This is a genomic window from Sphingomonas brevis (genome assembly GCF_023516505.1).
GTDB classification, from domain to species: domain Bacteria; phylum Pseudomonadota; class Alphaproteobacteria; order Sphingomonadales; family Sphingomonadaceae; genus Sphingomicrobium; species Sphingomicrobium breve.
Genome location: NZ_JAMGBB010000001.1, coordinates 1,004,589 through 1,058,165, shown reverse-complemented (window position 1 = coordinate 1,058,165; position 53,577 = coordinate 1,004,589). Strand labels below are relative to the sequence as shown.

The 53,577-nt window shown below is 61.2% G+C and carries 63 protein-coding genes, 1 tRNA gene and 1 pseudogene (2 of these 65 running past the window's edge); 24 read left to right on the top strand and 41 right to left on the bottom strand.

The genetic code is table 11. From position 1 onward, the window contains the following. From LZ518_RS05485 to LZ518_RS05470, 4 genes are all read right to left on the bottom strand, one after another. Window positions 1-188, bottom strand: partial view of a cold-shock protein gene (locus LZ518_RS05485; RefSeq protein ID WP_249915008.1) — the 5' portion only. It extends 22 nt beyond the left edge of the window; 188 of the gene's 210 nt are visible here — the first part of the coding sequence; the start codon lies at window positions 186-188; the stop codon falls past the left edge of the window. Window positions 189-584: 396 nt separating this feature from the next. Then, complete coding sequence (locus LZ518_RS05480; RefSeq protein WP_249915007.1) at window positions 585-782, bottom strand: hypothetical protein; 198 nt, start codon at window positions 780-782, stop codon at window positions 585-587. A 187-nt stretch (window positions 783-969) separates the two neighbouring features. Further along, window positions 970-1,965, bottom strand: coding sequence for a sensor histidine kinase (locus LZ518_RS05475; RefSeq protein WP_249915006.1), 996 nt, complete (start codon window positions 1,963-1,965; stop codon window positions 970-972). A gap of 25 nt (window positions 1,966-1,990) precedes the next feature. After that, a complete protein-coding gene (locus tag LZ518_RS05470) occupies window positions 1,991-2,344 on the bottom strand; it encodes a response regulator (protein ID WP_249915005.1) in 354 nt (117 codons plus the stop codon). Window positions 2,345-2,721: 377 nt separating this feature from the next. Between LZ518_RS05470 and LZ518_RS05465 the strand changes: the two genes are divergently transcribed. Further along, window positions 2,722-3,336, top strand: a complete 615-nt coding sequence (locus tag LZ518_RS05465) for a hypothetical protein (protein ID WP_249915004.1) — start codon at window positions 2,722-2,724, stop codon at window positions 3,334-3,336. 620 nt (window positions 3,337-3,956) lie between these two features. Here the strand turns inward: LZ518_RS05465 and LZ518_RS05460 are convergent. After that, a complete protein-coding gene (locus LZ518_RS05460; protein WP_249915003.1) occupies window positions 3,957-4,196 on the bottom strand; it encodes a DUF6894 family protein in 240 nt (79 codons plus the stop codon). A 915-nt stretch (window positions 4,197-5,111) separates the two neighbouring features. Between LZ518_RS05460 and LZ518_RS05455 the strand changes: the two genes are divergently transcribed. Continuing rightward, window positions 5,112-5,726 (top strand): lysozyme inhibitor LprI family protein, encoded by a 615-nt coding sequence (locus tag LZ518_RS05455; protein WP_249915002.1) that lies wholly within the window; start codon window positions 5,112-5,114, stop codon window positions 5,724-5,726. A gap of 46 nt (window positions 5,727-5,772) precedes the next feature. Here the strand turns inward: LZ518_RS05455 and LZ518_RS05450 are convergent, their stop codons facing one another. Continuing rightward, window positions 5,773-6,375, bottom strand: coding sequence for a hypothetical protein (locus tag LZ518_RS05450; RefSeq protein ID WP_249915001.1), 603 nt, complete (start codon window positions 6,373-6,375; stop codon window positions 5,773-5,775). Between the two features lies 1 nt (window position 6,376). Next, window positions 6,377-6,580, bottom strand: a complete 204-nt coding sequence (locus LZ518_RS05445; protein WP_249915000.1) for a hypothetical protein — start codon at window positions 6,578-6,580, stop codon at window positions 6,377-6,379. 248 nt (window positions 6,581-6,828) lie between these two features. Here LZ518_RS05445 and LZ518_RS05440 point away from each other — a divergent pair, with 248 nt between their 5' ends. Next, window positions 6,829-7,956: an IS1 family transposase gene (locus tag LZ518_RS05440; RefSeq protein ID WP_431358229.1), complete on the top strand. Its 1,128-nt coding sequence runs from the start codon at window positions 6,829-6,831 to the stop codon at window positions 7,954-7,956. An 87-nt stretch (window positions 7,957-8,043) separates the two neighbouring features. Here LZ518_RS05440 and LZ518_RS05435 read toward each other — a convergent pair whose 3' ends face one another. Continuing rightward, complete coding sequence (locus tag LZ518_RS05435) at window positions 8,044-8,481, bottom strand: hypothetical protein (protein WP_249914998.1); 438 nt, start codon at window positions 8,479-8,481, stop codon at window positions 8,044-8,046. 210 nt (window positions 8,482-8,691) lie between these two features. On the opposite strand from LZ518_RS05435, the gene LZ518_RS05430 reads away from it, so the two are divergent. Further along, complete coding sequence (locus tag LZ518_RS05430; RefSeq protein WP_249914997.1) at window positions 8,692-9,480, top strand: SapC family protein; 789 nt, start codon at window positions 8,692-8,694, stop codon at window positions 9,478-9,480. Window positions 9,481-9,698: 218 nt separating this feature from the next. Here the strand turns inward: LZ518_RS05430 and LZ518_RS05425 are convergent, their stop codons facing one another. After that, a complete protein-coding gene (locus LZ518_RS05425; protein ID WP_249914996.1) occupies window positions 9,699-10,535 on the bottom strand; it encodes an N-formylglutamate amidohydrolase in 837 nt (278 codons plus the stop codon). Window positions 10,536-10,638: 103 nt separating this feature from the next. Between LZ518_RS05425 and cpdR the strand changes: the two genes are divergently transcribed. The 3 genes from cpdR (at window position 10,639) to LZ518_RS05410 (ending at window position 12,674) form a co-directional block, all read left to right on the top strand. Continuing rightward, complete coding sequence (gene cpdR / locus LZ518_RS05420) at window positions 10,639-11,016, top strand: cell cycle two-component system response regulator CpdR (RefSeq protein WP_249914995.1); 378 nt, start codon at window positions 10,639-10,641, stop codon at window positions 11,014-11,016. A gap of 113 nt (window positions 11,017-11,129) precedes the next feature. Further along, window positions 11,130-11,204: transfer RNA gene (locus LZ518_RS05415), tRNA-Val, on the top strand. A gap of 183 nt (window positions 11,205-11,387) precedes the next feature. Beyond that, window positions 11,388-12,674, top strand: coding sequence for a ParB N-terminal domain-containing protein (locus LZ518_RS05410; RefSeq protein ID WP_249914994.1), 1,287 nt, complete (start codon window positions 11,388-11,390; stop codon window positions 12,672-12,674). 31 nt (window positions 12,675-12,705) lie between these two features. Here LZ518_RS05410 and LZ518_RS05405 read toward each other — a convergent pair whose 3' ends face one another. Both LZ518_RS05405 and LZ518_RS13595 read right to left on the bottom strand, forming a co-directional pair. Then, window positions 12,706-13,692 (bottom strand): tyrosine-type recombinase/integrase, encoded by a 987-nt coding sequence (locus LZ518_RS05405; protein WP_249914993.1) that lies wholly within the window; start codon window positions 13,690-13,692, stop codon window positions 12,706-12,708. Window positions 13,693-13,706: 14 nt separating this feature from the next. After that, window positions 13,707-13,898, bottom strand: a pseudogene (locus LZ518_RS13595) (excisionase family DNA-binding protein); the annotation flags it as partial. A 49-nt stretch (window positions 13,899-13,947) separates the two neighbouring features. Here LZ518_RS13595 and LZ518_RS05400 point away from each other — a divergent pair. The 6 genes from LZ518_RS05400 (at window position 13,948) to LZ518_RS05375 (ending at window position 16,385) form a co-directional block, all read left to right on the top strand. Beyond that, window positions 13,948-14,487: a helix-turn-helix domain-containing protein gene (locus tag LZ518_RS05400; protein ID WP_249914992.1), complete on the top strand. Its 540-nt coding sequence runs from the start codon at window positions 13,948-13,950 to the stop codon at window positions 14,485-14,487. A gap of 94 nt (window positions 14,488-14,581) precedes the next feature. Further along, entirely contained in the window at window positions 14,582-14,884 is a 303-nt protein-coding gene (locus LZ518_RS05395) for a hypothetical protein (RefSeq protein ID WP_249914991.1), read from the top strand. Further along, window positions 14,881-15,171 carry a hypothetical protein gene (locus LZ518_RS05390; RefSeq protein ID WP_249914990.1) on the top strand — a complete coding sequence of 97 codons (291 nt, stop codon included), beginning with the start codon at window positions 14,881-14,883 and terminating at the stop codon, window positions 15,169-15,171. The genes LZ518_RS05395 and LZ518_RS05390 overlap by 4 nt, the downstream gene beginning before the upstream one ends. 235 nt (window positions 15,172-15,406) lie before the next feature. Continuing rightward, the gene (locus LZ518_RS05385) at window positions 15,407-15,796 is read left to right on the top strand and encodes a helix-turn-helix domain-containing protein (RefSeq protein ID WP_249914989.1); all 390 of its coding nucleotides are present in this window, start codon (window positions 15,407-15,409) and stop codon (window positions 15,794-15,796) included. A 104-nt stretch (window positions 15,797-15,900) separates the two neighbouring features. Beyond that, the gene (locus LZ518_RS05380) at window positions 15,901-16,050 is read left to right on the top strand and encodes a hypothetical protein (RefSeq protein WP_249914988.1); all 150 of its coding nucleotides are present in this window, start codon (window positions 15,901-15,903) and stop codon (window positions 16,048-16,050) included. 20 nt (window positions 16,051-16,070) lie between these two features. Then, window positions 16,071-16,385, top strand: a complete 315-nt coding sequence (locus LZ518_RS05375; RefSeq protein WP_249914987.1) for a hypothetical protein — start codon at window positions 16,071-16,073, stop codon at window positions 16,383-16,385. 205 nt (window positions 16,386-16,590) lie between these two features. Here the strand turns inward: LZ518_RS05375 and LZ518_RS05370 are convergent, their stop codons facing one another. The 13 genes from LZ518_RS05370 to LZ518_RS05310 form a co-directional block, all read right to left on the bottom strand. Next, window positions 16,591-17,271, bottom strand: coding sequence for a hypothetical protein (locus tag LZ518_RS05370; protein ID WP_249914986.1), 681 nt, complete (start codon window positions 17,269-17,271; stop codon window positions 16,591-16,593). A gap of 322 nt (window positions 17,272-17,593) precedes the next feature. After that, entirely contained in the window at window positions 17,594-18,325 is a 732-nt protein-coding gene (locus LZ518_RS05365) for a PepSY domain-containing protein (protein ID WP_249914985.1), read from the bottom strand. Beyond that, the gene (locus LZ518_RS05360) at window positions 18,322-19,107 is read right to left on the bottom strand and encodes a PepSY domain-containing protein (RefSeq protein WP_249914984.1); all 786 of its coding nucleotides are present in this window, start codon (window positions 19,105-19,107) and stop codon (window positions 18,322-18,324) included. The genes LZ518_RS05365 and LZ518_RS05360 overlap by 4 nt, the downstream gene beginning before the upstream one ends. Window positions 19,108-19,155: 48 nt before the next feature. Continuing rightward, window positions 19,156-19,956, bottom strand: a complete 801-nt coding sequence (locus LZ518_RS05355; RefSeq protein WP_249914983.1) for a DUF305 domain-containing protein — start codon at window positions 19,954-19,956, stop codon at window positions 19,156-19,158. Between the two features lie 35 nt (window positions 19,957-19,991). Continuing rightward, window positions 19,992-20,450: a DUF305 domain-containing protein gene (locus tag LZ518_RS05350; protein ID WP_249914982.1), complete on the bottom strand. Its 459-nt coding sequence runs from the start codon at window positions 20,448-20,450 to the stop codon at window positions 19,992-19,994. 39 nt (window positions 20,451-20,489) lie between these two features. Next, window positions 20,490-21,146, bottom strand: coding sequence for a DUF2231 domain-containing protein (locus tag LZ518_RS05345; protein ID WP_249914981.1), 657 nt, complete (start codon window positions 21,144-21,146; stop codon window positions 20,490-20,492). Further along, a complete protein-coding gene (locus LZ518_RS05340; protein ID WP_249914980.1) occupies window positions 21,143-21,634 on the bottom strand; it encodes a YybH family protein in 492 nt (163 codons plus the stop codon). Before LZ518_RS05340 ends, LZ518_RS05345 begins: the two co-directional genes overlap by 4 nt. Before the next feature lie 13 nt (window positions 21,635-21,647). Continuing rightward, window positions 21,648-22,319, bottom strand: coding sequence for a copper resistance protein B (locus LZ518_RS05335; RefSeq protein WP_249914979.1), 672 nt, complete (start codon window positions 22,317-22,319; stop codon window positions 21,648-21,650). Between the two features lie 494 nt (window positions 22,320-22,813). Continuing rightward, complete coding sequence (locus LZ518_RS05330) at window positions 22,814-24,529, bottom strand: copper resistance system multicopper oxidase (protein ID WP_249914978.1); 1,716 nt, start codon at window positions 24,527-24,529, stop codon at window positions 22,814-22,816. A gap of 74 nt (window positions 24,530-24,603) precedes the next feature. Next, window positions 24,604-24,867: a hypothetical protein gene (locus LZ518_RS05325; protein WP_249914977.1), complete on the bottom strand. Its 264-nt coding sequence runs from the start codon at window positions 24,865-24,867 to the stop codon at window positions 24,604-24,606. A gap of 37 nt (window positions 24,868-24,904) precedes the next feature. Continuing rightward, window positions 24,905-25,240 carry a hypothetical protein gene (locus tag LZ518_RS05320; RefSeq protein ID WP_249914976.1) on the bottom strand — a complete coding sequence of 112 codons (336 nt, stop codon included), beginning with the start codon at window positions 25,238-25,240 and terminating at the stop codon, window positions 24,905-24,907. Window positions 25,241-25,284: 44 nt separating this feature from the next. Continuing rightward, entirely contained in the window at window positions 25,285-25,677 is a 393-nt protein-coding gene (gene cueR, locus LZ518_RS05315) for a Cu(I)-responsive transcriptional regulator (protein ID WP_249914975.1), read from the bottom strand. A 289-nt stretch (window positions 25,678-25,966) separates the two neighbouring features. Further along, a complete protein-coding gene (locus LZ518_RS05310) occupies window positions 25,967-28,345 on the bottom strand; it encodes a heavy metal translocating P-type ATPase (protein WP_431358211.1) in 2,379 nt (792 codons plus the stop codon). Window positions 28,346-28,444: 99 nt separating this feature from the next. Here LZ518_RS05310 and merC point away from each other — a divergent pair, with 99 nt between their 5' ends. The 5 genes from merC (at window position 28,445) to LZ518_RS05290 (ending at window position 32,311) form a co-directional block, all read left to right on the top strand. Continuing rightward, on the top strand, window positions 28,445-28,885 hold the full coding sequence (gene merC / locus LZ518_RS05305) for an organomercurial transporter MerC (RefSeq protein ID WP_431358210.1): 441 nt from the start codon (window positions 28,445-28,447) through the stop codon (window positions 28,883-28,885). Then, the gene (locus tag LZ518_RS13405; RefSeq protein WP_489146320.1) at window positions 28,807-29,103 is read left to right on the top strand and encodes a GDCCVxC domain-containing (seleno)protein; all 297 of its coding nucleotides are present in this window, start codon (window positions 28,807-28,809) and stop codon (window positions 29,101-29,103) included. Before merC ends, LZ518_RS13405 begins: the two co-directional genes overlap by 79 nt. 153 nt (window positions 29,104-29,256) lie before the next feature. Next, window positions 29,257-29,454, top strand: coding sequence for a hypothetical protein (locus tag LZ518_RS05300; RefSeq protein WP_249914972.1), 198 nt, complete (start codon window positions 29,257-29,259; stop codon window positions 29,452-29,454). Between the two features lie 303 nt (window positions 29,455-29,757). Then, window positions 29,758-31,206 (top strand): CYTH and CHAD domain-containing protein, encoded by a 1,449-nt coding sequence (locus LZ518_RS05295; protein ID WP_249914971.1) that lies wholly within the window; start codon window positions 29,758-29,760, stop codon window positions 31,204-31,206. Between the two features lie 97 nt (window positions 31,207-31,303). Beyond that, window positions 31,304-32,311 (top strand): YeiH family protein, encoded by a 1,008-nt coding sequence (locus LZ518_RS05290; RefSeq protein ID WP_249914970.1) that lies wholly within the window; start codon window positions 31,304-31,306, stop codon window positions 32,309-32,311. Here LZ518_RS05290 and LZ518_RS05285 read toward each other — a convergent pair whose 3' ends face one another. The 8 genes from LZ518_RS05285 to LZ518_RS05250 all read right to left on the bottom strand — a co-directional run bounded on the left by LZ518_RS05285 (window position 32,312) and on the right by LZ518_RS05250 (window position 40,186). After that, window positions 32,312-33,835 (bottom strand): TadA family conjugal transfer-associated ATPase, encoded by a 1,524-nt coding sequence (locus LZ518_RS05285; RefSeq protein ID WP_249914969.1) that lies wholly within the window; start codon window positions 33,833-33,835, stop codon window positions 32,312-32,314. It abuts the gene before it with no gap. Between the two features lie 82 nt (window positions 33,836-33,917). Further along, window positions 33,918-35,042: a glycosyltransferase family 2 protein gene (locus tag LZ518_RS05280; RefSeq protein WP_249914968.1), complete on the bottom strand. Its 1,125-nt coding sequence runs from the start codon at window positions 35,040-35,042 to the stop codon at window positions 33,918-33,920. A 74-nt stretch (window positions 35,043-35,116) separates the two neighbouring features. Then, window positions 35,117-35,377 carry an ATP synthase F1 subunit epsilon gene (locus tag LZ518_RS05275; protein WP_249914967.1) on the bottom strand — a complete coding sequence of 87 codons (261 nt, stop codon included), beginning with the start codon at window positions 35,375-35,377 and terminating at the stop codon, window positions 35,117-35,119. After that, window positions 35,378-35,563 (bottom strand): glutathione S-transferase, encoded by a 186-nt coding sequence (locus LZ518_RS05270; protein ID WP_249914966.1) that lies wholly within the window; start codon window positions 35,561-35,563, stop codon window positions 35,378-35,380. Window positions 35,564-35,568: 5 nt separating this feature from the next. After that, a complete protein-coding gene (gene atpD, locus LZ518_RS05265) occupies window positions 35,569-37,098 on the bottom strand; it encodes a F0F1 ATP synthase subunit beta (RefSeq protein WP_431358209.1) in 1,530 nt (509 codons plus the stop codon). A gap of 103 nt (window positions 37,099-37,201) precedes the next feature. Beyond that, window positions 37,202-38,080 carry a F0F1 ATP synthase subunit gamma gene (locus LZ518_RS05260; protein ID WP_249914964.1) on the bottom strand — a complete coding sequence of 293 codons (879 nt, stop codon included), beginning with the start codon at window positions 38,078-38,080 and terminating at the stop codon, window positions 37,202-37,204. A gap of 19 nt (window positions 38,081-38,099) precedes the next feature. Beyond that, window positions 38,100-39,629, bottom strand: coding sequence for a F0F1 ATP synthase subunit alpha (gene atpA / locus LZ518_RS05255; RefSeq protein ID WP_249914963.1), 1,530 nt, complete (start codon window positions 39,627-39,629; stop codon window positions 38,100-38,102). Window positions 39,630-39,631: 2 nt separating this feature from the next. Beyond that, window positions 39,632-40,186, bottom strand: coding sequence for a F0F1 ATP synthase subunit delta (locus LZ518_RS05250; RefSeq protein ID WP_249914962.1), 555 nt, complete (start codon window positions 40,184-40,186; stop codon window positions 39,632-39,634). A 160-nt stretch (window positions 40,187-40,346) separates the two neighbouring features. On the opposite strand from LZ518_RS05250, the gene LZ518_RS05245 reads away from it, so the two are divergent. Both LZ518_RS05245 and LZ518_RS05240 read left to right on the top strand, forming a co-directional pair. Continuing rightward, window positions 40,347-40,838, top strand: coding sequence for a DUF1203 domain-containing protein (locus LZ518_RS05245; RefSeq protein ID WP_348538668.1), 492 nt, complete (start codon window positions 40,347-40,349; stop codon window positions 40,836-40,838). Between the two features lie 68 nt (window positions 40,839-40,906). Beyond that, window positions 40,907-41,962, top strand: coding sequence for a bifunctional transcriptional activator/DNA repair enzyme AdaA (locus LZ518_RS05240; protein WP_249914961.1), 1,056 nt, complete (start codon window positions 40,907-40,909; stop codon window positions 41,960-41,962). Between the two features lie 45 nt (window positions 41,963-42,007). Here the strand turns inward: LZ518_RS05240 and LZ518_RS05235 are convergent, their stop codons facing one another. From LZ518_RS05235 to LZ518_RS05210, 6 genes are all read right to left on the bottom strand, one after another. Beyond that, window positions 42,008-43,567 (bottom strand): tetratricopeptide repeat protein, encoded by a 1,560-nt coding sequence (locus LZ518_RS05235; RefSeq protein ID WP_249914960.1) that lies wholly within the window; start codon window positions 43,565-43,567, stop codon window positions 42,008-42,010. A 106-nt stretch (window positions 43,568-43,673) separates the two neighbouring features. Then, on the bottom strand, window positions 43,674-45,842 hold the full coding sequence (locus tag LZ518_RS05230) for a primosomal protein N' (protein ID WP_249914959.1): 2,169 nt from the start codon (window positions 45,840-45,842) through the stop codon (window positions 43,674-43,676). Between the two features lie 6 nt (window positions 45,843-45,848). Next, on the bottom strand, window positions 45,849-46,631 hold the full coding sequence (gene purC, locus LZ518_RS05225; protein WP_249914958.1) for a phosphoribosylaminoimidazolesuccinocarboxamide synthase: 783 nt from the start codon (window positions 46,629-46,631) through the stop codon (window positions 45,849-45,851). An 81-nt stretch (window positions 46,632-46,712) separates the two neighbouring features. Beyond that, window positions 46,713-46,952, bottom strand: coding sequence for a hypothetical protein (locus LZ518_RS05220; RefSeq protein ID WP_249914957.1), 240 nt, complete (start codon window positions 46,950-46,952; stop codon window positions 46,713-46,715). Window positions 46,953-47,017: 65 nt separating this feature from the next. After that, the gene (locus tag LZ518_RS05215) at window positions 47,018-47,185 is read right to left on the bottom strand and encodes a hypothetical protein (protein WP_249914956.1); all 168 of its coding nucleotides are present in this window, start codon (window positions 47,183-47,185) and stop codon (window positions 47,018-47,020) included. A 1-nt stretch (window position 47,186) separates the two neighbouring features. Continuing rightward, window positions 47,187-47,363 (bottom strand): hypothetical protein, encoded by a 177-nt coding sequence (locus tag LZ518_RS05210; RefSeq protein ID WP_249914955.1) that lies wholly within the window; start codon window positions 47,361-47,363, stop codon window positions 47,187-47,189. 142 nt (window positions 47,364-47,505) lie between these two features. Here LZ518_RS05210 and LZ518_RS05205 point away from each other — a divergent pair, with 142 nt between their 5' ends. Further along, window positions 47,506-48,429: a LysR substrate-binding domain-containing protein gene (locus LZ518_RS05205; RefSeq protein WP_249914954.1), complete on the top strand. Its 924-nt coding sequence runs from the start codon at window positions 47,506-47,508 to the stop codon at window positions 48,427-48,429. 319 nt (window positions 48,430-48,748) lie between these two features. On the opposite strand, the gene LZ518_RS05200 is transcribed toward LZ518_RS05205, so the two are convergent. Beyond that, the gene (locus LZ518_RS05200; RefSeq protein WP_249914953.1) at window positions 48,749-49,018 is read right to left on the bottom strand and encodes a hypothetical protein; all 270 of its coding nucleotides are present in this window, start codon (window positions 49,016-49,018) and stop codon (window positions 48,749-48,751) included. A 22-nt stretch (window positions 49,019-49,040) separates the two neighbouring features. Then, the gene (locus LZ518_RS05195; protein ID WP_249914952.1) at window positions 49,041-49,205 is read right to left on the bottom strand and encodes a hypothetical protein; all 165 of its coding nucleotides are present in this window, start codon (window positions 49,203-49,205) and stop codon (window positions 49,041-49,043) included. Between the two features lie 100 nt (window positions 49,206-49,305). Between LZ518_RS05195 and LZ518_RS05190 the strand changes: the two genes are divergently transcribed. Next, window positions 49,306-49,656, top strand: coding sequence for a DUF3147 family protein (locus LZ518_RS05190; RefSeq protein ID WP_249914951.1), 351 nt, complete (start codon window positions 49,306-49,308; stop codon window positions 49,654-49,656). Window positions 49,657-49,837: 181 nt separating this feature from the next. On the opposite strand, the gene LZ518_RS05185 is transcribed toward LZ518_RS05190, so the two are convergent. Further along, on the bottom strand, window positions 49,838-50,452 hold the full coding sequence (locus LZ518_RS05185) for a DUF2059 domain-containing protein (protein ID WP_249914950.1): 615 nt from the start codon (window positions 50,450-50,452) through the stop codon (window positions 49,838-49,840). Window positions 50,453-50,631: 179 nt separating this feature from the next. Between LZ518_RS05185 and parC the strand changes: the two genes are divergently transcribed. Continuing rightward, window positions 50,632-52,884: a DNA topoisomerase IV subunit A gene (gene parC, locus LZ518_RS05180; protein ID WP_249914949.1), complete on the top strand. Its 2,253-nt coding sequence runs from the start codon at window positions 50,632-50,634 to the stop codon at window positions 52,882-52,884. Window positions 52,885-53,039: 155 nt separating this feature from the next. After that, window positions 53,040-53,577 carry the start of a putative bifunctional diguanylate cyclase/phosphodiesterase gene (locus LZ518_RS05175; RefSeq protein WP_249914948.1) on the top strand. Its footprint extends 1,235 nt past the window's final position, so the window shows 538 of its 1,773 coding nt (coding positions 1-538); its start codon is at window positions 53,040-53,042; its stop codon lies beyond the right edge, outside the window.

Here is a 53,577-nt window from a genome sequence, read left to right as displayed (position 1 = left end):
GCGCAGGGCTTGTTGTCCTTCGTGCCGACCTCATAGGACAGGCGCTGGCCTGTCTTGGGCGGGCTTGCCTTGATGTCCCACTTAAAGGCGCTTCTCTCGAACGGCAGATTGTCGCCGCCGACCTCCGGCTTGATCGAGCCACGGCCCTGATCGACGTCGAACGAATTGACGGTGCCAAAAGTTTTCATGATGTGTTCCTTCGTTTCCAGGCGTCACAATTGGCGCCTGTTGGCTAGGAGACGTTAAAGATAGGAAGAAGGCGTTTGGTGCTCGCCTAGAACCGTCTTGCGACTGGTAGCACCTCATTCAACGGTTCCAGGGATAAAGGGGTTGCGGCCGGGGCGCCAGCGCGGCCTCCACTCAACCCAGTTAGCACTCCGGCGGGGCCGTTTGTGCTCGGCGCGCTGCCCGTGATGAAAGAGCTATTCTGATTTCCAGCCATTCCGGAAATTGGGCGAATGTTCGCTGACCCATGGCGGACGCTCCCTCCTGTTCTCGGGCACGTCATCCATACTTGGGGTCGCTTCGGCGGCCCTTTTTACATTTCCGACGCGCCGTATCCGGTGGTGTTGGGCAATCCTCACTCAGGCGGGCTGAGCGTGTGCCATGCCTTCCCAACCAGGCCGTAAGGTTGGTTGAATATTGGCTACCTTCGCCAAGGCTTCATATTTCGCCGCCAATTCGAGATGGATGCCGGCGATGCTCCGGTCGTCACATTCGGCGGCACGGGCGCGCTCCTCGATTGCGCGAGCTCGATAGTAACCGGAATCCTCAGTAGACATTCTATGTCTCCCACAAAGCTAGCGGGAGCGCGGCTAGTCTCTCAGCCGGGCGGATGCTCGAAGTACGGCGTCGCCCGATACGCGGTGCATTACACCCAAACTGCCTTGAACTCTATGACTCATGTTGGGTCAGCGTACCGACCGCTATCCGCCCAAGGCGGACATTGGCCAGCCGAGGATTATTGCCTCAGCTTTGGCCGTGCCGAACTTCCACCAGCGTACCCGGTTTCGCGTCAAGCACGGTCACGCTCGCGTCGAGTTGCTTGGACAAGGCTTCGACGATCCCGGTGCCAAGGCCGGGCTTTCCGCGCTTCTTGCCGACCGGCATTCCCGTTCCATTATCCGCAACGGACAGAAGCCAGGCTCCCCCGTCTGAAGCAAATGACACGATGATCTTCCCGCTAGCGGTCCGATCCGGGAACGCATGCTTGATCGCGTTGATCACCAACTCCGTAACGATCAGGCCCATGCTAACCGACACGTCAGAGTTTGTGCTCGTATCGTCCACGACCGCCTCGAGCGTGAGCCGCTTTGGATCGTCAATCATGGACGCAGAAATGCTTCGGCACAGATCCGTGAAATAGGCCCGCAGTTCAACGGATTTCAGCTGGGTGACCGCCAACTGCTTTTGAAGCATCGCGATCGACATGACCCGGCTATGCGCATCCTGAAGATGCAGACGCGTCTCCTCTGATTGGACCCGTCGCGCGCTTTGCATCAATACGCTTGCAATGATCTGCAGGCTGTTGGCAACGCGGTGCTGAAGCTCCTGCAGCAGCACCTGCTTCTCGCGCACAAGGTCGTCCTTTTGCTTTTCAGCCAAACGCGCCGGCGTGACGTCCGTCGCGGCAAGCACGACGCGCACCTTGTCAGTGTCGAAATAGTCGAGTTTGTGAGCGCTCAATATAAGGCGGCAGGTCTCCTTGCCTTTGCGGACAAGGTCCATCTCATAGGCTTCAATCTCTGCTGCTCCCGCAATGGTCGCCAGGAGCAGGGAGTTGAGTTGCGGAACGTCCCATTCGCCCGCTCCGAGATCGGCCAGCTTGCGGTTGGCGATGGTCAGCGGATCGAGATTGAAGGCGTTGCAGAATGAGGTGCTTGCGCCGATGACGACGACATTGTCGTCCAGCAGGAGCAGGGGCGCCTTTGATGACGTGACGAGGGCCGTGGCGAGAGTGGTCACTGTCTCGTTTGGGAGCGGCATTGGCTCAACCATCTTCGTTGTCCATTGTCAGCATGATTGCTTCCTTAATGGGACCGGCGTCAAATGGCTTCTCCACCAGCGCATGCCCGGGCATTCTCAGCCTGACTTCCCCGGGACTTCCCGTGATGAACAGGACAGGTATCGGCCTTTCAGAACAAATCGACTGAACCGCTGTGATTCCGCAGCCCGGCCTTAGTTCGACATCGGCTGTGATCAGGTCGGGGCATTTGCGTGCGGCAGCCGCGACCGCCTCTTCCGCCGAAGCGGCAATATCGAACGACGTGAAACCGCAGTCGCGCAGCGCTTCCTCTATCGCCATGGCGATCAGCGATTCGTCTTCAATGATGAGTGCATGCATTGCGCGCTCCGTGAGCGGGGAGCGTGCCACGTCTCTCCAGCACCAAGGCCCAGCTGTGTGAGTGGTGATGCGTTACTAACGGATTGAACTATCATTCGTTGCGTCATCTCGATGAGCCCGGAGAGATCTTCGGCAATCTCCGGGATGATGCGGGGAAATCAGCAAGAATTTCTATGGCATGCCGAGAACAATTTTGACCGAATGCACGGCAGATTGGCCAAAATCAGCAAACAATTGGTCAATTCTTCTAAAAATGTTTAAATGGATTTGATGAACGGCGAGCTAGTTTTAAATTCACCGTCCATGCATCTAAACACGCCTAACTTCGTTCTATTGACAGAATAGACACGCTATTTTGCATGTTTAGGAGCTATATTATGACCAACCTATCAAGAGCCCTGATCGGCACCGCCGGTCTTGCAGCGGCCTTGACGATCGCTTCGCCCGTTTCGGCCCAGCAGCCCTACCCTTATGGCAACCCGAACACTGGCATCGTTGGCGCGATCATCAATTCGGTGACTGGCGGCGGTTACGGCCAGTATCCCCAGGGCGCTTACGGCTACGGCCAATATCCGCAAGGCAACTATGGCTATGGCCAGACCAGCCAGCGCGCCGCAGTCGGCATGTGCGCTGCCGCCGCCGAACAGCGCATCAGCGGCAATTACCGCGGCCAGCCGGGCTATGGCTATAACAATGGCTATGCGAACAACGGCTATCAGCAGGGCTATGCCAATGGCTATGTTGCCCAGGGCCATGTCCTCGGCATCACCAATGTCGAACGGCGCAATAACGGCAGCCTGAGAGTTTCGGGCGTTGCCAATTCGGGTCGCGCCTATGGCTACAACAACCAAGGCTATTACAATGGCTACAACGGCCAGAATGCCTACGCCAACCAGGCGGCCGACCTGCGCTTCACTTGCAAAGTCAGCACCCGCGGCCAGGTGACCGACGTTAACATCAACCGCAACCAGGTAGCGTATCGCGGCTACTAGTACCGATTGAGCGCGTATTGCGAGTAAGGAGGGTCGTGGTGAAAGCCGCGGCCCTTTCCTTTTGGCCAGGCCCGCCAGGTCCAGTCCGAAGGTGAATACCGGGCGTATGACGAACGGTAAGTGCAGTCTTGCGCGAGTTCCAGAGCTAGAGGCGCGAATGGCAGTTACGAGCCACGGAAGCGGCAATTGCCAATGACCGCTTTCGACCCAAGGCGGACATTAGCGAGCCGTAGATTGTTGCCTCAGCTTTGGCCGCGCCGAACTTCCACTCGCGTCCCCGGATCGCGGCCAGTGAAGGAGATGCGGCCAAATCGTTCCGGGAGCGTTTATGATTGGGAGGCCTGTATGCCAAGGAAACGGACATTGGAAACCGCTGAGCAGCGCGGTGAGAGATTGGAGAGGGAAGCGCTTCGCGTTCTCGATGACGCCCATCGCGCGGAAGATGCTGTTGATGCAATGGTGAGGCGGAGCATCAGGCGATACGGTCCGTAACCTTCTGAACTTGGAGCAAATGGCGACGCCATTGTCCGCTTTCCGCCCATAACGGCCCCTAACGACCCAAGCTGCCATTAGCGCATCTCTGCGTGTAGTCGTATCCGGGAGTAAACGTCACTGGGGCATCAGGAAGCAGAACGAAGTGCGGGCGCTTCCAATCCCGTCAAGGTGAGGGTGAAAAGTATCAGCCCCGCTTCGTTCATTACGATCATGCTAAACTCGGCATCATCCCAAAAACTCTCCGCTTCCTCGCATATGAGTTCGCCCGCATAACGAACGGCCAAGCACTTCGCGGCGGCGATGTTCGGAAGGTCCCTCTCCTGATCGTCCGGGTGGCCTTCGACGTGGAAGATGAAGCGCGCCATGTTGGGGCGGTTAACCGATACTTGGCATGGCTGTTCCCGGCAGTTTCAACAAGATTATTCCCCCATGGCCGCTTTCCACCCGTTGCGGACTTGCCAGCGCCGAACAAAGTAAAGGGACGCCTGGCCCCCGGACGGCGTCCCTTTGGAGGATTGCTGCCCTCTTGGCGACGCACTTAATCTAGATCAATAGATGTAGCGAGTCCTATTGCATTGCGGCGGTCCCAACTTGAGGCAGGCCAATACCGACGGGCGGGTCCGCGCGGCTCTGACCAGTATGTCCGCTTTCCACACATTCCGGCCATTAGCGCGGCGGATGGGGTTCCACCGACGAGAAGCCAATCCACTGGTTGTTCCGGCTCCGGTCCGGTGGGAACTTTGTTGCGTGCCGGAACGCTTACTTTAGCGAGGGGCAAGTCGGATGAACTTTGACCCATTTGGTTCCCATTGCATTGCTTTTGTCGATCTTGCCGGCATCCGCCTGGAGCCAAACCAACGTGGATGGCGCACCCGTAGTATCGCCTGAAAGCTGGCAAACTAAAATGACGGAAGAGCGTCCTCGGAACTTTTCTCTTCAGGGCGCGGGGTCGGTGGCCACCGCCCCTCGTGATACGAGCACCCGCATGTTCGCCAGCACGGAAGTTTCATCCTATGCCACGGTAGGCTTTGGCTTGTTCGGTCTGAAGCCCGAGCGATCTCTCCAGTCACATGTCACCGGATATGACGCCAGCAGGCCTCGTTCACGCCGGGTGGCGATGGGAGTTCGCCTGAAATTCTAGCGCGGCGGCGAGGCGGTTTCGAGGTGGTCAGCCGAGGACAACCGCCGACCGGCTAATGTCCGCTTTCCACCCATCCGGTCATTTGTGCCTTCCGGCCGGCGGCGCTGTTGCGAACTGTCAAGTTCGCTATACCGACCCAATGGAAGATCTTACTGCAAACCAAGTAGCGCTGATAAGTACAGCCGCCCTTCTCTTCGGCGGTTTCCTTGGTTGGCTGGGTCGCGGAGCGGGCTTCGTCCTCAAGCGCCTGTTGACAGGTTCACCCAAACAAGAGCGAGCTACCTATTTGAACACAGTGGCCGACTTGGGCGCCAAGCTCAGGGCGCATGGGATGACGATTCAGGAGGTGCGCAAGCTAGAGGACGCAGTCCAGAATCCTTCTCTAGAATCCAGCTCAACCGCCAATCAAGTAGTGGAACAGCTTTCCGCCGAGGCGGACGATTCTGAACCCGAAGCATTCCAATCCAATATGGCTATGAAGATGCGAACCAGCGCGGCTTATGAAGTAGCGGAAGCCAAGCTGAACCAAGCTCTCATGGATCTACGCTTGCTCGTTGGTGAGCATGAGTGGGAATGCGTCGAGGCAGCACAGGGACACTGGCAAGCATATCGCGGTGCTCTAGAGGATTGGGCGCTGCGGGAATGGGACGGCGGAACCGGTGCAACCTTGGCAATGCAGTTGGTCGGCATGGCCGAAACTGAGCGCCGCGCGGATGAGATTGCGGCACAGGTAAAAGAGAGGGCCAGCCGTTAGGGCGTTTCATGACGTACCTCGAGCGTACTCAATGTTGGGCATCGCCCTACTGGGCGTTGGTAAGCTTCCGAACCGTTCGCTCAGAAGCAAGAGTTGGCCCGTGTACGCTAAAGAGCGGCCGCGTGGCCCGGTTTGCAAGGGTCGTTCCCATTGCTCCTAAGTCCAACACCAGTATCGATGTATGGATTTCCTGGGCAAGAAGGGGACCCATGTCGGCCGCCATCCGGAAGTCATTCCGCTGGGGGCTCCAGATGAAGCGGCTGTTGTCTGTGCAGCCCGACATTTCCCGCGCTATTTCATCCCCACCTGCGAATTCAGCAATGAATTTCTCTGCTTGGCTGAGCGTGCCGGTGACCTGGCACGCTCCATCTCCATTGAGGAGAGCAAAATAAAGCACGTTCGGTGCTGCTTCAGAGCCGACTACGATCGAGTCTTTGGGTGAAATGCCCCAAAGTGACAGCTCATGGCGGACAAACAATTCTGCCACTTTGAGCACGTTAAACCGAGCGGTCTTTCCGCTGGAGCCAGCCAGCTGCCCTCTTTTGCGCCAAACACGCTGCAAATCCTGCGAGAAGCCCGTCATTTGTGACAACTCGCCGGGGGAAAACTCCGTGTAACTGACGGTCAAGCCGGGACCAATGCTTGTCATCTCAGTCCGCCTCGACGGCCATTTGTATCCGAGCAGTGGAAAAGAGTGCTCGCCGGATTACTCCGAAATCGTTTTCCTCCACGATCTCACCTTCCACGAAGCGGGAACTACCCAGCAATTCATATAATTCGCCGATGTCAGCCGCCTGCATTTCAATAGATCGGACCGGCATCCCGCCAATCATGAACAGGTTGAAACGAGCCATTTGAGAACTCCTCTTCGACTCTCTTTATAACGATTCGGCGTCACGGTCAATCGAGTCATTGACCCGGTTAGGTATTTGCGGTAAACGCCTTTGCAGGATGAAGCAACTAAAGGGAGGGGATTAGTGGGAGTTCTAAGGTGGCGTTCGAACCGTAAGGCGCTTGCCGCATGAATAGACTGAATCGCGAAACGCGCGTGCGAATACTCAATGCGTTGCTTGAGGGTAGCTCGCAGCGGTCGTGCGAGAGGATGTTTGGCGTGAGCAACAATACGGTTGCACGGCTCTTTCGCGACGCAGGTGATATGGCGATCGCCAAGGCGCAGGAGATTCGGGACCTCAATTGCGAGCGAATTCAGGCCGACGAACTCTACGCTTTCGTGGGCGCACGCCAACGAAACGTCCATCGAATGAAAAATCCCCGGCCGGGGACAGGAACCGTCTGGTGCTACCTTGCCCAAGATGCCGATACAAAACTCGTCATAGCGTACCGGCTGGGTGATCGACGGGTTTATGACGCGACTGAGTTTATGAGGTCAGTCGCATCGAAGCTTCGGCGAAATGATCATGGGTCGTTCGAGGTTCGGCCGACCATCATCACCGACGGACTCGGAGCCTATAAGGAAGCCTGTGCGATTGCATTTGGCACGGATGCTGACGTTGGGATGATGATCAAGAAGTACGAGAACCTCGGTGAGGACGGGGAGCCGCGACCGAGTAGCCGCTATATCGGATCGGATCGGGTGCCAATTATTGGGAGCCCCAGCAGGCGCGACATCAGCACGGCATATGTTGAGCGACTGAATCTCAACGTTCGCATGGACAATCGGCGGTATGGCCGCAGGACCAATGCGTTCTCAAAGACCCTTCTCAACCACGAACGGCACGTCGCCCTTTGGATGCTACACACCAACTATTGCCGTACTCCACGGCCCATGCGTCCTCGGACAAAAGATATCATCGGCGGCGACAACAGGTGGGTTAAGCGCGTGCCGCCTGCGATGGCTGCGGGGCTCAGCGATCGACCCTGGGAAATCGACGACTTGATCACGATGACGGACGAATTCCTCACGAACCGGACAGCACAGGCAATCGCGCAAGGTCATTTGCCCAATGAGCCCGAGGGCCTGCCCTCGCATTGGGTCTACTGGAGCCGTCTACATTACAATGCCAAGGTCCACGCCGCCTCTTGTTCAAGCTGTCGCAATGGCGATGGAAAGAATGGCGGAGGCGGCTCGGCCGGGAGTTGGTATCCGTTCCATTCCCTGGAATCAGCCCTTGAGGCGGCCAAGGGATTTGAGCCTGACCGGCACGGAGTTTGTAACCTCTGCCTAGGTTCGTATCGCACACAGGGCGGTTATCGCGGGCCTCGTCGTTGACGCCCGTCCAGCGGGGGATGTTAGCGAAACTCAACTTGATGTCAGTTTCCGTAACCCCTGATTCAAAATTGCGTCACCACCTGAGACTTAGCGGTTAGCTTGCTTATATTGCGGGACGAGCGTTTTGAACTTTTGGATGCGGCAACTGCCGCCGGAGCGGATGCGAATCGTTTCGCGCTTGGCACAGATCTGATCGTCATCTGGCTGCAGATAAAAGCTGCCGTAGAAATCGAGAGCGGGGCAGTCGCTGTCCATCACCGCCCGGATCCGTTGCCGGTTGCGCAGCACGAAATCGATCGAGGAAGGGCCCGACAGCATGGCTCCCACTAGCATGTTTGCCGGGACGCATTTCGGCCCCTTATGCTCGATCCATTCGATCGGCCGGGAGATTCGCGGCCGGATAGGGATGCGGAAGATCACCTCGTCCTGGACGATCACCCGGCGCACCACCTGGTCGTCGCCAGACGATTGCAGGACACTGCCCAGAAGGGCGGGCACCAGGCCGAAAATCAAGGTCAATATCATCGGGAAAGAACCATATCGGTCAGCGGTCTAGCGGCAAGCGTTGAATGACCGATGAACTTCGCCGCCCGGCCCGTCGCGCGCAAATTTGCCAACGCCGCAAACGGCTTGCGCTCAGTTGACCCTGCTACTAGAGGCGGGCGTTCAATTTTCGCAGGCTTGCCCCGGAACGATTCCGACGGCCCGCCCGCCCTATCATCGGAGTCGATACAAATGGCGAGCCAAGCGCCGAACAGTTTGCCGCTTCTCTATAACGATCTGCAGCCGCTCAACCGCAATGCCCATGGCAACTACAAGGTGCGCCGCATGTCGGGCCACCCGCAGATTGGCAAGACGCATGCCGTGCCGGTCACGGTCGATGAATTCGCCATTGCCCAGCGGCACTTCCCGATCGTCTTTTCGGCTGGCGATCAGCCGGTTCCGATCGCACTGATGGGCCTGCACGAAGACACCAACACGTTCTTCGACGAATCCGGACAGCTGACCGAGCCGAACGTCTACCTGCCGGCCTATCTGCGCCGCTACCCGTTCGTGCTGGCCCGCCTGCGGCCGGACAGCGACGAGCTGTCGCTGTGCTTCGATCCTTCGGCCGACGCTGTCGGCGAATTTGACGAGGGTGAGGCGCTGTTCGACGGCGACCAGCCGACCGAAGCAACCAACGCCATCCTCAAATTCTGCGAGCAGTTCGAGGAAGCCGGCCAGCGCACCCAGGCGTTCATGACCGAGCTCAAGGAATCGGGCCTGCTGATGGACGGCGAAGTCGCCATCCAGCCGGAGGGTGTCGAGCAGCCATTCATTTACCGTGGCTTCCAGATGGTCGACGAGGAGAAGTTCCGGAACTTGACCGGCGACAAGTTGCGCAAGCTCAACCAGAATGGAGCGCTGCCGCTGATCTTCTCCCATCTCTTCTCGCTATCGGTGATCCGCGAGGTATTCGGCCGGCAGGTAGCGCAGGGTACCGGTCCCAACCGGGTTCAGCAGCCGGCTACGGTCGAGGCGTGATGTCTTAGCGGCGGGCCGATCCGCCGCGCAGTTGAACGCGGTCGCAGGCAACCCACATAGGGGCTGCGCCCGCTTCGCTGTTTCCCCTTCAGTCGAGGCGAGCGTCACGCACCATCTGGTGCGTTCCTCCCTGACTTCCAGCCGCCCAGGGCTGACCTGGGCGGCTCTTTTTTTGAGCTCGGTGACTCGCCAGCCCCGCGGCATGGCTGAGTCCTCGCTTACTCCGCGGCCTCGCGCAGGTTGCGTTCTGCCAGTGCTTCGCCGAGCCCAATCGCCAGCCTCTCGATCAGTTGCGCGACGCGGTCGAACCCCGGTCCGGCGTGGCGGCCATCTCGATCAAGGTAGAGTGCGCGGTCAATTTCAAGCTGCAGGGCGTGGATTCCGGCCGCGGGCTGACCGTGGCGGAAAGTAATTGCGCCTCCCGCATATGGATCGTTGAGCGTTGCGCGGAAGCCTTCGGCCCGAACCAGCCGGATGGCCTCGGCGCTGAGCCAGCCCGCCGCACTGGTGCCATGGCGGTCGCCGATAACGACATCGGCCTGGGCATGGCGCCTCGTCGGCATCGAATGGCAATCGAGCAAAATCGCTTCGCCGTGGCCCGACTTCAGGGCCAGCAGCGCATCATCGAGTGCCTGGTGGTAGGGGCGATGCACCTGCTTCACCCTGCGTTCGAGCTCGGCGCGATCGATCGGGCGCCGCCAAAGCGCGCCCTGCCGAAGGGTCCGTGACGGCACCAGGCCAAGACCGTGGCGAGCTCTGGGCCCGATTGCGGGGCCGACGCCGGCGATCGCCGCCGGGTCAACCTCACCCTCGTCCCTGTTGCAGTCGATGACGGCGCGCGGAACCGGCTGGACCACCGCACCAATGCCGGCCGCGATCGTTCTCCAGGCCAAACGGTCGACCAACGGGTCTTCGAGCATTTCCAGCGCAGGCCGGCCACCAGATGAATTGGCGAGCACCGCGGCATCATAATCGCGTCCCGAATGGGGAATCGACAACAGGATGGGCAGGGAACCGCGCCGCGGATGGATGATTGGGGAGGGGTAGCGGCTCATATGCAACAATCGGCTGTCTAACCGTGCCAAATACGGACAGCAATCGGCTCAGCGTTGGCAGCGGCTGGAAAATCTTAAGCTAGGAGCGCATAGAAGGGGCGAAATGATCAGGATCCTCCTCGCTGAAGACGATACGTCGATGCGCGAATATCTGCAGCGCGCGCTGCAACGCGTCGGCTATGAAGTTGAGTCGGTCGGCTGCGGGACCGAGGCGATGCCGCTGCTCGAGGCCGGCAAATATGATCTGCTGCTGACCGATATCGTCATGCCGGAAATGGATGGGATCGAGCTGGCGCAGAAGGCGAGCGCGATCGATCCGTCGATCCGGGTGATGTTCATCACCGGCTTTGCCGCTGTTGCATTGCAGGGTGGGCGGACGGCGCCGGAGGCAAAGCTGCTGTCGAAGCCGTTCCATCTCAAGGACCTCGTCGCGGAGGTTGACCGGCTGTTCCAGTCCGAAGACCAGCACGGCCGTCTCTAAAAGCCGTGCTCGGGCGGCTCTAAGTCCGCCTAACCCCTCTTGCGGGATAAGGATTCGCCGCTTAAAGGCGCGCTTCCAGATGTCGCCCGGACAATGTTTCGGATGACCCAGGTGGGCGTGTAGCTCAGTGGTAGAGCACTGTGTTGACATCGCAGGGGTCGCAAGTTCAATCCTTGCCACGCCCACCATTTTTATCCCTGAAAAATCAAATATCTAACTGACGAGACTCAGCTGCACGCACAGGGTTCGGCCGGTTCAACTGCACCAGTGAGTGCTGGCCGAATGGCGAGCCGAAGTCGCAGATCGGTCGCTCGTTCTAGCCAAAAATAAGTCTGCCGCATAAGGTTGTGATGTGCCGGTAGGGGGTGAGCGTGGGTTACGAGAACCTGGAAGTTGCACGGCTGCGCGTCAATCGCGCTAATGATCGTCACGGCGAAGTAGAGAGTGAACCACTCGCTATCGCAGAGTTGTTCCGGCTGCATGGGCAACAAATGAAAAACCTTGCCGCTGACATTGCTTCGGCCGGCCAAGTCTATGATCCACCATTAGTGATGCCTGACGGTGAGATTTATGTCGTGTTTGACGGAAACCGCCGCGTAACCTGCCTCAAGCTCCTGCTGGAGCCTAATCGCGCACCGAGCAGGGATCTTCAACAGTATTTCCGAGAGTTGCGCCAAAACGCACAGGCTGCGCTGCCCACACAGCTTGTCTGTCAAGTCGAAGATGACAGGGTATTGATCGATAATATATTGTTCCGGCGTCATACTGGTTCCCAACGCGGAGTTGGCCAGCTCGATTGGAACGATCGTGCGAAACTGAACTTCGTCGAGCGCACAGGTCAGGGCGGAGGCATCAATGTAGCTGCCGAAGTTGAACGATTCCTGGCTGCGGATGAACGCCTTCCACAAGGCAATATTCCATGGTCGACCCTTACTAGGCTGCTTTCATCAGAAGAGTTCCGAAACCGTGCCGGTATCAGCACGGCCGGCCGGCGCTTTCGACTTACGCACGATCACGAAGCCGTTGCCGACGCTCTCCATCGGATCGCGAGTGATTTGGCCAATCAGGTCGTGACGCTTGGCGATTTGTGGAACAACGAAGGAAAGCGGGCCTATTTGAATCGGCTCGAAGGGGAAGGAGTTCTACCAACCGAAGCGGAGCGCCTTGAGGAGCCGGTCGCCGCAGGTGGTGCTCCCCGCCGGCCGCGCCGCAATCCTCCGCCGCCGCGACCACCCCAGACTACCTTCATTCCGCCGGATGCTCCCCACATACAATGGATAGCGGCTCAACAGCGGCCCAGGGCCATTTGGGAAGAACTTCAAGCGCTGACCCTTAGTGATCATCCCAATGCTGTTTCGGCGTTAATGCGTATTTTGCTTGAGCTTACCGTTGAGAGCTACATTGCAGAACACGCCCTGCGGACTCGGGATGACCTTTCGCGCAAAGTGGGCGCGGTGGCCGGCGATCTCCTCGCAAGAGGAATCATCGATCAGCAGTATCATGACGAGCTCGATAGGATGCGGCGCGACGATCAGTTGATCTCGGTCGCGAGCATGCAGCGCTACATCCACTCGCCGGACTTCGCTCCCATGGAAGGCGAGCTACGGGCCTATTGGGCCCGCCTCGGGCGATTCCTGGTTGCGGCGCTGAACAGGTAGCCTCGCCAGCGCATGGATCCGAGCGCTTGCGCTAGAACTCCAACGCCGCGGCGGCATCCTTCATGAATGACGGGCTGTAACGAGCGTAGGTGCGCTCTGTGACCTTCGTCGAGGTGTGCCCCAGGAACTGCGAGATCTTCTGCATCGGCACATCTGCCTGGGCCATCCAGACACCGGCCGTGTGACGGAAGACATGCGGCGAGCAGGGCACACCGGATCGTTGGGCGGCCATGCGGATCGCCTTCTTAATGCTCTTAACCGCCTGGCCATCCCATTCGATGACGAAGTCGGTGAGAGCGCCCCGAGCGGATTCTTCTAGAGCGGCGAGTGCGCGGCTGTTCAGGGGCACTTCCGGCCGACGCTTATTGGTTTGCTCTCGCCCGGCTTGGTTGAAGTTGATGGTGCGGTGCTTGAAGTCCACCTGGTTCCAGCGAAGCTCAAGGATCGCGTTCATGCGGGCGCCGGTGGTGATTGCCAGGATAATGAACAGCCTCACATGGGGGGTCGAGACACGCTCCAGGAGCCTATCGACTTCCTCGCGTGTCAAATAGCGGTCACGCGGAGCACCGGCCGGAGGCATCCAGACATGGTTGTTGCCGCGGCCATACCGCAGGTTCAGGCAGGCGCGCAGGAAGATGAGTTCGGTGCGAATAGTGCCGTCTGACGCACCCTGGCGGCGACGCATACGCGCATAGTCACGGCAGTCGTCCTTGGTGATGTCGTTGCCCAGCCGGTGGCCGAATGCAGGGCCGAGGTGCTTCCAAGCGTTTCCCTGCCTAGCCGTATCGCGTCCATCCTTGCGACGATCCGCCAGATAGAGCTTCCATAGGTCCTCGACACGCTCCGACGCGGGAGCGTGCTGCTTTTGCCAGATTTGCTCGGCGATGGCCTTTGCTAGGCCGGGATCATTCGTGCCAGTCGAGATTCGGCGGCGGCTTGCTCCGCGTCCAATCGCGATGGCGAGCTTCCCACGGTAGGGGACAAGTTCATATTGTTCACTGGACGCGGACCTAGACATTCAAACCTTTCTACTTCGATGGCGGGGATACGGATCAGCTTGCCCAGGCGGATTGCATTAAGCTCGCCGCGCCGGACCATCTGACGCACTTTCTCGGCGCTGCAACTCCAGCGCTCGGCCAGGCTTTCAGGCGTGAAGGGCTTGCAGAACGCTGTTTCAGCTGGTGGATCGTGCAGAGGACTGCTTTGTGGGGTTGCCGGTGTCATGAGTCGTGTGTATAAACACACAAACAAACATACGCAAGTGGGAAATAACATGCACGACGATATGTTGGGTGATTATCCCCTCAAAGACACTCGTGCGCAGGTGATGCTTGAGAACGCCATGAAGCTGGCTCAAGCGAAGGGACGATCTCAGAGGGATGTCGCAGCTAGTCTGGGATACAAGACATCTGTTGTGTTAAGTCACATGACGGTAGGGCGTGTTCCGATCCCGGTCGATCGAGCAGTGCATATCGCCAAGGAACTCGGCATGCCCGCCGACGCTTTCCTGCTCGCGGTCCTTGAGCAGCGGTTCCCCGACATCGACTTCAACAAGCTCTTTAATGTGACCTACTCGTCAGGTCGGACAGTCGCGCGCCTGGAAGCCGTCGCCGGCTGTTCACTCGAAGACCTTCCTCCCGAAACGCGCGCAATACTCGAAGAAGTCGTCGCTGCCAGGAATCCGCGTCGGCGATGGTTGGCGCCGGCAGAGCTGGCCACGATGGAGCTTATCCGCAGCCTTCGGCCGGACAGCTCGATGGATGGCCTTTCGGACGAGGATCGTCAGGCCATTGAGCAGGTTCTGCGTCGCTGATCGAACCCGTCGCATTACCCACGACGATGCCACCCGCGTCCACGGTGAGCGCTGACTAAGCATGAGGTTCAACCAGCTAGAAAGGTGAACCAACATGCATCTGTTTGAGATCAATCCCAGCGACTACCACCCCGTTCATGTGGTGGCCCGAACACCCCACGAAGCGGTCGATCTATTTGTAACCTGGAGCGCCGCGAATGGGCGAGTCCATGAGAGCTTTACCGTTGACCGCCTGTCGGTCGATAACCTCCAGCCCGAACAGCAGACGCAGGTTCGGAATGCCATCGCGGCTGGTCTGGTTGGCATCGCGCACTTCGACGAGGAGATTGGATGGACCTTCTCCCCGCCGATGTGGCAGCCCCTCGGCGCTGACGAGAGCGAAGGAGGTGCACGATGATGCGCATCTTCCAGTTTCGCGATCCGACGCCCATCGAGGCTCTGGTTCTTGCGTCGGATCAGGATGCCGCCACGGAGCTCTTCGAGGAATATGTCCTTGCCCACGGCGGAGACCCTGACACCCTGCTTTGGCGAGAGCTCGGCCTCGACCATCTGGAGGATGATGCTCTTGCCGGTGTTCGGGATGCCATGAAGCTGAACCGCGAGGGCCTCGTTGTCTTCGAGGGGGAGGGTCGGCTGGTGTTTGTCATTCCGGTTGGCAATGGCAGGCTAGCCGAAGAAGAATAGCCGTCATGGGTGCGACGGCGCGTGCCTGGTCGTCGCACCCATCACGGCGGGTCCATGTGGCTGTAAGCGAACTTTACTTCGCCGCCGAAGCTTTTGGCCATACACCGAGGTGGGTCATGCGACTGCCATTTTTGGCAGTGTTCTGCCATTTCTCCATAAAAGCATATTTCAGCATGTGGTTGTTTCTCAAGAAGCCTTTCATGGCAAATGTTCTCTGTCTGTGCTATACTAGCGCATGTCGCAAACGCATCGAAAATCGATCACCAAGGAGCAGTGGGACGAAGCCGCCGCGTCCTATGAACTCGGCTATCGCAACGGCGCTCAGATAGCGCGGGAGCTCGGAGTTTCACCCGCCACTGTGTCACGCGAGTTCAAGCGGCGCGGGTGCGTCAAGGCGAGCAGGATTGCTGAGTTCGTCGCTGACCTCGAAGCCAGGCTCGATGCCGAGGCGGAGCAGAAAGCGCAGGCGAAAGCAGCAGCTGACGCGGAAAGGGCGAAGGCACTCGATCATCTCGTCGGCGAGCTAATGGACGCTTTAATGGCAGCGGACCAGGCGGGTAACCTGTCGATGGCAAATCCCGAGATCGCTAGGATCGACAAGGCTCTCCAGCTGGCGATGCGATAAGGGCCGCCTACTTTCCCACTGGCGGTCGCCGCCGTTCTCACGCTACCAATCATGCGCTCGGTGTTGAGGCGTAGTGGGGGAGCGGGTTGCCAACTCTGGACTGGATGACGCGCAACGAGGATGTGCGTGCGGCCGAGCATGTTCCATATCGGCTACTGGAAGCGCGTGCCGAGCACGACGGCGGGGACGGGGATCCCGCCAATATGCTCATCCAGGGCGACAACCTCGACGCGCTCAAGGCGCTGCTGACCTGACCCATGGGGGAGAGGAGTGGATGTGCGCGGTCGTCATCGACGATCATCCGGCGATCAAACATTGGGTGCGAAATGTCGATCGCACACCGTGGTCATACTGGTTGCCGACCTCGACCGACCGCTTCTACCCCGACTTCATCGCCGAGCTGATCGACGGTCGCATCCTCGTGGTCGAATACAAGGGGCAGGACCGAACCGATAACACCGACAGCCGCGAGAAGCGCAACATCGGCGAGCGACTTGAAGAGGTGAGCGAAGGCAGGGTGCTCTTCTGGTGGGCCGAGGACGCACAGAGCGGGAACCTGTCGCGAGAGTTGACCGCGATCACCAGCTGATCGTGCGAGGCGGTCAAGAACCTTGCCTCGAACTGGGATACCGATTTGAGCTTGTCGCAAACGAGCATACCGAAAACACCTTGCCCTGATTTGGAATACCAAAACCATGCAAGGTTTTGCGAAGTCCTAACCGCCGAGCCGCCCATTGACCCTGATACCGCCAATCAGCCGGTCGGAAACGGCGGAGACCCATCCACCAAGCCTGTTACGCCGCCTCAGCCTCCAGCTGGCTCTCCGCGCTCCCGCCCAGGTCCCATGATGCAAGCGCGCTCTCGCCCTTCCTGATAAGCTCCCAAAGCCGTTCGGCCTCGGCGCGGAGACCGTTGACCATAACCAAGCGATTATCGCCGAGGGTCTGGCTTGCGCGCTTCGTATTCTTGAAGGCGTAGTCAACCCACTGAGTATTGAAGACCGTATGGTAGGGCTTCCTACGGAACCAGACATTACGCGATTGATCGATGCCGCTGCTTAGCGCGACCTTGGGACGACCACCGGCGATGCCTGCTGCCGCCTTCAATGCGGCCCGAACCACCCGCCGACCTTCCAGAAGTTCCGCCTGATCACGACCCATCCTGCTGACCGCATTCGTCCAACGCCGCGGCACCTTCACCCCATCCCTATCCAACGACACGCGGGGAATAAGGATGGAGCCATGGGCATGAGGGCGGGTAGGATCGCCGTAGACATCGCTGTCTTCCATCACGAAAAAGAACCAGGGCACCCAACCAAGCCGACGCTTGAGATGCCTGGCAACGCGGTCTCGGAGTTCATCCTGGAGATCCTTGCCCTCCCCAAGAAGCTCCCCACGAAGGTCATCGTGGATATGCAGTGTAAAGGGTGAGTAGGCTTGGTCCGACAATACCAAGGTAGCTACCTGAACCTTCATCCATGGAGTCAGGGTTTTCCATGGAGGTAATGCTCTTCCTTGATTCCTGACAGGAAACCCATGTCCCCTTAGTCTCCTATATAATGTAGGCTGGTTCTGCAGGACATGCGGAGGGCGCGGCCGGTGCATACCATGCCGCACAGAAGCCTTAATCTTTTCAAGCAGTTGGTGGTCTCGGTTGATCCGAGAATCATCGATGCGAAGCTCGATGATAGCGTCAACTTTTTGCCTCCGGCGAGCGCGCAATACGGGTGTGTTCACAGGGTCAACTTTTTGCTTTTTAGTGATGTAGGTGACGGCGAACACCGCACCAATGCCTCTGTCAGCTAGTCGGGACGATCGGCTTCCGCAAGCGTCGAAGCGCCGCAAAATCGTGCCGCCACATGGTGCGGAAGAGCAGCCAGAAGCCGGTGACGGCGAGCCAGGACATGGCAAAGCCAACCATGATAATCAGCGGGTGGTTGAAGCTGGTCCGCTTTGCATAGTCCATGTTGTGGAGCATCCAGAAGAAGTCCCACCAACGCCAGCTGTCATTGCGGCGTTCGAGGACTTGGCCGGTCTTGCCTGACACATAGTAGCTGCTGTTTGCCTGGTCACGGAAGTCGATCTGCCAGATGGGCAGTTCATGCTCGCGCACAGGCAAGGTCAGCTTCTTGAGTGGCACAACATTGGCCACCGCCGCACCGGAAGGATGTGCGGCACTTGCGATGGATTTGGCAGCCTCGCCATTGATCAATATGGGCTGGCCGTCATTAGCATCGAAAAGCCGAACACCCTGCGATGTAGTGACCTCGATCGCCTGACCATCCGGTAGGGCACGGAGGGATAGCTTGGACACTGGCTGGTTGCTGAGTGCCTTCTGAACATTTGGCCAGGCATTGCCGCTGATCGGAACTGCCGGGGCCGGCTGTTCGGCCATCTCGCCTCCAGCGACCTCGTCCATTGGCAGCAGCGCCATGGCCGTGCCGCTGATTGCCCAGATCACGAACTGGAGGCCGATAACGAGCCCGACCCATTTGTGGATTTTGCGGAGCCAGATCGACTTGATGGTCATGCCCGCACCGCCTTCTTCTTTTTCTTCTTGGGGAAGGCGTAGAGCAGCAGCCAGGCTCCCGACAGCGCCATCAACACCGCGCCCCAGGTGAAGACGCGCAGCAGCGGGTTGTTCACATTCTCGCGCTCGTCGAAGTCCATGATGTGGAACATCCAGACGAAGTCGAAGATGCGCCACAGCTCGTGCCGGCGGGAAACCAGCTCGCCGGTAGTCGGCGAGAAGTAGAGCGTCGGCTTGTTCCAGTGGTCGAACTCGACCCGCCACAGCGGGGGCTTGCGGCCGCGAATCTCGCTGGGGATGTCGGTGATCAACGAAGCCGAGACGATTGGCTCGTTACCGGTATAGGTCGCTTTCGCGATCGAGTTGATCTCGGCCTCAGTCGGCGGCGGCACCGGCTTGCCATTCCTGGCATCGACCACCGCTTCGCCGGCCTCGCCTTTGACGACATAGGCCGGCTGGTTGCGCACCCATGCCAGCCTCACGCTTTGGCCTTGATGGGCCGCAACGACCGTCAGCGGGTCCACGAGATCGGCCGCATTAACAGTCTTCTGCGGAAGCGAGCGGATCAGGTGATCGCCGTGGATCGTGTCGATGTGGACGACCGTCATGTAAAGGCCGCTCAACGACCAAATGACTACCTGGAGCCCAATGAACAGGCCCAGCCACTTGTGGGTCTTACGGGCAATCACATGGGTGCGCATCGGCTGGTGCAGGTTCCTATTCTTTTGGATGGAGATGGCCCCGGCGGCGTGCTCGCCGGGGCCGTCAACGGTCTTTGCCAATCGAAGCCGATGACCTTGCGTCCGTCAACTCCAAGTCATTCGTGCTGATCAGCAGTGTCCTGCTGCTCGATGCTCCGGCAGGCAGTTTGGATCAGGAGCCTTGGGCTCGGCGGCCTTGGGCTCCGCAGGCTTGGGCTTCGCTGGCGCAGGCTTCACGGCTGGTGCTTTCTCCTTGGCGGCAGGTGCAGGTGCCGCTGGTGCCGCTGGCGCGGCCGGCGCGCTAGTTGACTGCTGGCCGGAGAGCATACCCTCGATATGCTCAATCTCTTTTTGCTGCTCGGCCTTGGTCTTCTCGATCTGAGCGCGAACTGCGCCCGTCGCACCATTGGCCAAGGCAATGTCCGACATTGCCACAGCACCCTTGTGATGCTCCAGCATCTTACGGACCCAGGTATCGGATGTGTCGGAACCCGCCGCAGGCATCATGGCATTGTGCATTGCCGCTTGTGCCGGCTGGTAGAGGGCCGCGCTTGCTGGGTCAGGGTTCCCGGTCGCAACAAGCTTCTCCAGCGCCGCCACTTCGGCAGTTTGCTTGTCAATCACCTGCTGCGCCATGTCGGCCACATGGCCAGTGACATTTTGGGCAAGCAAGATGCGCGACATCTCGATGGCGCCCTTGTGATGTTCGATCATCTTGCGGACCCAGCTATCCGCGGCGTTGACGCCGACAGCTGCCGTCATCGCCTGGTCCATCTTCATTTCCGCATCCGCGAATGGGCCGCTATCCGCCATCATCGCGTTCATGTCGTTTTCGGCGGCAACATTGTTCGCGGCTTCCTCGCCACCGCCACAGGCGGATAGCGTCGAAACCAGCGCTAGGGCGCTCAAACTCAATACGACTTTCCTCATTGCTTACTCCTCTTGAGCCACCCCGCGAGTGGCATTCATTTGCGTTCCAAAATGGCTTTCATCTGATCGATCTCGCTTGTCTGCGAGCTAATGATTCCCTGACACAGCGATTGGATCTCGGGATCAGTGATCTTGGCTTTCTCGCACATCAGCACCGCACCGGAATGGTGCGGGATCATCGATCGCAGGAACTGCTGATCGCCGACTAGCGACTGCTCGCGAATGCCGATCATCGACAGGATGAAGACGGCGGCGAAACCCAGGTAAAGAAGGCCGTTCAGCTTCTTGTTCGGATACATGGCCCGCATGGTCAGCAGCATGACAGCGGCCATGGGCGCCCACATCACCAACGCCATGTAGAAGAAGTTGATGTTCTGAACGAACTCGCCAAAGCTCCAGATCATCGCGAACATCGCGACATACATGATGATCAAGCTGAGCAGAAGGTTGACGCCCAGCATCAGATAGTGATGCCGCACCATCTCCCGGCTCATTTCGCCATGCTCTCCATGTCGCCGTGCATGATCCTCTCCTCAGAACATTAGATGTTCCATTCCGTGGGTGATCGCAGCGCCCAGAAACCCTTGAGCCGCGATGGCAATGGTCATGACGGTCAACGCCAGGATCATCCCGGCACCGCGGTCCTCCCAGGGACGCTTCCAAGCCCAAACGCCTAGTCCGGCGCCAACGATCCCAATCGCGACGCCCAGCCAGCGGTGATAGGTCAGAACTTGATCTGGATCAGCACTCATTCCGGCGATCCATCCTGCCGCCGCAGCGATCGGGGCGAATATCCCGCCCGCGACAACCAGGAACTGGACGGGCGCAGCGAACGCCGGCCGCCTTCGGCCAACGATGGCTGTGAAAAGTGCCGCCGGGAAGAATGCAATCGGGAAGTGGACAATCGCGGGGTGGAGTCGTCCGAACCAGTCCAACAGCCGCACAAAGAAGGGCATTTCGGATCGGTCCATCTCCGTGTCCGGCATCATCCCTTCCATCTTGTCGTGGTCCATCGGCTGCGATGCTACCGGCGTCGCGGGCTGGGCGGCCGGTTGAACGACCTGGGTGGCGACAGGCTTCTTCTTCTTGTGTTCCTTGTGGGCGGTTGCCGGAGAAGACAGGCTAACGAGCAGCATCGCCATTCCCAGCAGGATAGCGATTGATCGGAGAATGCGTCGGACAGACATCATTTCGCTCCCGCTGCGGACGACCAATGGATATGAGCGATCTTCCAGACCCCTCCGACACGACGAAGCACCATCGTCTCGGTGGTCACCCGGTCGATCGCCTTGTCCTTGTAGGTTCCCGTCGTTCGGCCTTCGGTGGCGATCCAAGCGACAGCGCCAACTGCATCGCCGGCGCGCCTGGTCACGGTGCCAGGCACGGCCTGGGCAAAGGCGGCGTCCGCGCCGAGGTGATGGGAGGCATATTCCTGCCGGCCGCGCTCGACACCGCCAGCCTCATAGATCAGTGCGTTATCGGCGAGATAGGACAGTGCAGCTTTGGTATCGCCCCGGCGCAGTGCCGCGTGAAAGGCATCGACCACGGCGGCTGCCGGCCGTGCGGATGCGGAGACCGCACTAACTTTGGCGGCGCTCTCATTGTGGTTAGCCTCGGGATGGGCAACCGCAATGTCGGTCAACAGCAGGACTGCGGCTGCTGCAATGATGAGTTTCATTTTCTTTCTCCCCTCAGAACCAAAAGCGGACGCCGGCAAGCAGGTTGAAGCCACCGGCATCCTCGTCTTCCGCGTGTAGGAACCGGCGTGTGTCGCCGAAGGTGCGCTCATATTCGACGCCGATGTATGGAGCGACGAGCGGCGAGATCTGATAACGCAGCCTGACTCCTAGCGAGGCATTCGTGAGGCCAGAACCGATCGCCAACTCCGGCACATCCTGTAACGAGAGATCGACTTCGCCACGCGGTTGCAGGATCAGCTTCTGAGTGATGCGGAGATCGTATTCAGCCTCGGCACGCGCCGTGACATCGCCCTTGTTCGACAGGAAAACGGCTCCTTCGACCTCCCACCAATAGGGAGCTAGGCCCTGCACGCCGAGCACGAGGTGGGTGCGGTTTGGGCCTGGCTGCGGATCGTAACGGACGCCGGCTTGCAGATCGAACCAGGGGTTGATTGCATGGCTCCATAGTGCCTGCACTTCGGCGTGTTCGAGCTGCTTGCCCCAAGACCCTTCGACTTCGCTTTTCAACCAAAGCTTGTTGATGTCACCGCCATACCAAGCCTGGGCGTCGAACAGGTAGCCATCCTGACCCTCTCTAACACGGGCTTCGGCACGGTCGATAAAGACCTTTTGGGCAGGCATGCCACCGTGCTCTTCGCGCAGAATATTACGGCTGCGCTGCATGCCTTCCGCGCCCCAATAGGCGTCTGCGGCGTGCGCCGGCCCTGACAGCGCTTCTGGCGGGGTTGGACCAGGTTGCACCTGCGGCTCAGCAGTGGCTGGCAACTTGCAATGCCCCATGGCGGCATGTTCCGGCAAACAGGCAGGCTGCTGCTCCGAAGCTGGAGGTGTCGGTTGCGGGGCCGGGGTTGGCAGCTTGCAATGACCCATCGCCGCGTGCTCCGGCAGACAAGTCGCCTGCGGGGCAGTTTCGACTGGTTGCTCGGCCGGTTCAGGCAACTTGCAATGACCCATCGCGGCGTGCTCGGGCAAGCAGGTCGGCTGCTCCGAAGCTGGAGGTGTCGGTTGCGGGGCCGGGGTTGGCAGCTTGCAATGACCCATCGCCGCGTGCTCCGGCAGACAAGTCGGCTGGGTGGCAGCTGGTGCGTTGGCAGGCGCACTCTGTTGGGCCAGTGCTGGGCTGGCTGCGCCGGCCAGGAGCAAAGCTAGGAACGCCTTCATGCGTGCGCTCCTTCCAACGGCCGGATGCTGACCACGCGCATCATCCCGGCGTGCATGTGGTAGAGCAGGTGGCAATGGAACGCCCAGTCGCCAGGCGCGTCCGCCGTCAGGTCGAGATCGACATATCCCCCAGGCAGCACCCTAACCGTATGTTTCAGCGGCTGGTTTGGGCCATGGCCGTTGACGATCTCGAAGAAGTGGCCGTGCAAATGCATCGGGTGGGTCATCATCGTGTCGTTGATGAGCCTCAGCCGCACGCGCTCGTTGCGGGCGAAGCGATAAGGTTCGGGATTCTCGCTCAACTTCTCGCCATCCATCGACCACATGAATCGCTCCATGTTGCCGGTGAGGTGGATGTCTATGCGTCGGGTCGGGACGCGAGTGTCGCTGTTGGGCTTGAGCGAAACGAGGTCTTTGTAGGTCAGCACTTTGTGACCGACATTTTCGAGCCCGATACCCGGATCGCCGCTCCGATCCATCGCCATGGGCGAGATCATGTCTACGCCGGGTCCGACTGGAAAACTGACTTTCGACTTGTCCCGCATGCTGTGATCCATCGCCATGCTGGGCCCGCCACCATGGGCGGAATGATCCATCATACCCATGTCCATCATTGTCAGCGTTGGCCGCTCACGAAGTGGCGGCACCTCGGCGCGCATACCTTCGCGAGGTGCGAGCGTCGCGACGCCCATACCAGAGCGATCAATCCCCTCGGCAATGAAGGTGTAAGGGCGATCATCGGGCTGGACGATGAGGTCATAGGTCTCGGCATTTCCGATCTGCAGCTCGTCAACTTCGACGGGCCGGACATTGATGCCGTCAGTGGCAACCACGACTAGCTTGAGCCCAGGGATGCGGATGTTGAAGATGCTCTGCGACGCAGCATTGATGATGCGCAGCCGGACTCTCTCACCAGCACGGAATAGGCCGGTCCAGTTTTCTGCGGGACTGTGGCCGTTGATGAGGTAGGTGTAGGCCGCCGCCGTCACATCGGAAATATCGGTCGGGTCCATCCGCATTTTGCCAAACATCTTGGCATCGGCCGCTGAGAGCGGGTCACGCTTGCCGCTCATCTTGTCAGCCAGCGTTCGCTTGTTGCGGTTGAAGAAGCCGCCTTCCTGCTTGAGCCGCGTGAACAGTCCGTGCGGGTGCATGAAGGTCCAGTCCGACAGGACGATCACATGCTCGCGGTCATAGGCAACCGGGTCAGCACCAGCAGGGTCGATAATGATGGGTCCATAATGCCCCAGCTGTTCCTGCAGTCCGCTATGGCTGTGATACCAATAGGTTCCCGATTGCTTGATCGGGAACTCATAGGTGAAGCTCTGCCCGGGTCGGATGCCGGGAAAGCTGATGCCTGGAACGCCGTCCATCTGGAAAGGCACGATGAAGCCGTGCCAGTGGATTGAGGTGTCTTCATCCGTGAGACGGTTCTCGACGGTGAGCCGGACATTCTGGCCCTCCTTGAGGCGGATTAGTGGCGCCGGGATGGTGCCGTTGATCGCCACGGCGTGACCGGGTCGGCCATCGACGGAGAAGCGGGTCCGATCAACGACAAGGCGAATATCCTCGCCACTGAGCGTGCCTTCCGCCTTGGCAGCGACACCTTGGCTGACGCTGTGCGCCCAAGCCGGCCGAAGCCCCGCCGCAGCAGCCAGCGCGACGCCGCCACCGAGGAACGCCCTGCGGTTGAGGGAAATAAGTTGAGTCATGTGGTTCTCCGCGCCCTTAACGAGCGCCAGAAGCGGTCGTTGCGGGGCGCCGCAAGAAGCGGCGCCCCGACCGATTAATGGCTTGTGTGACCGCCGGACGCGGGGGCAGCCGGCTTGGCTTCGCCCTTCTTGTCCATGCACTCCATCTTGCCACCGGACTGCTTCATCTTGTCGCAGCAGTCCTTGCAGTCATGCTTGCCTTGCTGGTGCTGGCTATGATCCATGCCCTGCATCTGAGCTGACATCTGGTGACCCGCATGCGGATCGGCAGCGGGTGCGGTCTGAGCCGCAGCAGGAACGGCAAGAGCAAGCGCAAGCGCGCCAATAATCATCTTCATTTTAGTCTCCGTAAAATCGAGTTGAGTGAGGTCGATTCTACGAGAGGCGTGGAGGAGGTGTCGGCAGTTCAGCCAGGAAACTGTGATCGAACTGGACGAGCGAGGGCCGTTCGGCCGACGAAGCGAACACATGCGGCTCCAACATCGGGGTCGGGGCGACTGCAATCGCCGTGCACATAGCGGCACAACAGGACTTATCGACTGTCTTCCCGTCGTGACTCTTGGCCGGTTGCTCGCCGCAATGATCGGTTTTCGTCATTTGGGCGTGATGGTCAGCCGGAGCCATGGCCATGGCCGCGCCGGATTGCAGTGCGAGCGGCGCGAACAACATCGCGACGGCGATTAGGATCGCAAAGAGCGGTCGTAAGCTCACCGGCGCCCCGTAGGCCACTGATGCTTTCTCGGCAATGACTGACATCAATCCTTGCCTTCTAAATCAATGAGGATCGGACAATCCGGCCGGTTGTCACCATGACAGCGCTCCGCCAAATGTTCGAGCGATCGTCGCATGGCGTCGAGTTCGTTGGCTTTCTTCTTGAGTTCAGCGGCACGAGCAAGCGCGAGGGCTTTCACATCGGCGCTTGATCGCTCGCGGTCGTTCCATAGCGTCAGGAGCTGTCGGATCTCCTCGATGGGGAAGCCGGCATCGCGAGCGCGGCCGATGAATCGTAATGTGTGTAGGTCCCGCTCGTCATAGTCACGGTAGCCGGAATCGCGCCTGGCCGCTTTCGGCATGAGACCGATCTTTTCGTAGTGGCGGATCATCCTTTCGCTGATGCCGGATGCCGCCGAGGCAGCTCCAATCTTCATGTCGCCACCTCAAATAGTCCGTAGGTCACGACAATCCCGATGGCAGCCCAACACAACCAATAGGCAGCTTTTTGCCATGCAGGGGGCACATAGCCGCGAGCCGCCAAAAAGCGACGGATGCCTACCATCCCGACAAGATGAGCGAGGAGTCCGACCCCGAATATCCACCATGCGAGGGGTCTTAATCCCGCACCCAAGAGCGAACCTACACCGGCGCCAGCTACGGCGGCTCCGACCACTGACAGAGTCGTCAGCGCCGATCGTGTGCGCTCCTGACTTCGATCGAGGGTCATAGCACCTCCAGGCGGACCCGGTTCAATCGGAGAGAGTTGCCGATCACTGCGACCGAACTGAATGCCATCGCCGCACCAGCGATGATCGGTGACAACAGGATGCCAAGCGAAGGATAGAGCACCCCAGCCGCGATCGGCACACCAGCCGCGTTGAACACGAAGGAGAAGAAAAGGTTCTCGCGGATGTTGCGCATCGTTGCGCGACTGAGGTGCCTGGCGCGGACGATCCCAACGAGATCGCCCTTCACCAGTGTGACATGGGCGCTTTCCATCGCGACATCGGTGCCTGTGCCCATGGCAATGCCGACATCAGCCGCCGCAAGCGCCGGGGCGTCATTGATGCCGTCTCCGGCCATCGCAACACGCCGGTTCTGTTTGCGTAACTCCTCGACCTTCGCCTGCTTTTGGTTGGGAAGGACATCAGCAATGACTTCTTCGATGCCAACTCGGCGCGCTACTGCCTCGGCGGTGCGGCGATTGTCGCCGGTCATCATGACCACATGGACACCATTGCGTTGAAGCTCAGCTACGGCTCCCGGTGCGCTGTCCTTGATCGGATCGGCGACAACCAGCAGACCAGCCAGCTTGCCGTCGATCGCCACGAACATGACGCCCTGGCCTTCGGCGCGATGCTCATCTGCCTCGGCTTCCAGCGAAGCGGAGTCGATGCCGAGGTCTGCGAGCAGTGACTTGTTGCCCAAGCCAACCGCACGGTTTTCGACGGTGCCGGTGACGCCCTTGCCTGTATGCGATTTGAACTCACTGCTTGATGGCGGCGCGAGATTAAGCTCTTCGGCGCCCTCAACGATCGCAGCCGCAAGGGGGTGCTCGCTGCCGCGTTCAAGAGACGCCGCGAGCCGAAGCACATCCGCTTCCTGAAAACCGTTTGCTGGCCGGACTGAGATTAGTTTTGGCTTGCCCAGCGTCAGAGTGCCCGTCTTGTCCACAACCAGCGTATCGACCCGCTCCATCAGCTCCAGCGCCTCGGCATTCTTGACAAGGACGCCTACGCTTGCACCGCGGCCGGTCCCGACCATGATCGACATCGGTGTCGCCAAGCCAAGCGCACAGGGGCAGGCGATGATCAATACGGCAATCGCGTTGACCAGCGCATGGGCAAGGCGAGGTTCCGGTCCGATCAGGCTCCAGGCGACGAACGCGATGACTGCTACAAGCACGACGCCGGGGACGAACCACGCGGACACTTGGTCGGCCAGTTTTTGGATCGGCGCTCGCGACCGCTGGGCGTCGGCGACCATGCGAACGATCTGCGACAGCATCGTGTCGCGGCCGACGCGCTCAGCTCGCATCAGAAGGCTGCCCGTCCCATTGACCGTCGCGCCGGTCAACTTGCCTCCTGGCAACTTCTCCACCGGCACCGGCTCACCGCTGATCATTGATTCATCGACAGAGCTGTGACCCTCCACGACGATGCCATCGACTGGCACCTTTTCGCCCGGCCGGATGCGGAGCAGGTCCCCAACATGGACATGCTCCAAAGGAACATCCTCCTCAGTCCCGTCGTCCTTGACGCGGCGGGCCTCCTTTGGGGCGAGACTGAGCAGAGCGCGGATGGCCTTGCCAGTGGCCGAACGGGCGCGAAGCTCAAGCACCTGTCCAAGTAAGACCAGCGTGGTGATGACCGCCGCCGCCTCGAAATAGACCGGCACCAAGCCACCCATCGTTCGCAGCGAAGCGGGGAATATCTGTGGCGTCAGGGACGCAATGACACTGTATCCGTAGGCCACGCCGATGCCGAGGCCGATCAGAGTGAACATATTGAGGTGGCGGCTCTGCAGAGATGCCCAGAACCGCTCGAAGAACGGCCAGCCGCCCCAAAGCACGACCGGCGTCGCGAGTGCGAGTTGAACCCACATGGAGGTCCGCATGGGCAGCGGCTCCCAGCCGAAGAGCTCGGCGCCAAAAGTCAGGATGACCAAGGGCAGGGACAGGACCGCGCTAATCCAGAATCGCCGGCTCATATCGATGAGTTCGGGGTTCGGCCCTTCGTCAAGCGCCGGCTCAAGTGGCTCTAACGCCATCCCGCAGATGGGGCACTGTCCCGGTCCATCACGCCGTATCTCGGGGTGCATCGGGCAGGTCCAAATAGTGCCTGCCGCTACCTCAATCGGATCATTCTCGTCAGGATTTAGATACCGGCTTGGGTTCGCCTGGAACTTGTCGAGGCAACCGGCGCTGCAAAAGTAGTAGTCCGTCCCGCCGAGCTGACAACGGTGGGCTGCAGTCCGCTTATCGACTTTCATTCCGCAGACCGGGTCTGTCACGATCGTTCCGTGATCATGTCCGACTTTGGAATGGTGGTGGCAGTGCGCGTGCTCAGCCACAACTGTCTCCTCATGCGTGCGACTCGTCATGTGGAATCATCTGCACCTTGACACGATGTCAGGGTCAAGCAGCGATATTTTCCGCTTCACCAATGTCCGCTTTGGGTAGAAACCGGCCATTAGCCCTCTATGCTCCTGCAAATGAGCAACCCTTCGATTCCACACACTGTGCTTAGACAGAAGCCCACCCAAGGCACTCGCGTTGTAGGCAGCACCGGCACCATAGGCGCTATCATCGCAGCAATGAGCTGCACGGCGTGCTTCCCTGCCCTCGCCAGTCTCGCTTCGGCGTTCGGACTAGGCTTTCTCAGCCAGTTTGAGGGCGTTTCAATCCGTTACATACTGCCGCTATTCGCCCTCGTTGGCTTGGCCGCAAACATCATCAGCGGTCTTCGCCATCGAAACTGGGTGCGAATGAGTCTCGGCATCATCGGCCCCTTACTTGTTCTGGCCGCCGCACTGCTTATGGCGATCTACAGCATGCCGACGGAATGGCTGCTCTATCCGGGCTTACTTCTAATGATCATGGTCGCAATCTGGGACTTGATGTCCCCAGCGAACGCAAGATGACTGAGCTTCAATCTACCCTGACCTGTCCCCAGTGCGGCGGGAAGTCGCTTGAAACGATGCCAACCGACGCCTGTCAGTTCTTTTTTGACTGTCGGCACTGTGGAGCTGTTCTGCGGCCGCTCAAAGGCGACTGCTGCGTATTCTGCTCCTACGCCGATGTCCCCTGCCCACCCATCCAAGAGGCGCGGGCCACCGGCACATCGCCAAGTTGCTGCTAGACGGCCCAGAGCGGAGAAGGACGAATGAGGTCGTGGCAGAGCGCTCATGACGATGGCAGTTTCAATCTCACCGCTTTGAAAGCATTGGCATCACAGGCGATCGAAGCGTAATCTGCCCCGCAGAGGCACCGATAGGAAAAGGGGAGCCCAATCATGAGTCTCATCATCGCCTCGATTGCCTTGGCCGCTTCACAAACGCCCCCGGCTACACCAGCCGTCGCTCCGGCAGCTCCACCAGCTGCCGAAAAGAAGATGGCCTGCTGCGAAAAGATGGCCAAGGGCGAGGGCTGCTCCTGCTGCAAGGACATGGCCAAAAAGGATGAAGCGCCAAAGGCCGGCGGCTCTCAGTAGAACTAGCGGATCGACGCGCTTTTTGGTGATTTTGCAGACACAGTGTTCGACTGGTTCAAAGTGAACTGGCTCGAATGTGAAAACGCGCTTTGATTGGGCAAATCGCGTCGTTGGACGGCCCAAGAACCGCAGAAAACCGCAGATTTGCGTGGGCAGCTCGTGTTGACATCGCAGGGGTCGCAAGTTCAATCCTTGCCACGCCCACCATTTTCTCCCCTGGAAAAGTCGCTATCGGCAAGCCGACTGAGGGGCGGCCGCGGGGTCAACTTGCTGCATGTTGCGCCGACGCGTAAATCGGGTGCGATGGCCAAAGCCAAGGATCATCGGGAAACCGAGCTCAAGTTCGACCTGGATCGCCAGGCGGCGAGGAAGGTTCGACGTCATCCTCTGCTTGCGGATCGGGCCCCAACCACCCAGTCGCAGACGTCGGTCTATTTCGACACCGGCAAGCGCCGAATAGGCAAGGCCGGCTATTCGCTGCGGGTTCGCCAGTCTGGCGGCGGGCATGTTCAAACCGTCAAATCGACGGGTGGCGGGGCCGGGCTGTTCGATCGCGCCGAATGGGAAGTGCCGGTCGAAAGCCTTGAGGTCGATGCCAAAGCGCTCAAATCGACCCCGCTGCGTAAGCTCAAACGGCTCGACAGGAAGCTCGAACCCCAGGTTCGTTCGACGGTTGAGCGGGCGACCTGGTTGATCGATCGTGATGGCAGCCTGATCGAGGTGGTGCTCGACGAGGGAATGGTCGAAGCGGGCGACGAGACAGCGAAGTTTCAGGAGTTGGAGATGGAGCTCCGTCACGGGGCCCAAGCCGGACTGTTCGGCTTCGCCAAGCAGCTGGCCGAAGATATTCCGCTTGAAATCGGGGTGCTCAGCAAAGAAGAGCGCGGCTTGCTGCTCGCCGAGCGCGCGCTTGATCACGAACAAAAGGCGCGCGAGCCGGCCATCTGCGAAGAGATGAGCATTGGCCAGGCCTTTGTCGCGACCGTCCAGGAATGCGTCCGTCACTTCCGCTTGAACCAGGCGCTCATCATTGCCGAGCGGGATGCGGCGGCCCTGCACCAGGCGCGCGTGGCGATGCGGCGCCTCCGGACTGCCTTCACCTTGTTTGGCCCGGTAATCCGCGAGGGGTCGCTGGAGCCGCTCAAATGCGAGCTCAGGGCATTCATTGAGCCGTTCGGCGTCGCCCGCAACCTTGACGTCTATCTCGACAAGCATGGCGAGGAACTGGGTTGGCGGGATCAACGCGTCCTTCGTTCCGCACGCTCGGAGAGCTACGACCAGGTAGTCGAAGCACTAAATTCGCAGCAGAAGCGCGACATGCTGGTCGATCTGGTCGAGTGGACCGCATCGGCGGATTGGCAGCAAACCGGGGCGTCACGCCCTATTGCGAAGTTCGCCCGGCGTCGGCTCGACGACGCGTGGAATAAGGTAAAGCGCGGCGGCTCGCAGCCGGGCAAGCTGGATGAGCACCAACTTCACCGGCTGCGGATCAACATCAAGAAATTGCGCTATTCGGCGGAATTCCTGGCGCCTCTGTACCGCAAGAAGCAGGTTCGGGCGTTTGTCACGTCGCTGGAAAGGATGCAGGATTGCCTTGGCCTGATCCACGACGACATGATCAGCCGCGAGATCATCGCTACCTATGAGCTCGCCGAGAGTGGCCGAACCGATATTGCCGAACGTGCGCGCCAGCTGGCCAAATTGGGAGGCCGGTTCAAACGCCTTAAGCAAGCCGGCCGTTTCTGGCGATAAGCATCCGCTGCGCGCCAGCTCCTCGCCAGGTCTCGCCACGCCCTGACGCCTTGCCGCTCGCCAGCAGCCCGATTAGGGCCTTGGCGAGGGAGGTACGATGGCGTCGCTGAGCTCATATCGTCCGCAGATGCTCGCGGGTATCGGTCCGGGGCTGCTTGCCTCGCTGGTGATCGCGGTCGCGGCGACCTTCCTGGCCGACCATTATGGCGGACCGGTGATGCTGTTCGCATTGCTGCTCGGCATGGCGATGAACTTCCTGAGCGACGTCGATCGCTGCCGTCCCGGCATTCAGTTTGCGTCCAAGACGGTGCTGCGCCTCGGCGTTGCGATGCTCGGCTTTCGGATCACGCTTCAGCAAATCGTCACGCTTGGCTGGAAGCCGGTGGCGCTGGTCATCGGGCTGGTAACCCTGACGATCCTTGCGTCGATCTGGCTGGCGCGGCGAATGGGCTTCGAGGGCAAGTTCGGCCTGCTTACTGGCGGCGCAACGGCCATCTGCGGTGCGTCGGCGGCCGCCGCAATTTCGGCCGCCCTTCCGCCTGACCCGCAAAAGGAGCGCAATACGCTTTTCACGATCATCGGCGTCTCGACGCTGTCGACACTGGCGATGATCGTCTATCCGGTGCTGATCCAGCTACTGCGCCTCGATCACGTCCATTACGGCATGTTCATTGGCGCGACGGTCCACGACGTCGCTCAAGTGGTCGGCGCCGGCTATGCGATTTCCCCCGAGGCGGGCGATACGGCAACGGTGGTCAAGCTGATGCGCGTCGCAATGCTGCTGCCGGTGATCATCGCAACCACCATGATGATCCGCGCCAAGGGAGCGGGGCATGGCGAGCGTCCGCCGATCCTTCCATGGTTCCTTGCGGTATTCCTCGCTCTGGTGGCGGCCAACAGCCTTCTGCCGGTTCCCGTTGCCGTTCAGGAGGCGGGCGGGACGGCGTCGCGCTGGTGCCTCGTTGCCGCAATCGCGGCGCTGGGCGTCAGGACGCAGTTCAAGGAAATGCTCGGCATCGGCTGGAAGCCGGTTGCCCTGATGGTCATCGAAACACTGATTATCGCGGGGCTTGCGCTGGCTGCAATCGGCCTCGGCTGGGTCTAGTTACAGGCAGGCTTCAAGGTACGGTTGGTCGAAGCCGTACTGCTTGGCCTTTTCCAGCGTGTAGGGGCGAAGGCCCATCGAGCGATACTCGCCGACGATTTTCCCGTCCGGCGTCTCGTCGAGATATTCGAACTTGAACAGCTCCTGGGTGACGATGACTTCGCCCTCCATGCCGATCACCTCGGTAATGTTGGTGGTGCGGCGCGAGCCGTCGCGGAGACGCTTCACCTGCACGATGAGGTCCACGGAATCGGCGATCTGGCGGCTGATCGCCTCCTTCGGGATCTTGATGTCCGACATCATCACCATGTTTTCCATACGAGCCAGGCATTCGCGCGGGCTGTTGGAGTGGAGCGTAGCCATCGAGCCGTCGTGACCGGTGTTCATTGCAGCGAGCAAATCGAAGCACTCCGACCCACGAATTTCGCCCAGGATGATGCGATCGGGACGCATACGCAGGGCGTTGATGACGAGGTCGCGAATGGTGATCGCGCCCTGACCTTCCAGATTCGGCGGACGGGTTTCGAGCGGCAGCCAGTGCGGCTGCTGCAGACGAAGCTCGGCCGCGTCTTCGATGGTGATCACGCGCTCGCCCGGGTCGATCATCTTCGACAAGGCGTTGAGCATTGTCGTCTTACCCGAACCGGTACCGCCGGAGATGACGACATTCATGCGGCTGGCGCCGGCGATCTTCAGCACCGTCGCCATTTTCTCCGACATCGATCCGAAGCCGCGCATCATGTCGAGCGTGATCGGCTTTTCGGAAAACTTACGAATCGAGATGGCGGTGCCGCGAAGCGACAGCGGCGGGATGATGACGTTGACGCGGCTGCCGTCCTGCAAGCGGGCGTCGGCCAGGGGGGTGGTCTGGTCGACGCGGCGGCCGACCTTGTTGACGATGCGTTGCGCGATCTGGAACAGATGCTCCTCGTCGCGGAACTGGATTTTGGCCAGCTCGAGCCTGCCTTTGCGCTCGATGAAGGTTTGGTCGGGGCCGTTGACCATGATGTCGCTGATCGCCGGGTCGGACAGCAGCTCTTCGAGCGGCCCGAGGCCGAGCAGCTCATCAACCAGCACCTTTTCGAGCGCGAATTGCTCGCGGCGGTTAAGCGTGATCTTCAGCTCGGCTAGCACTTCGCCGATGATCGGGCGGAATTCCTCGGCGAGCTCGTCCTTTCCGAGGGTCGCGGCGGCCTCCGGATCGACGCGTTCGAGCAGGCGCGGGAGGACCTGTTCCTTGATTCGGTGGACCGAGGCCTCAAACCCTTCGGATTTGCTGTTGGCTCGATCGCCGCTGGCATTCTGGCGGTCGTTAAGCCGCTCCATCGCGCCCATCGGCGGCGCGCCAGGCGCAGCAGCACCTTCATCGGCTGCATCCGATTCCGAAGCCTCGGGGAGGTCGTCCACGGGTGGGAATTGTTCGCCGCCTGCCGGAGCAGAGCCGCCCTTCATCGGGCGAGCAACGCCGAAGCTTGGGCGCTGACCTGCCCCGCCCAGACCGTTACGCTTGCCGAATGCGTTCATAACCGGTGATTCCCAATGCTAATTCCGCGATAAAACGAAAATGGTGAATAGCTGCCAAACTTTGAGAAAAGACTAATTTCGATTAGCGCCGCGTCCACGTTAGCCAGCCGCTGGCGACGTAATTCCACACCGAACCGACGATCGCGCCGGCTATTCCGGCGATCCACCAGCCATGGAATTGGTCATAGACCAGGCTGCCGATGCCGACGTTTGCGACTGCACCCAGCGAACAGACGAGGTAGAAGGAGAATAGACCGCCAACCCAGGCAAGGCCCTTCAACTGCCGATCGCGATAGGTGAAACGGTTGTTGAGGGCGAAGTTGAACGTCATTGCTCCGATGACAGCCGACGCCTGCGACCAGGAGAAGGCCAGTCCGAGGGCATTCAGCGCAATATCGAGCAGCAGCAGGTGGACGCCGACGCCGAGCATCCCGACCGCGCCGAACTGGACCAGCTTGACCGGCACGAAGCGGCCGACTGTCTTGTCGAGCAGCAGTTCGACATATTCCAGCGCGACCATTTCATCGAGCTTGGACTCGCCATGCTGACGAGTGCCGAAGGTGTAGCCGATCTCGGCTGTCTTAAGCGGACGATGGATTGAAGCGACGACATCGAGCAAGATCTTGTAGCCGACGTTGCTGAGGCGCGGGGCTGCTTCAAGCAGTACGTCGCGGCGAACCGCGAAGAAACCGCTCATCGGATCACTGAGGCGGGTTTTCATGATCGGCGAGGCGAGGGCGGTAGCGAAACGGCTGATCTTGAGCCGGCTCTCGTCCCAGTCGCCGGTTGATCCGATGCCGGAATAGCGAGTGCCGATTGCCAGCTCGTCACCATCGGCCACAGCGCGATAAAGATCAGGCAGGATGCGCTCGTCATGCTGCATGTCGGCATCGATCACCGCGATTACCGGCGTCGTCGAAGCGAGAGCGCCCTCGACCACCGCCGACGACAGACCACGTCGGCCAATGCGCCGGATCATCCGCACGCGGCGGTCGGCCTGGGCGATTTTGGTCAGAAGCTCGGGCGTGCCGTCGGTCGATCCGTCATCGACAAAGATCGCTTCCCACTCGATTCCGGCCAAGGCGATGCCGAGCTTTTCGAGCAAAGCCTCGACATTGCCGGCCTCGTTAAGGGTCGGGATTACGACGCACAGCTCCAGCGGCGCTTCGCGGACTTCGGATTGCAGCGCGAACTTCTGCTGGAACATGAAGAAAAGGGCCCTTCCGCGGTTCGGAAGAGCCCCTTGTGGGATTTCAGGGTAAAAACGCGGTTAACGGACGGCTATTCGCCCGCGCTTTCCGCCAGCACCGTCAGGCCCTTGTCCCCGACCTCAGCGAAGCCGCCGGAAACGGCGATGCTTTCGGGCTGGGCACTGGCACTCTTGTAAACTTTGAGTTCGCCGTCCTTAAGCGTGGTCATCATCGGCGCATGGCCGGCCATGATGCCCGATTCACCCTCGGTGCCTGGAACGACCACCATATACACGTCCTCGCTGCGAACCTGCCGCTCCGGCGTCACCAGCTCGAAGTGAAAATCGGCCATCTAATTCTTTCCCTCGATTGCGGCATCGAATGTCGACGCGGCCTTCTCGAACTTGTCCCTGCAACCGGGATTGCAGAAGCCGACGACCTTGCCCTGGTACCGCGTCAGGCTGTCAGCGCTGACCGGGTCTCCCGACCAAGGGCAGTGCGTGTTGACGCAATCCTCGAGGCGAAGGTTGCTCGCCATTGGCCCTAAGCCTCCTGCGCCAGCTTCTCCGCCTTCGCGACGGCCTCTTCGATGCCGCCGACCATGTAGAAGGCTGCTTCGGGAAGGTGATCATATTCGCCGCTGACCACGGCCTTGAACGAGCGGACGGTGTCCTCGACCTGGACGAACGCGCCCGGAATGCCGGTGAACACTTCGGCGACGTGAAATGGCTGGCTGAGGAAGCGCTGGATCTTGCGTGCGCGGCTGACGACCAGCTTATCTTCTTCCGATAGCTCATCCATCCCGAGAATGGCGATGATGTCCTGCAACGACTTGTACTTCTGCAGCGTCTCCTGGACCGCGCGGGCCACGTCATAATGTTCCTGGCCGACAATCGACGCGGACAGCACGCGGCTGGTCGAGTCCAGCGGGTCCACCGCCGGGTAAATGCCAAGCTCCGAGATGGCGCGCGACAGGGTCGTGGTCGCGTCCAAGTGGGCGAAGGAGGTCGCCGGGGCCGGGTCGGTCAAGTCGTCGGCCGGGACGTAGATCGCCTGCACCGAGGTGATCGAGCCCTTGTTGGTCGAGGTGATCCGCTCCTGCAGCGTGCCCATGTCGGTAGCGAGCGTCGGCTGGTAGCCGACCGCCGAGGGAATGCGGCCCAACAGCGCGGACACTTCCGAACCTGCCTGGGTGAAGCGGAAGATGTTGTCGACGAAGAACAACACGTCCTGGCCTTCCTGGTCACGGAAATATTCTGCCTGGGCGAGGCCGGAGAGCGCGACACGGGCGCGAGCGCCCGGCGGCTCGTTCATCTGACCGAACACCAGCGCCACCTTCGAACCTTCAGGGGTCGGGTTGCCATCCTTGTCCTTGGCGATGACGCCCGCGTCGAGGAACTCGTGATAGAGGTCGTTGCCTTCGCGGGTCCGCTCGCCGACGCCGGCGAACACCGACACGCCGCCGTGGCCCTTGGCGATATTGTTGATCAGCTCCTGGATCAGTACGGTCTTGCCGACGCCTGCGCCGCCGAACAGTCCGATTTTGCCGCCCTTGGCGTAGGGGGCGAGCAGGTCGATGACCTTGATACCCGTAACCAGGATCGAGGCTTCGGTCGACTGGTCGACGAAGGCCGGCGCGTCCGCATGGATCGGGGCCGAGAGATCGCTGCCGATCGGGCCGCGCTCGTCGATCGGCTCGCCAATCACGTTCATGATGCGGCCAAGCGTCATGGGGCCGACCGGGACGCGAATCTGCGACCCGGTGGCGTTGACGCGCTGGCCGCGGGTCAGGCCGTCGGTGGCGTCCATCGCGATCGTACGCACAATATTCTCGCCGAGGTGCTGGGCGACTTCGAGCACCAGGCGCTGGCCTTGGTTATCGGTCTCCAGCGCCGCAAGGATCGGCGGCAATTCGCCTTCGAAAGCGACGTCGACGACCGCGCCGATAACCTGCGCAACCTGGCCGACCAGATTGCCGGTGGTCGGGGCGGCGGCAGTGGTCGAGGCAGCGGCTGCAGCCTTCTTCGGCGCGGCCTTTTTGGTCTTGGGTTCAGCGGCGGTTGCCATTTCCATCTTCCTCTATCGTCACCCCGGCCTTGAGCCGGGGTCTGCGTTGTTTTTTCCATTCCGCCCTCGCAAGGGAAGGCGGATCCCGGGTCAAGCCCGGGATGACGAACTACAGGGCCTCGGCCCCCGAAATAATCTCAACCAATTCCGTCGTGATCGCAGCCTGGCGCTGGCGGTTATACTGGATCGACAGCTTGTTGATCATGTCGCCAGCGTTGCGCGTCGCATTGTCCATCGCGGTCATCTGCGAGCCGTAGAAGCCGGCCATATTCTCGAGCAGCGCGCGATAGACTTGCACGGTGACGTTCTTGGGAAGCAGCGCGGCGAGGATTTCTTCCTCGTCGGGTTCATATTCGACCGCCGCAGTTGCTGCTCCGCCCGTTTCGGCCTTGGCCGGGGCGACCGGGATGATCTGGTCGACCTGCGGTTCCTGCGCCAGCACCGACTTGAATTCGCTGTAGGCGAGATGCGCGACGTCGAACTGGCCGCTTTCGAACCGATCGATCAGGTCGTCGGCGATTGCCTGTGCATCGGCATAAGCGGGCGACTTCATCGCGCTGGTGTCGTGCTGGGCGATAATGCCCTTCGGATAGATGCGCTGGATCACCGGCCGGCCCTTACGGCCGACGATGTAGAACAGCACCTTCTTGCCCGACTTTTCCAGTTCCTCGGCCTTGCGGCGTGCGGCTCGGACAATGTTGGTGTTGAATGCGCCAGCGAGCCCGCGGTCGCCGGTAGCGAGCACGATCAGATGGGTGTCGTCCTTGCCGGTGCCGGCGATCAGCTTGTGCGATTGCGGCCCGACGGTAACCCGGCTGGTCAGCGACGCGACCATTTCCTCCATGCGGTCCGAATAGGGCCGCCCTGCCTCGGCGTTCTGCTGGGCGCGGCGCAGCTTGGCCGCAGCGACCATCTTCATCGCCTTGGTGATCTTCTGCGTCGACTTCACCGAGCCGATACGAAGCTTCAATGCCTTGAGGCTGGCCATCGCCTAAGCGTCCTTTGCTTTACGCGAACTGCTTGCCGAACGCGGTCAGTGCGTCCTTAAGCTTGGCGGCGGTGTCGTCGTCGAGCTGCTTGCTGTCGCGAATCGACTTCAGCACGCCGGCATGTTCCGAGCGGAGATAGCCAAGCAGTGCCGCTTCATAGCGGGTCACGTCCTTGACATCGACCGCATCGACGAAGCCCTGCGTGCCCGCGTAAATCGAGGCCACCTGCTCTTCGACCGGCATCGGCTGATATTGCGGCTGCTTCAGCAGTTCGGTCAGGCGCGCGCCGCGCGCCAGCAGCTTCTGGGTAGAGGCATCGAGGTCCGAGCCGAACTGGGCGAAGGCGGCCATCTCGCGATACTGGGCCAGCTCCAGCTTGATCGAGCCGGCAACCTTCTTCATCGCCTTGGTCTGCGCCGAGGAACCGACGCGGCTAACCGAGAGGCCGACGTTAATCGCAGGGCGGATGCCCTGGTAGAACAGGTCGGTTTCAAGGAAGATCTGGCCGTCGGTGATCGAGATGACGTTGGTCGGGATATAGGCCGACACGTCGCCCGCCTGAGTCTCGATAATCGGCAGGGCGGTAAGCGAACCAGCGCCATTTGCCTCGTTCATCTTCGCCGCGCGCTCGAGCAGGCGAGAGTGGAGATAGAAAACGTCGCCCGGATAGGCTTCGCGGCCCGGCGGGCGGCGCAGCAGGAGCGACATCTGGCGGTAGGCGACAGCCTGCTTGGAAAGGTCGTCATAGACGATCACCGCATGCATGCCGTTGTCGCGGAAATATTCGCCCATCGCACAGCCGGTGTAGGGCGCGAGGAACTGGAGCGGAGCCGGCTCCGAGGCAGTTGCAGCGACGACGATCGAATATTCCATCGCGCCATTCTCTTCGAGCGCGCGGACGATCTGGGCGACCGTCGAGCGCTTCTGACCGATGGCGACGTAGATGCAATAGAGCTTCTGGCTCTCGTCCTTGCCCGAATTGACCTGCTTCTGGTTGATGAAGGTATCGAGCGCGACGGCGGTCTTGCCGGTCTGGCGGTCGCCGATGATCAGCTCGCGCTGGCCGCGGCCCACCGGAACCAGCGCGTCGAGCGCCTTCAAACCCGTCTGCACCGGCTCGTGCACCGACCGCCTCGGGATGATGCCAGGCGCCTTGACCTCGACACGGCTGCGGTGGTCGGCCTTGATCGGGCCCTTGCCGTCAATCGGATTGCCGAGCGCGTCGACGACGCGGCCAAGCAGGCCCTTGCCGACAGGAACGTCAACGATTGTGCCGGTGCGCCTGGCGGTCGAGCCTTCCTTGATCGCGGCGTCCGAGCCAAAGATCACGACGCCGACATTGTCGGCTTCGAGGTTGAGGGCCATGCCCTTTGTGCCGTCGTCGAACTCGACCATTTCGCCCGCCTGGACATTGTCGAGCCCGTGGATGCGGGCGATGCCGTCACCGACAGACAGGACGCTGCCGACTTCGGAGACCTGCGCATCGGCGTCGAAGTTCGCGATCTGGTCGCGAATGACGCGGGAAATTTCAGCGGCGCGGATATCCATGTTCAGCCTTTCATCGCCAATGCGAGCGTATTGAGTTTGGTACGGATTGAAGCGTCGATCATCTGGCTTCCCAGCCGGACGACGAGGCCTCCGAGGAGTGAGGGATCGACCTTGGCATCGATCGTGACATCACGGCCGAGGCGGGCCTTGAGATTGGACTTGATCCGGGCGACCTGGTCGTCGCTCAGCGGACGGGCGGATGTAACTTCCGCGGTGGTCTCCCCGCGGTTGTCGGCGGCAAGCTTTCGCACAGCCTTGATGATTGCCTTAAGTTCCGAAAGTCGGCCGTTGTCGGCGAGCACGCCCAGGAACCTTGCGGTGATCGGGTCGACACCCAAGGCAGGTGTCAGGGCACCGATCGCCCTGCCGGCCTCGGAACGATTGATCAGCGGGCTGGACACCAGCGCCCTGAAATCGGCCGACTCGGTGGTCGCGGCCTCGATCGCATCGAGGCTGCGGCTCACGGCATCGATCTGCTGCTCATCACGGGCAAGGCCGAACAGGGCGGTGGCGTAGCGCCCCGCTAAGCTGGCCTGAATGCCGCCGGAATTCTCCACGCGCTAGAAGCTCCAGACAAAAGAATTTCACTCATGCATTGAACGGGGCACAGCTGAAAAAGCCCGCGCCCCTCATGAGTTGGCGCGCCCGTAGCAGGGGGTGACGGGGGATGCAAGGCGGCTGATCGGGTTTGGCCGCAAGGTGCGGGAAGCTGGTACAATGACGCTCCTTTATGCGGGTTGCATGACCTACCAAATCTCAGGCCTGAACCCGGCCCCATTTCGCCATCTCATTGGCCTCAGTGATGAGGAACTCGCGCTTCATGGCGCTATCCGGATGATCGCTGACAAGCAGCCCGGATTTCCCTGCCGCGTCACCCTCGACGATGCCGCGGTCGGTGAGACGTTGTTGTTGGTGAATCACCTCTCTCACGAAGCTGATAATCCTTATCGCGCAAGCCACGCGATCTTCGTCGGCGAAGGTGCGGGTGAGGCCGCGCGATACAAGGATGAAGTCCCGCCGGCGCTTGACCGGCGCATTCTGTCGTTGAGGGCATTCGATGCAGAGGGAATGATGATCGACGCGGCTCTGGCCCAGCCGGGCGAAGCGGATGCGGTAATCCGCCGCCTGCTGGGCGATCCGGCCGTCGACCATATCGATGCGCACAACGCCATTCGGGGCTGCTTCGCCGCCCGGGTAGGCCGCGCATGAATGTGCCTTATCGCTTTGACCGCAAGGCACGGGATGCAGGACGCAGGCCGGCCTATTATGTTAGGCCCATGCTGATGCGAACCATCGAGACGGAAGCCGCCTGGGCAGCCTTTGAGCGCCGCGATCGGACTTGGGATGGCCGAGTGATCGGCGCGGTCAAGACGACAGGCATTTATTGCAAGCCAAGCTGCCCCGCCCGGCGGCCGAAACAGGAAAATGTCGAGTTTTTCCTGGACGGCGAATCCGCCCGTTCGGCTGGCTATCGGCCGTGCCTGAGGTGCAAGCCGGACGAGGTTGGCCGCGACCGTGAAGCGGTGGCTAGGGCCGTGCAGATTATCGAAGCGGCCGAAGAGCCGCCGCTTCTGGCCGACCTGGCCGCTGCGGTCGGCTATGCCGAACATCATTTCCAGCGAATCTTCACCCGTGACATGGGCGTATCACCGGCAGCCTATGCCCGCGCCATCCGCGCCCGCCGGGCGATGCACCATCTCCAGGAGGACAAGAGCGTGACCGAAGCCATTTACGACGCCGGATATCAGGCCCCGAGCCGCTTCTATGCTGACGCCAAGGAACGGCTAGGCATGACTCCGTCGGCCTGGCGCGATGGCGGCCGCGGAGTGACGATCCGTTACGTCACCGCCAACAGCCCGCTCGGGCCCATGCTGATTGCGGCCACGGACAAGGGCATCTGCCGGATGACGTTCAAGGAGGATGAACGCGCCCTACGCAACCGTTTCCCTAATGCCGACATCCGTCCTGACGATGGCACGATTTCCCCTTGGGTCGAGCAAGCGCTGGCCCAGATCGACCATCCGTCGGCGCATGACCTTCCGATCGATGTTCGCGGGACCGCCTTCCAGGAGAAAGTGTGGCAGGAGCTGCGCAAGATCCCGCTGGGCGAAACGCGCAGCTATGCCGACGTTGCCCGAGCCATTGGCGAGCCGGATGCCATGCGCGCGGTCGGAACCGCCAACGGTTCCAACCCGGTCGCGGTTCTGGTGCCATGCCACCGGGTCATCCGTTCCGACGGGACGCTCGGCGGCTATGGCGGCGGACTACCCAACAAGCGCAAGCTGCTTGAAGCGGAAGGTGCCAGTTGGAAGGAGCAGGGCCAACTTCTCTAAAAGAAGGAGGCGCCAGTTCCCCACCGGTATTTGCGCATCCAAGCCCTAGTCGTCGTCGCCGGACCTGCGCTTTCGATCGTCCTCGGCCATCGTGGTCGCCAGCAATTTATAAGCTTCGTCGACCTTTTGCGCGGCGATCAGGTCGGAAACCTCTGCATATTTCTTGTAGCTGTCGCCGAATTCCGGATTGATCGCCATCGGCATCAGGATCGACCGCGCAGTCGGACCCTTCTTTTCGGACAACAGCTGTCTTGTCAGCACAAGCTTCAACTGGTCGTCATAAAGCGCCTCGTCATAGGCCTTTTCCAATCCAACAATCGCGCTTTCAGGAATATTGCCGCCGGCCTCATAGTAAGTGAGGTAATTGTAATAGAGCGGAGCCGGGTGCTCGGGGTCACGGTTATAGGCCTTGGTGAACCAGGTCCGGGCCGCCGCCAGCTGCGCCTTGTCCGTCTTTCCACGCTCCAATAGTGCGCGGCCCTTCAGGATCATCGCATCGACCGAGTCCGGCTTGGCTGCGAGTGCCCGATCCGCTGCCGCTTCCGCCCTTGGAAGGTCGGCAGGTTGGAATTCCGCGAGATCGAGTTCGGCATCAGCCAAGGCAAGCTGCGCCGCATAGCTGTTGGGATATCGCTCGGCGACAACGCGCGCGTCGCGAGCCGCGTTCGGCGCCAGCTTCTTGTTGACCCCTGCCTTGGTTCGAATGCGGACCTTCATGGTCGCTTCTTCGTCGGGCGCAAGTTGCCTCATCTGGGCAACAGGGGGTGCGAAATTGGCGATCCTCACGTCGATCCCGCCGAGCTTGCCGCTGCCCTTATATTTGTTGATTTCCTTGTCGAGCTTGCCGAGATCTCCGAAGGTCTGACGTGCGGCGTCAGCGGGTTTCACACCACTCTTGATCGCTCGCAAATACTGTTTGAGCTGCCCCTGGCGGTTCGGCCCGAACGTCAGATAATGGTTGAGCAGCCAGCCTACCGAATACCAGCTGTAAAAATCTTCGCCGGTCGGCTTGTTTTGCGATGTGAGCATCCGTTCGACCGACACATTGAGCATGCTCTGGAACAGCAGGTCGGACCGATAGTTGGGCGGATCGCCAATGTGAAAGCTGCCGTCTGGCTTCATTACGATCGTCGCGACCGTCTCCGCAAAACCTTCGGAATACCACCTCGGATAGGCAGCTTCGAAATGCTGGAACATGAAATGATGGGTGTATTCGTGGAACAGCACCTTTTCCGGGTCCAGCTTCTTCTTCTCGCTATCCCCGGTTGAGCCCAACAATGCTCCCGTGCTTCGGGAGTCGGACTTCGCAGGTGTGAAGGCGTTGGATCCGCTGAGGTTGGGAATGTAGAATCCGGCGGCTCCCGGGACCAAGCGACTGATGTCGTCAACATCGCCGAACCGGAAAACCGTCAGCCTCTGCGATTCCGACGTCACCGGGCTGAACTTCACATTCTGGAGCGAGCGGAGGGACATGTCCAACTGCTCCATTTTCTCGGCAAACTTCTTGGCGTCTGCCGACGAACTCTCCGAATAGACGATGAAATGGTCGGTCCTGGCTTCCCACCATTCGGCGTGCGCGGGCGAAGCAAAAGCAAACAGTGCCAAGGCTGATACAAACGTCAAACGCACGGAACTACCCTTCCCCCAAAGACCAATCTGCTGGCACGCTAGCTGCTCTGAAGTTGTTGAAAAAGAGGAAAATGATCGGCGTTTACAAAAAGCTATAAGGATCGACGTCGACCGCGACGCGGACCTTGTTCGACCATTCCAATTCGCCAAGCCAGTCGCGGATTACGTCCTGGACATCGAGCTTGCGCGCCGCATGGACGAGCAGACGCTGGCGGTGGCGGCCGCGCAACATTGCGAGCGGGGCCGGAGCAGGGCCGAACACCGCCATGTCGTCGACCTTGGGGGCGGCATTGCTGATGCGGCGGGCGACTGCCTCAGCTTCATTCTTGTCCTCGGCGGAGATGATTATCGCCGCCAACCGGCCGAACGGCGGCATTGCAGCATCGCGGCGCGCCTCCGTTTCGGCGGCATAGAAGCCCGGCGCGTCGCCGCTGACCAAGGCGGCAATGACCGGCGCGTCCGGATCATGGGTCTGGACCAGCACCCGGCCAGGCTTGTCTCCCCGACCGGCGCGGCCCGCCACCTGCTGGATCTGTTGGAAGCTGCGTTCGGCGGCGCGGAGATCGCCACCCTGCAGGCCCAGGTCGGCGTCGACCACCCCGACCAACGTGAGGTTGGGGAAATGATAGCCCTTGGTCACCAGCTGCGTCCCGATGACGATGTCGATTTCACCCGCCTCCATCGCCCGGACGAATTCGGCGGCGCGGGCCGGCGACCAGATGGTGTCGGAGGTGACGACGGCGGTGCGTGCAGCGGGAAATAGTTCGGCGACCTCGTCGGCAATGCGCTCGACCCCAGGGCCGCAGGCGACAAGGCTGTCTTCCTCGCCGCACTCGGGGCAGGCCTTGGGCGGCGGCATGACGTGGCCGCAATGATGGCAGGCGAGCCGGTGCATCAGCCGGTGCTCGACCATCCACGCGGTGCAGTTAGGGCATTGGAAGCGGTGGCCGCAGTGGCGGCAAAGGGTGAGCGGTGCGAAGCCGCGGCGGTTCAAGAACAGCAACGACTGCTCGCCGGCATCGAGGTTCTTCTGCAGGTCGGCAACCAGGCTTGGAGCCAGCCAGCGGCCACGCAGCGGCGGGTCCTGGGTCAGGTCGATCGCGGCGATGGATGGCATTTGCGCAAGGCCGTGGCGCTCGGTCAGTTTCAACTCGCGGTAGCGGCCAATCTCGACCATGTGGCGCGTTTCGATCGCCGGAGTGGCCGAGGCGAGGATCACCGGGATCTGCTCGAAATGGCCGCGCATCACGGCCACATCGCGCGCATGATATTGAACCCCTTCTTCCTGCTTGAAGCTCGGCTCGTGCGCTTCGTCGACAACGATCACGCCAAGGTCGGCATAGGGCAGGAACAGTGACGAACGGGCGCCGACCACGACCTGCGCCTCGCCCTTCGAAATCGACCGCCAGGCACGGCGGCGCTGGGAGGAGCGGAGGTCGCTGTGCCAGGCCACCGGCTCGCATCCGAAACGGGCGGTGAAGCGGGTCAGGAACGGTTCGGTCAGCGCGATCTCGGGCAACAGGACAAGGACTTGCCGGCCCTGCCTGACTGCCTCGGCAATTGCTTCGAAATAGACCTCAGTCTTGCCCGATCCGGTGACTCCGTCCAGCAGGACAGGGTCGAAGCCGTTTCCGACAGCCGCGCACAAGCTGCCGGCCGCGACCTGTTGTTCCGCATTGAGGTTTGGCGGCGCAAAATCGGGATCGGGGACAGGAAAAGGCTGGTCGCCGTCGACCTCCACTCGCTCCAGTGCGCCGGCATGAACCAGGCCCCGCATCACCGCTTCGCTGACCTCGGCATGGGCGGCCAGCTCGCGGACTGTGCCCTGGCGCCACTCGATGCGTGACAGGGCCTGCTCGCGCTGCGGTGTCAGGCGGGCAGGGGCGTCGCCGGTCGCGCGATACTCGACCATCGTTCGCGGCCCATCGAGGGCGGCAGAGGAAGGCATCACCATCCTCAGCACCGCGGCCAGCGGCGAGAGGTAGTAATCGGCGGTCCATTCACAGAGGCGGCGAAGTGGCGCGGGAATCGGCGGGACGTCGACCAGCCCGGCGAGCGGACGAAGACGATTGTCGCCGACTTCCTCGGTCTTGAGCCGGTCTGCCTCCCAAACGACGCCGATCAGCTGGCGCGGCCCTAGCGGAGCGACGACCACCGAGCCCGGTTCGACGGTCATGCCGTCGGGAACGCGGTAGTCGAGAGGACCGAGCGCCGCGTTCAGGGTGACGACGCGAACGCGCGGAAGGGCCACCGGAAGTTAGCGCCCCCGCTTTTTGCGGTGCTCGTCGAGGTCGAGGACAGCAGTGGCCTCTTCGCCCTCAGGTAACAGGCCGAGCCGCCGGGCAACCTCCTGGTAGGCCTCGGCTTCGCCACCAAGGCTCTGGCGGAAACGGTCCTTGTCGAGCTTCTCGTTGGACTTCATGTCCCACAGCCGGCAGCCGTCAGGCGAGATTTCGTCGGCCAGGATGACGCGGGCATAATCGCCGTCCCATACCCGGCCGAACTCCAGCTTGAAGTCGATCAGCCGGATGCCGATCCCGGCAAACATGCCGCACATGAAGTCGTTCACGCGGATCGCCATGTCGGCGATGTCGTTCATCTCGTCTTGGCTGGCCCAGCCGAAGCAGGCGATATGCTCGTCCGCGATCATCGGGTCGCCGAGTGCATCGTCCTTGTAATAATATTCGATGATCGTTCGGGGGAGCTGGGTCCCTTCCTCGATCCCCAGCCGCTTGCTGATCGAACCGGCGGCGACGTTGCGCACCACAACCTCGATCGGGATGATCTCGACCTGGCGGATCAGCTGCTCGCGCATGTTGAGGCGGCGGATGAAATGGGTCGGGACGCCGATCGTCTGCAGCGCGGTGAAAATATGTTCGGAAATGCGGTTGTTGATCACGCCCTTGCCGCTGATCGTGCCGCGCTTCTGGGCGTTGAAGGCGGTCGCATCGTCCTTGAAATATTGGATCAGCGTGCCGGGCTCCGGGCCTTCGTAAAGGATCTTGGCCTTGCCTTCGTAGATCTGGCGGCGACGAACCATGGGCGTTGAAGACTCCGGGCCAAAGCGAAATGAGAGGCGGCTATAGGCAGCCACCTGTCCTAACGCAATTGAGCCTGAAGCTTAGCCCTCGATCACCTCGAAATGGGCTACCGTCGGTTCGAGTTCGAGCAGGAAATCCGGGTCGAAATCATAATATTTAGCTTTGGTGATGTCCTCGCCGGCGAACCGCCGGATCGCGGTGAAATCGTCCCACAGCGTGAACATCTCGAAATGGGCGATCCCATTGTCGCGGCGGAACAGGCACCAGGCGCCGCGGTTGCCGAGGGTCGAACGATAGTCGGGCAGGCCCACCTCGGCCATCAACTGCATATATTCCGCAGTCTTCTCGCAAGGGACCCGCCCGTGCCATCGCCTGGCAATCATCGTCAGCAATCTCCGCCGCAGTGACGCAGCTTCGACCAGCGGCTTTCCAGCCGCGAGGCCGAGGCCATGCCACGAAACGCGTCGACGATTGCATCGACGATCAGGGCGAGGTCGTCGCCGACCGTTTCCGGCCTGGCAAAGACCTCGCTGTGATTGACGTCCTGTCGCATGTCAGGCCGCCTTCGCGCGCCGCGTCTTGGCCGAAGCCTGATGCTTCCAGGGCGCGTCGAAATTGATCTTGTGGAGTACGCGCAGGGACTGGCTAACTCCGTCGATCAGCCGTCCGAAGCTGTCGTTAAGGGCAGCACGTCCGGCCTGATATTCGCGATCGAAAATCTGATCGTTCATCATTGCCTCCATTGTTTGGCGCCGGTGGCCAGGGGTTGGGGAGAGGTGCCACCGGCGCTTGGTGACTATCTAGTTGAAGTGGCACCCGAGGCCCAATGAAAGGGTGGACAAAGGCGATAAGCCGGACTTATAGTCTTAACCTATGCGACGACTTCCTCCCCTGGCCGCGGTCCGAGTGTTCGAGGCGGCGGCGCGCCTAGAAAATTTCACTGCCGCAGCGAATGAGCTCGGCATGACCCAGGCCGCAGTTTCCTATCAGGTCAAATTATTGGAAGAGCGGCTCGGCGCTGCCTTGTTCGTGCGCGAGAAGGGGCGGGCGCGGCTGACCGGCCTCGGCCTCCGGCTGCTGCCCCAGCTGACCAAGGCGTTCGATACGATCGAAGGCGCGTTTGCCGAACTGCGCGAGGAGGATGAGGGGCTGCTGACGGTCGCCACTACCTTCACCTTCGCCAATACCTGGCTGGCATGGCGGCTGGGCGCGTTCCAGGTCGAGCACCCTGACCTCGCGGTCCGGCTGGCGACATCCAATAAGCTGGTCGACCTCAAGGCCGGCGAGGCGGATGTTGCGATCCGCGCCGGAGCCCAGCCGTGGGAAGGGCTGGTGGCGATCGAGCTGATGAAGGTCGATTTCTCGCCGATGTGTGCACCGAGTTTCTGGCAGCGGATGACCGAACAGTTGGGCCGCGCACCGACGCCCGCTGATCTGCCCAACCTGCCGCTAATCAGTCCCGAGGATTATTGGTGGGATAAATGGTTTGAGGCGGCGGGTGTCGAGAGCGCCGACCGGCCGAAGAAGCCGGGCCTTCGCCTCGACAGCCAGGCCGACGAGGGCCATGCCGCGATGGGCGGGCAGGGCTTCGTGCTGCTGACCCCTGCCTTCTGGAAGAACGATGTCAGGGACGGGCGGCTGTGCCAGCCGTTCGACCTGACCGCCACGGCCGGCTTCCGCTACTGGCTGTGCATCGCCCCGGAGCGGCGCAATGTGCCCAAGATCAAGCGCTTCCGCGAATGGCTGCTGCGCCAGGTCGAGGCGAGCAAGGCGGCGCCCTTAGAAGCCGTCGCCTGAGGGGCGGACGCGGCGTCACGAAGTAAATTCGTGACGTCAGTCGGGTTCGCCTGCGGCGACGCGCTGGCCGCCATTCGATGGCTCTACGCCGAAGATCACGATTGCTGCGCTATCCCTCACTTCGGCTCGGCATCTCATAGATGCCCCGTACAATAAGCCAGCAACAGGATGAGTGGGATCGGGACGCCGATGATCCACAACAGGGCGGAACGCATATGAAACTCTCCATTTGCCCGCTCCGCCCGCGACAATGATCGGCGGAATGCACAGGTTCCGCGTGAACCAGCCCGCCTCGCTCAATCGTTCGTCCGTAACCTGTCTAGGCCGTCGCGCTCTTGCGGACCGGCCGGAGCTCGGGGTGGTCGGCGAGGGCATCGTACATGCGGGCCAGCTCCAGATGGATCTGGGCGACATTTGCCTGGGCCGCGTCCTCGGCGGCGATCCGCTCCTCAAGTGCGCGGCCGCGGTAATAATCTTCGTCGAGAAACGCCTGTGAAGTCATGGAGTGAGTACCCCCAAACAATGGCGAGGCCGCGACAACGGCCCCAGTCGCCAGCGTGCCGGATACGGGCAGGCGATCGTCAGTCATTACAGGCGCGGGTAGGAATCGGCTAGTCGGCCGGCTCCAGCTCCCGCTCGGCCTGTTTCGCCATCCGCTCGTACATGGCGGCCAGGTCGTCGTGGACCCGGCCGATGGCTGGTGTTGGAGCGCTGGCGGCGGAGGCGCGCTCCTCGGCGGCGCGGGCGACATTATATTCCGGACGCTCGGACGGCATGAGCGGATCCTTGTCCCTGTGAAGCAGGCGGGCTTAACGAATTTAACAAGAAATTAATAGCCAGCTTGCCGTCCCTGCAGGCCCGTGTCAGCGTGGCGCCATGTGGTATTTGCTAATCAAGGCCGCCCTCAGCGGCGCCCTCATCGCCATTATTTCGGAGGTGGCGAAGCGCTATCCCGGGTTCGGCGGGCTGATCGCCTCTCTGCCGCTGGTCAGTGTGCTGGGGATGATCTGGCTGTGGCGGGACAAGCCCGACGCGATGAACATGGCGACCCATGCCGAGGCGACCTTCTGGTTCGTGCTGCCGTCGCTGCCGATGTTCCTCCTGATCCCGGCGATGCTGAGGAACGGGCTGGGGTTCTATGTGAGCCTGGCCGTGGGCTGCGCGCTGACCATCGCGCTTTACTCTCTGATGCTGTGGGTCGGGCCTAGATTTGGGCTCAGGCTTTAGGGGCGGCGCGAAAGTCGCAAAAGTCGCACCGACGACGCGCGCGCACGAGAAACTTCACAAATGTTCACGATGACCATGGGGCCTGCAACGGTCGGACTTGCCGACCGAATCCAACGTTATCAAAGAGCCAAACGAGTTGGCTCGGCGTTGCACAGCCCGCGCCCTGTAGGACAGCGAATTTTTATCCCTCCGCTCTCTCGTCCCTGGCGCTGAGCGGGCATTTTGCGTTCGTGTCGCCCGCGGCGATGCGCTGCGCGGCCTTTTCGGCGCAAATGTCCCTTTTCACTTGGTCCATGATCGGATTGAGCTCCGTGCCAAGCTCCTCATGCGCCTTGAGGATGACGGGATCGAGGTCGAGCGTGTCCGACATGGACAGGTAACGCTTGCCCGCCGGCGATTGGGCGAAGGCGATCATCTGCTGAAGCTCGTCGGCCGAGAATTTGCGGGCGTATACCTGCGCATAGGCTTCGGTCAGCTGCGGCATATGGGCCCGCAGCTTGGGTTCGGCGGCGGTGAGGTAGCGCTCGACCAGCCGCTGTGCGCCTTCGGTCTCGCCCTGTTCGTCGCCGAAGCTCGCCGACAGCGCGGCGACCATTTGCGTCGCGCCCATATGCATCAGCTCGATATATTGGTCGGCATTGAAGGTCAGCGCGACGAAGCGGCGGGCCAGGTCGATGCTTTGCGCGCTGGGCGTTGCTACAGCTGGCGCAACCTGAGCGGCCTGAGGCGCGGCGGGTGCCGCCACGACGGATGCGGATGCAAGGGCAATGCAAATCGAGGTGAGCATGATCTTCATGGGCGAACGCCTTCCAGAACAACAGCGGATGCGGCAGCTTTTGGACAGGAATGGGTTAAGGATTGCTCACTCGACGCCCCTCGGCGAATGGACGACGAATCAAATCGGATGACGAAATCTGTGGATTGCTCCGCGCTATCGGGATGACGGGGAGGCGGGTGGCCTGCTAGTCCCGTCCCATGAGACCCGACGACACATCCGTAATCGACACTCCGTTCGATTCAGCCCTCTCCGAACGATACCTGGTCTACGCCCTGTCGACGATCACGGCGCGGTCGTTGCCGGACGTCCGCGACGGGCTGAAGCCGGTCCATCGCCGCCTGTTGTGGGCGATGCGGCTGCTGCGGCTCGACCCGGCATCGGGCTATAAGAAATGCGCGCGCGTCGTCGGCGACGTGATCGGCAAATATCATCCGCACGGCGACCAGTCGGTCTATGACGCGATGGTCCGGCTCGCCCAGGATTTTGCCCTTAGATATCCGCTGGTCGACGGGCAGGGCAATTTCGGCAACATCGACGGGGATAATGCCGCCGCCTACCGCTACACCGAGGCGCGGCTGACCGCGATCGCTCAGCAGCTGATGAACGGGCTCGACGAGGGCACGGTCGCCTTCAAACCGACCTATAATGGCGAGGAGGAAGAGCCGGAGGTATTCCCCGGCCTGTTCCCTAATTTACTGGCCAATGGCGCCAGCGGGATCGCGGTCGGAATGGCGACCAGCATCCCGCCGCATAACGCCGGCGAGCTGATCCAGGCGTCGATCGACCTCATCGAAGGCAAGATCAAGGACGACCGCGACCTGATGCAGGTGGTGCGCGGGCCAGACTTCCCGACCGGGGGAATCCTGGTCGACGACGAGGATGTGATCACCCGCGCCTATGTCGGCGGCCGCGGTTCCTTCCGCCTGCGCGCGCGGATCGAGAAAGTGGTCGAAAAGGGCGGCGGCTGGCACCTGCTGGTCCACGAAATCCCCTATGGCGTGCAGAAGGGGAAGCTGATCGAGCAGATCGCCGATCTGATCGCCAACAAGAAGCTGCCGATCCTGGCCGACGTCCGCGACGAGAGCGACGAGCAGGTGCGGATCGTGCTGGAGCCGAGATCGCGGACGGTCGACGCGGCGCTGCTGGAAGAGAGCCTGTACCGGCTGACCGAGCTGGAGGTGCGCTTCCCGCTCAATTTGAACGTGCTCGACAAGACGCGGACGCCGGGCGTGATGAGCCTTCGCGAGGCGCTGGTCGCCTGGCTCGACTTCCAGTTCGAGGTGCTGGTCAACCGGTCCAACCACCGGATCGGCAAGATCGACGACCGGCTGGAGCTGGTCGACGGCTTCATCATCGCCTTCCTCAATCTCGACCGGGTGATCGAGATCATCCGCACCGAGGACGAGCCAAAGGCGGTGATGATCGCCGAGTTCGAGCTGACCGACCGCCAGGCCGAGGCGATCCTCAACATGCGCCTGCGCCAATTGCGCAAGCTGGAGGAGATGGAGCTCAACAAGGAGCGCGCGGCGCTGGCCAAGGAGCGGGAGGAGCTCGACAGACTGGTGGGCAGCCGCGACCGGCAGAAGACGCGGCTAAGGAAGGACCTGACCGCGCTCAAGGAGAAGTTTGGCGATCCGCGCAAGACCGACATCAGGCCGGTGGCGGCGGCCGCGCGGACCGAGATCGACTGGACCCAGATGATCGAGAAGGAGCCGATCACGGTGATCCTGTCGCAGCGCGGCTGGATCCGGGCGATGCGCGGGCATTTGGCGCGGTCCGAATATGACAGCCTCAAGTTCCGGGAAGGCGACGAGCTGTGGGGCGAGCCGATCCATGCGCAGACCACCGACCGGCTGCTGGTCGCGGCCGACAATGGCCGGGTCTATACGCTGGGCGGCGACAAGCTGCCCGGCGGGCGCGGGTTCGGCGAGCCGATCCGGCTGGCCATCGACCTGGAGGCGGAGAGCGAGATCGTCGCGATGTTCGTCGTCCGGCCGGAGATGCGGATGCTGGCCGCGTCGAGCGACGGGCGCGGGTTCGTGACGACAGGCGAGGCCGTGCTGGCCGAGACCCGCAAGGGGAAGCAGCTGATGAACCTTCGGCCCAAGGCCAAGGTGGCCGCGCTGAAGCCGGTTCCTGCCAACGCGGACTCGGTCGCGGTGATCGGCGAGAACCGCAAGATGCTGGTATTCAAGCTCGACGAGCTGCCCGAGCTGGGCCGTGGGTCGGGGGTCCAGCTGCAGCGGTATCGTGACGGCGGCCTTAGCGACACGATGGCATTCGTGCTGGCCGAGGGGATCAGCTGGCCGCTGGGCGGCGAGAGCGGACGGGTCAGGAGTGAGACGGACCTCACTCCGTGGCGGGCGATCCGCGGCGCCTCGGGCCGCATCGCGCCCAACGGCTTTCCGAGAAGCAATAAGTTCGAGCCGGTTCCACCAATCTCAACCTAGGCCGTTCGTGTCGAGCGAAGTCGAGACACGTCCCCCGACTACGCTCGGGACGAACGGAAGGGTGCGGTCGCTAATGTCGGGAACCCGACAAAAGCTAACCTGCATCAATCGCTCTCGAAACTGCCCATTAACCTGTCTCGTTTAACCCCGATCGGATGCAGGCTGCAGCAAAGCGCTCGGCCGCGCCCAAGGGCGTGCGCTCGGCGGCCCAGAATGACGAGACTGGCATCCGTGCGTCGGCGGACGAACAAGCCTTGCTTGCCGCCCTGCCGATCGCAGCGGCGGTAGTCGGTCGAGACGCCGAGGGCGTGATCCGCCTGCTCGACTGCAACAGCCGGTTCCACGATGCGCTGGCCAATAGCTCCAATCCCGAAATTGCCGCTGGCGACCTGACCGCGTTGCGTGACGGCGCGCTGGGAGCAATGGTTGAGACCTATCTCGACGATCCGACCATGCCGGGCGAGCTCGATTTCCGCGACGGGGAAGGAGTCGGCGCACGCTATTTCCGGACGACCCTGGCGCCGCTTCCACAGGCGGATGGCATCGGGCTTCGCTGCCTGGTCAGCGTGGTCGACCGGACCGTCGAAGTGCAGGCTGAGCGGGCGCTACGGGCGGAGATGCTGCGCGACAGCCTGACCGGACTCCCCAACCGGCTGAGCTTCACCGAGACCATCGAGAGCCGCGGCGGGACCA

What these genes read in the sequence shown, in the direction of transcription:
- LZ518_RS05480 (WP_249915007.1), bottom strand. Translation starts at nt 782, where the DNA reads ATGTCTACTGAGGATTCCGGTTACTATCGAGCTCGCGCAATCGAGGAG.
- LZ518_RS05470 (WP_249915005.1), bottom strand. Translation starts at nt 2,344, where the DNA reads ATGCATGCACTCATCATTGAAGACGAATCGCTGATCGCCATGGCGATA.
- LZ518_RS05465 (WP_249915004.1), top strand. Translation starts at nt 2,722, where the DNA reads ATGACCAACCTATCAAGAGCCCTGATCGGCACCGCCGGTCTTGCAGCG.
- LZ518_RS05460 (WP_249915003.1), bottom strand. Translation starts at nt 4,196, where the DNA reads ATGGCGCGCTTCATCTTCCACGTCGAAGGCCACCCGGACGATCAGGAG.
- LZ518_RS05455 (WP_249915002.1), top strand. Translation starts at nt 5,112, where the DNA reads ATGGAAGATCTTACTGCAAACCAAGTAGCGCTGATAAGTACAGCCGCC.
- LZ518_RS05450 (WP_249915001.1), bottom strand. Translation starts at nt 6,375, where the DNA reads ATGACAAGCATTGGTCCCGGCTTGACCGTCAGTTACACGGAGTTTTCC.
- LZ518_RS05445 (WP_249915000.1), bottom strand. Translation starts at nt 6,580, where the DNA reads ATGGCTCGTTTCAACCTGTTCATGATTGGCGGGATGCCGGTCCGATCT.
- LZ518_RS05440 (WP_431358229.1), top strand. Translation starts at nt 6,829, where the DNA reads ATGTTTGGCGTGAGCAACAATACGGTTGCACGGCTCTTTCGCGACGCA.
- LZ518_RS05435 (WP_249914998.1), bottom strand. Translation starts at nt 8,481, where the DNA reads ATGATATTGACCTTGATTTTCGGCCTGGTGCCCGCCCTTCTGGGCAGT.
- LZ518_RS05430 (WP_249914997.1), top strand. Translation starts at nt 8,692, where the DNA reads ATGGCGAGCCAAGCGCCGAACAGTTTGCCGCTTCTCTATAACGATCTG.
- LZ518_RS05425 (WP_249914996.1), bottom strand. Translation starts at nt 10,535, where the DNA reads ATGAGCCGCTACCCCTCCCCAATCATCCATCCGCGGCGCGGTTCCCTG.
- cpdR (WP_249914995.1), top strand. Translation starts at nt 10,639, where the DNA reads ATGATCAGGATCCTCCTCGCTGAAGACGATACGTCGATGCGCGAATAT.
- LZ518_RS05405 (WP_249914993.1), bottom strand. Translation starts at nt 13,692, where the DNA reads ATGTCTAGGTCCGCGTCCAGTGAACAATATGAACTTGTCCCCTACCGT.
- LZ518_RS05400 (WP_249914992.1), top strand. Translation starts at nt 13,948, where the DNA reads ATGCACGACGATATGTTGGGTGATTATCCCCTCAAAGACACTCGTGCG.
- LZ518_RS05395 (WP_249914991.1), top strand. Translation starts at nt 14,582, where the DNA reads ATGCATCTGTTTGAGATCAATCCCAGCGACTACCACCCCGTTCATGTG.
- LZ518_RS05390 (WP_249914990.1), top strand. Translation starts at nt 14,881, where the DNA reads ATGATGCGCATCTTCCAGTTTCGCGATCCGACGCCCATCGAGGCTCTG.
- LZ518_RS05385 (WP_249914989.1), top strand. Translation starts at nt 15,407, where the DNA reads ATGTCGCAAACGCATCGAAAATCGATCACCAAGGAGCAGTGGGACGAA.
- LZ518_RS05380 (WP_249914988.1), top strand. Translation starts at nt 15,901, where the DNA reads ATGACGCGCAACGAGGATGTGCGTGCGGCCGAGCATGTTCCATATCGG.
- LZ518_RS05375 (WP_249914987.1), top strand. Translation starts at nt 16,071, where the DNA reads ATGTGCGCGGTCGTCATCGACGATCATCCGGCGATCAAACATTGGGTG.
- LZ518_RS05370 (WP_249914986.1), bottom strand. Translation starts at nt 17,271, where the DNA reads ATGAAGGTTCAGGTAGCTACCTTGGTATTGTCGGACCAAGCCTACTCA.
- LZ518_RS05365 (WP_249914985.1), bottom strand. Translation starts at nt 18,325, where the DNA reads ATGACCATCAAGTCGATCTGGCTCCGCAAAATCCACAAATGGGTCGGG.
- LZ518_RS05355 (WP_249914983.1), bottom strand. Translation starts at nt 19,956, where the DNA reads ATGAGGAAAGTCGTATTGAGTTTGAGCGCCCTAGCGCTGGTTTCGACG.
- LZ518_RS05350 (WP_249914982.1), bottom strand. Translation starts at nt 20,450, where the DNA reads ATGAGCCGGGAGATGGTGCGGCATCACTATCTGATGCTGGGCGTCAAC.
- LZ518_RS05345 (WP_249914981.1), bottom strand. Translation starts at nt 21,146, where the DNA reads ATGATGTCTGTCCGACGCATTCTCCGATCAATCGCTATCCTGCTGGGA.
- LZ518_RS05340 (WP_249914980.1), bottom strand. Translation starts at nt 21,634, where the DNA reads ATGAAACTCATCATTGCAGCAGCCGCAGTCCTGCTGTTGACCGACATT.
- LZ518_RS05335 (WP_249914979.1), bottom strand. Translation starts at nt 22,319, where the DNA reads ATGCAGCGCAGCCGTAATATTCTGCGCGAAGAGCACGGTGGCATGCCT.
- LZ518_RS05330 (WP_249914978.1), bottom strand. Translation starts at nt 24,529, where the DNA reads ATGACTCAACTTATTTCCCTCAACCGCAGGGCGTTCCTCGGTGGCGGC.
- LZ518_RS05325 (WP_249914977.1), bottom strand. Translation starts at nt 24,867, where the DNA reads ATGAAGATGATTATTGGCGCGCTTGCGCTTGCTCTTGCCGTTCCTGCT.
- cueR (WP_249914975.1), bottom strand. Translation starts at nt 25,677, where the DNA reads ATGAAGATTGGAGCTGCCTCGGCGGCATCCGGCATCAGCGAAAGGATG.
- LZ518_RS05310 (WP_431358211.1), bottom strand. Translation starts at nt 28,345, where the DNA reads ATGACGAGTCGCACGCATGAGGAGACAGTTGTGGCTGAGCACGCGCAC.
- merC (WP_431358210.1), top strand. Translation starts at nt 28,445, where the DNA reads ATGCTCCTGCAAATGAGCAACCCTTCGATTCCACACACTGTGCTTAGA.
- LZ518_RS13405 (WP_489146320.1), top strand. Translation starts at nt 28,807, where the DNA reads ATGGCTGCTCTATCCGGGCTTACTTCTAATGATCATGGTCGCAATCTG.
- LZ518_RS05300 (WP_249914972.1), top strand. Translation starts at nt 29,257, where the DNA reads ATGAGTCTCATCATCGCCTCGATTGCCTTGGCCGCTTCACAAACGCCC.
- LZ518_RS05295 (WP_249914971.1), top strand. Translation starts at nt 29,758, where the DNA reads ATGGCCAAAGCCAAGGATCATCGGGAAACCGAGCTCAAGTTCGACCTG.
- LZ518_RS05290 (WP_249914970.1), top strand. Translation starts at nt 31,304, where the DNA reads ATGGCGTCGCTGAGCTCATATCGTCCGCAGATGCTCGCGGGTATCGGT.
- LZ518_RS05285 (WP_249914969.1), bottom strand. Translation starts at nt 33,835, where the DNA reads ATGAACGCATTCGGCAAGCGTAACGGTCTGGGCGGGGCAGGTCAGCGC.
- LZ518_RS05280 (WP_249914968.1), bottom strand. Translation starts at nt 35,042, where the DNA reads ATGTTCCAGCAGAAGTTCGCGCTGCAATCCGAAGTCCGCGAAGCGCCG.
- LZ518_RS05275 (WP_249914967.1), bottom strand. Translation starts at nt 35,377, where the DNA reads ATGGCCGATTTTCACTTCGAGCTGGTGACGCCGGAGCGGCAGGTTCGC.
- LZ518_RS05270 (WP_249914966.1), bottom strand. Translation starts at nt 35,563, where the DNA reads ATGGCGAGCAACCTTCGCCTCGAGGATTGCGTCAACACGCACTGCCCT.
- atpD (WP_431358209.1), bottom strand. Translation starts at nt 37,098, where the DNA reads ATGGAAATGGCAACCGCCGCTGAACCCAAGACCAAAAAGGCCGCGCCG.
- LZ518_RS05260 (WP_249914964.1), bottom strand. Translation starts at nt 38,080, where the DNA reads ATGGCCAGCCTCAAGGCATTGAAGCTTCGTATCGGCTCGGTGAAGTCG.
- atpA (WP_249914963.1), bottom strand. Translation starts at nt 39,629, where the DNA reads ATGGATATCCGCGCCGCTGAAATTTCCCGCGTCATTCGCGACCAGATC.
- LZ518_RS05245 (WP_348538668.1), top strand. Translation starts at nt 40,347, where the DNA reads ATGACGCTCCTTTATGCGGGTTGCATGACCTACCAAATCTCAGGCCTG.
- LZ518_RS05240 (WP_249914961.1), top strand. Translation starts at nt 40,907, where the DNA reads ATGCTGATGCGAACCATCGAGACGGAAGCCGCCTGGGCAGCCTTTGAG.
- purC (WP_249914958.1), bottom strand. Translation starts at nt 46,631, where the DNA reads ATGGTTCGTCGCCGCCAGATCTACGAAGGCAAGGCCAAGATCCTTTAC.
- LZ518_RS05220 (WP_249914957.1), bottom strand. Translation starts at nt 46,952, where the DNA reads ATGGCCGAGGTGGGCCTGCCCGACTATCGTTCGACCCTCGGCAACCGC.
- LZ518_RS05215 (WP_249914956.1), bottom strand. Translation starts at nt 47,185, where the DNA reads ATGCGACAGGACGTCAATCACAGCGAGGTCTTTGCCAGGCCGGAAACG.
- LZ518_RS05210 (WP_249914955.1), bottom strand. Translation starts at nt 47,363, where the DNA reads ATGAACGATCAGATTTTCGATCGCGAATATCAGGCCGGACGTGCTGCC.
- LZ518_RS05205 (WP_249914954.1), top strand. Translation starts at nt 47,506, where the DNA reads ATGCGACGACTTCCTCCCCTGGCCGCGGTCCGAGTGTTCGAGGCGGCG.
- LZ518_RS05200 (WP_249914953.1), bottom strand. Translation starts at nt 49,018, where the DNA reads ATGACTGACGATCGCCTGCCCGTATCCGGCACGCTGGCGACTGGGGCC.
- LZ518_RS05195 (WP_249914952.1), bottom strand. Translation starts at nt 49,205, where the DNA reads ATGCCGTCCGAGCGTCCGGAATATAATGTCGCCCGCGCCGCCGAGGAG.
- LZ518_RS05190 (WP_249914951.1), top strand. Translation starts at nt 49,306, where the DNA reads ATGTGGTATTTGCTAATCAAGGCCGCCCTCAGCGGCGCCCTCATCGCC.
- LZ518_RS05185 (WP_249914950.1), bottom strand. Translation starts at nt 50,452, where the DNA reads ATGAAGATCATGCTCACCTCGATTTGCATTGCCCTTGCATCCGCATCC.
- parC (WP_249914949.1), top strand. Translation starts at nt 50,632, where the DNA reads ATGAGACCCGACGACACATCCGTAATCGACACTCCGTTCGATTCAGCC.